At 62.9% G+C, this 57,671-nt stretch carries 49 protein-coding genes and 3 pseudogenes (1 of these 52 running past the window's edge); 25 read left to right on the top strand and 27 right to left on the bottom strand.

Annotation, left to right across the window (positions count from 1 at the left end; genetic code table 11):
* Positions 1-52: 52 nt before the first annotated feature.
* Positions 53-1,681 (top strand): methyl-accepting chemotaxis protein, encoded by a 1,629-nt coding sequence (locus P3T23_RS02400; protein WP_429314579.1) that lies wholly within the window; start codon positions 53-55, stop codon positions 1,679-1,681.
* A 261-nt stretch (positions 1,682-1,942) separates the two neighbouring features.
* Here P3T23_RS02400 and P3T23_RS02395 read toward each other — a convergent pair whose 3' ends face one another.
* Positions 1,943-2,470 carry a methylated-DNA--[protein]-cysteine S-methyltransferase gene (locus P3T23_RS02395; protein ID WP_429314578.1) on the bottom strand — a complete coding sequence of 176 codons (528 nt, stop codon included), beginning with the start codon at positions 2,468-2,470 and terminating at the stop codon, positions 1,943-1,945.
* Between the two features lie 254 nt (positions 2,471-2,724).
* Here P3T23_RS02395 and P3T23_RS02390 point away from each other — a divergent pair, with 254 nt between their 5' ends.
* The 6 genes from P3T23_RS02390 to P3T23_RS02365 all read left to right on the top strand — a co-directional run bounded on the left by P3T23_RS02390 (position 2,725) and on the right by P3T23_RS02365 (position 8,681).
* The gene (locus P3T23_RS02390) at positions 2,725-3,237 is read left to right on the top strand and encodes a DinB family protein (RefSeq protein WP_429314840.1); all 513 of its coding nucleotides are present in this window, start codon (positions 2,725-2,727) and stop codon (positions 3,235-3,237) included.
* A 276-nt stretch (positions 3,238-3,513) separates the two neighbouring features.
* Positions 3,514-3,759 (top strand): hypothetical protein, encoded by a 246-nt coding sequence (locus P3T23_RS02385; RefSeq protein WP_133665684.1) that lies wholly within the window; start codon positions 3,514-3,516, stop codon positions 3,757-3,759.
* Positions 3,760-4,050: 291 nt separating this feature from the next.
* Positions 4,051-5,040 carry a DedA family protein/thiosulfate sulfurtransferase GlpE gene (locus tag P3T23_RS02380; RefSeq protein ID WP_429314577.1) on the top strand — a complete coding sequence of 330 codons (990 nt, stop codon included), beginning with the start codon at positions 4,051-4,053 and terminating at the stop codon, positions 5,038-5,040.
* Between the two features lie 100 nt (positions 5,041-5,140).
* A complete protein-coding gene (locus tag P3T23_RS02375) occupies positions 5,141-6,865 on the top strand; it encodes an FAD-dependent oxidoreductase (protein WP_429314576.1) in 1,725 nt (574 codons plus the stop codon).
* Positions 6,866-7,024: 159 nt separating this feature from the next.
* A complete protein-coding gene (locus tag P3T23_RS02370; RefSeq protein ID WP_429314575.1) occupies positions 7,025-7,303 on the top strand; it encodes a hypothetical protein in 279 nt (92 codons plus the stop codon).
* Positions 7,304-7,469: 166 nt separating this feature from the next.
* Positions 7,470-8,681, top strand: a complete 1,212-nt coding sequence (locus P3T23_RS02365; RefSeq protein ID WP_429314574.1) for a winged helix-turn-helix domain-containing protein — start codon at positions 7,470-7,472, stop codon at positions 8,679-8,681.
* 20 nt (positions 8,682-8,701) lie between these two features.
* Here the strand turns inward: P3T23_RS02365 and P3T23_RS02360 are convergent, their stop codons facing one another.
* From P3T23_RS02360 to P3T23_RS02345, 4 genes and pseudogenes are all read right to left on the bottom strand, one after another.
* Positions 8,702-9,304 (bottom strand): LysE family translocator, encoded by a 603-nt coding sequence (locus P3T23_RS02360; protein ID WP_429314573.1) that lies wholly within the window; start codon positions 9,302-9,304, stop codon positions 8,702-8,704.
* Between the two features lie 185 nt (positions 9,305-9,489).
* Positions 9,490-9,747, bottom strand: coding sequence for a hypothetical protein (locus tag P3T23_RS02355; protein WP_133665680.1), 258 nt, complete (start codon positions 9,745-9,747; stop codon positions 9,490-9,492).
* Positions 9,748-9,841: 94 nt separating this feature from the next.
* A pseudogene (locus P3T23_RS02350) lies at positions 9,842-10,881 on the bottom strand (hypothetical protein); the annotation flags it as partial.
* A 363-nt stretch (positions 10,882-11,244) separates the two neighbouring features.
* Positions 11,245-11,736: a nuclear transport factor 2 family protein gene (locus P3T23_RS02345; RefSeq protein WP_429314572.1), complete on the bottom strand. Its 492-nt coding sequence runs from the start codon at positions 11,734-11,736 to the stop codon at positions 11,245-11,247.
* A gap of 309 nt (positions 11,737-12,045) precedes the next feature.
* Here P3T23_RS02345 and P3T23_RS02340 point away from each other — a divergent pair, with 309 nt between their 5' ends.
* Both P3T23_RS02340 and P3T23_RS02335 read left to right on the top strand, forming a co-directional pair.
* Complete coding sequence (locus P3T23_RS02340; protein WP_429314571.1) at positions 12,046-14,202, top strand: ATP-binding protein; 2,157 nt, start codon at positions 12,046-12,048, stop codon at positions 14,200-14,202.
* Positions 14,203-15,007: 805 nt separating this feature from the next.
* On the top strand, positions 15,008-16,135 hold the full coding sequence (locus P3T23_RS02335) for an aminotransferase (RefSeq protein ID WP_429314570.1): 1,128 nt from the start codon (positions 15,008-15,010) through the stop codon (positions 16,133-16,135).
* 240 nt (positions 16,136-16,375) lie between these two features.
* On the opposite strand, the gene boxA is transcribed toward P3T23_RS02335, so the two are convergent.
* From boxA to P3T23_RS02315, 4 genes are all read right to left on the bottom strand, one after another.
* Positions 16,376-17,623, bottom strand: coding sequence for a benzoyl-CoA 2,3-epoxidase subunit BoxA (gene boxA / locus P3T23_RS02330; protein WP_429314569.1), 1,248 nt, complete (start codon positions 17,621-17,623; stop codon positions 16,376-16,378).
* A gap of 108 nt (positions 17,624-17,731) precedes the next feature.
* Complete coding sequence (boxB, locus tag P3T23_RS02325; RefSeq protein ID WP_429314568.1) at positions 17,732-19,159, bottom strand: benzoyl-CoA 2,3-epoxidase subunit BoxB; 1,428 nt, start codon at positions 19,157-19,159, stop codon at positions 17,732-17,734.
* Between the two features lie 79 nt (positions 19,160-19,238).
* The gene (gene boxC / locus P3T23_RS02320) at positions 19,239-20,981 is read right to left on the bottom strand and encodes a 2,3-epoxybenzoyl-CoA dihydrolase (RefSeq protein WP_429314567.1); all 1,743 of its coding nucleotides are present in this window, start codon (positions 20,979-20,981) and stop codon (positions 19,239-19,241) included.
* 127 nt (positions 20,982-21,108) lie between these two features.
* Positions 21,109-22,044 carry a helix-turn-helix transcriptional regulator gene (locus P3T23_RS02315; RefSeq protein ID WP_429314566.1) on the bottom strand — a complete coding sequence of 312 codons (936 nt, stop codon included), beginning with the start codon at positions 22,042-22,044 and terminating at the stop codon, positions 21,109-21,111.
* 177 nt (positions 22,045-22,221) lie between these two features.
* On the opposite strand from P3T23_RS02315, the gene P3T23_RS02310 reads away from it, so the two are divergent.
* From P3T23_RS02310 to P3T23_RS02290, 5 genes are all read left to right on the top strand, one after another.
* Positions 22,222-22,704, top strand: coding sequence for a DUF4863 family protein (locus tag P3T23_RS02310; RefSeq protein ID WP_429314565.1), 483 nt, complete (start codon positions 22,222-22,224; stop codon positions 22,702-22,704).
* A 121-nt stretch (positions 22,705-22,825) separates the two neighbouring features.
* Positions 22,826-24,421: a 3,4-dehydroadipyl-CoA semialdehyde dehydrogenase gene (locus P3T23_RS02305; protein ID WP_429314564.1), complete on the top strand. Its 1,596-nt coding sequence runs from the start codon at positions 22,826-22,828 to the stop codon at positions 24,419-24,421.
* A 112-nt stretch (positions 24,422-24,533) separates the two neighbouring features.
* Positions 24,534-26,126, top strand: coding sequence for a benzoate-CoA ligase family protein (locus P3T23_RS02300; RefSeq protein ID WP_429314563.1), 1,593 nt, complete (start codon positions 24,534-24,536; stop codon positions 26,124-26,126).
* Positions 26,127-26,190: 64 nt separating this feature from the next.
* On the top strand, positions 26,191-27,021 hold the full coding sequence (locus P3T23_RS02295; protein WP_429314562.1) for an alpha/beta fold hydrolase: 831 nt from the start codon (positions 26,191-26,193) through the stop codon (positions 27,019-27,021).
* Between the two features lie 139 nt (positions 27,022-27,160).
* Entirely contained in the window at positions 27,161-28,099 is a 939-nt protein-coding gene (locus tag P3T23_RS02290) for a LysR substrate-binding domain-containing protein (RefSeq protein WP_429314561.1), read from the top strand.
* Here P3T23_RS02290 and P3T23_RS02285 read toward each other — a convergent pair.
* Positions 28,096-29,055 carry a cupin gene (locus P3T23_RS02285; RefSeq protein WP_429314560.1) on the bottom strand — a complete coding sequence of 320 codons (960 nt, stop codon included), beginning with the start codon at positions 29,053-29,055 and terminating at the stop codon, positions 28,096-28,098. The two genes, P3T23_RS02290 and P3T23_RS02285, sit on opposite strands and share 4 nt — an antisense overlap.
* Positions 29,056-29,318: 263 nt before the next feature.
* On the opposite strand from P3T23_RS02285, the gene P3T23_RS02280 reads away from it, so the two are divergent.
* Positions 29,319-29,768: a DUF1810 domain-containing protein gene (locus P3T23_RS02280; protein WP_429314559.1), complete on the top strand. Its 450-nt coding sequence runs from the start codon at positions 29,319-29,321 to the stop codon at positions 29,766-29,768.
* A 106-nt stretch (positions 29,769-29,874) separates the two neighbouring features.
* Here P3T23_RS02280 and P3T23_RS02275 read toward each other — a convergent pair whose 3' ends face one another.
* On the bottom strand, positions 29,875-30,756 hold the full coding sequence (locus P3T23_RS02275) for a patatin-like phospholipase family protein (protein ID WP_429314558.1): 882 nt from the start codon (positions 30,754-30,756) through the stop codon (positions 29,875-29,877).
* A 99-nt stretch (positions 30,757-30,855) separates the two neighbouring features.
* Complete coding sequence (locus tag P3T23_RS02270; RefSeq protein WP_429314557.1) at positions 30,856-31,149, bottom strand: hypothetical protein; 294 nt, start codon at positions 31,147-31,149, stop codon at positions 30,856-30,858.
* A 556-nt stretch (positions 31,150-31,705) separates the two neighbouring features.
* On the opposite strand from P3T23_RS02270, the gene garL reads away from it, so the two are divergent.
* Positions 31,706-32,491, top strand: a complete 786-nt coding sequence (garL, locus tag P3T23_RS02265) for a 2-dehydro-3-deoxyglucarate aldolase (RefSeq protein ID WP_429314556.1) — start codon at positions 31,706-31,708, stop codon at positions 32,489-32,491.
* 26 nt (positions 32,492-32,517) lie between these two features.
* Positions 32,518-33,432, top strand: a pseudogene (locus tag P3T23_RS02260) (2-hydroxy-3-oxopropionate reductase); the annotation flags it as partial.
* 43 nt (positions 33,433-33,475) lie between these two features.
* Here the strand turns inward: P3T23_RS02260 and P3T23_RS02255 are convergent.
* Positions 33,476-34,678: a YbfB/YjiJ family MFS transporter gene (locus P3T23_RS02255; protein WP_429314555.1), complete on the bottom strand. Its 1,203-nt coding sequence runs from the start codon at positions 34,676-34,678 to the stop codon at positions 33,476-33,478.
* A gap of 201 nt (positions 34,679-34,879) precedes the next feature.
* A complete protein-coding gene (locus P3T23_RS02250) occupies positions 34,880-35,011 on the bottom strand; it encodes a hypothetical protein (protein WP_429314554.1) in 132 nt (43 codons plus the stop codon).
* Positions 35,012-35,153: 142 nt separating this feature from the next.
* Between P3T23_RS02250 and P3T23_RS02245 the strand changes: the two genes are divergently transcribed.
* On the top strand, positions 35,154-37,091 hold the full coding sequence (locus P3T23_RS02245; protein ID WP_429314553.1) for an AI-2E family transporter: 1,938 nt from the start codon (positions 35,154-35,156) through the stop codon (positions 37,089-37,091).
* A 108-nt stretch (positions 37,092-37,199) separates the two neighbouring features.
* Positions 37,200-37,658, top strand: coding sequence for a hypothetical protein (locus P3T23_RS02240; protein ID WP_429314552.1), 459 nt, complete (start codon positions 37,200-37,202; stop codon positions 37,656-37,658).
* 181 nt (positions 37,659-37,839) lie between these two features.
* Here P3T23_RS02240 and P3T23_RS02235 read toward each other — a convergent pair whose 3' ends face one another.
* From P3T23_RS02235 to P3T23_RS02205, 7 genes are all read right to left on the bottom strand, one after another.
* On the bottom strand, positions 37,840-38,712 hold the full coding sequence (locus P3T23_RS02235; RefSeq protein ID WP_429314551.1) for an alpha/beta fold hydrolase: 873 nt from the start codon (positions 38,710-38,712) through the stop codon (positions 37,840-37,842).
* Between the two features lie 188 nt (positions 38,713-38,900).
* A complete protein-coding gene (mhpT, locus tag P3T23_RS02230; RefSeq protein WP_429314550.1) occupies positions 38,901-40,151 on the bottom strand; it encodes a 3-(3-hydroxy-phenyl)propionate transporter MhpT in 1,251 nt (416 codons plus the stop codon).
* A 127-nt stretch (positions 40,152-40,278) separates the two neighbouring features.
* Complete coding sequence (gene dmpG / locus P3T23_RS02225) at positions 40,279-41,301, bottom strand: 4-hydroxy-2-oxovalerate aldolase (protein WP_429314549.1); 1,023 nt, start codon at positions 41,299-41,301, stop codon at positions 40,279-40,281.
* A 13-nt stretch (positions 41,302-41,314) separates the two neighbouring features.
* On the bottom strand, positions 41,315-42,256 hold the full coding sequence (locus P3T23_RS02220; protein ID WP_429314548.1) for an acetaldehyde dehydrogenase (acetylating): 942 nt from the start codon (positions 42,254-42,256) through the stop codon (positions 41,315-41,317).
* Positions 42,257-42,276: 20 nt separating this feature from the next.
* Positions 42,277-43,077: a 2-keto-4-pentenoate hydratase gene (gene mhpD, locus P3T23_RS02215; RefSeq protein ID WP_429314547.1), complete on the bottom strand. Its 801-nt coding sequence runs from the start codon at positions 43,075-43,077 to the stop codon at positions 42,277-42,279.
* An 18-nt stretch (positions 43,078-43,095) separates the two neighbouring features.
* Entirely contained in the window at positions 43,096-44,091 is a 996-nt protein-coding gene (locus P3T23_RS02210) for a 3-carboxyethylcatechol 2,3-dioxygenase (RefSeq protein ID WP_429314546.1), read from the bottom strand.
* A 1-nt stretch (position 44,092) separates the two neighbouring features.
* Positions 44,093-45,955, bottom strand: a complete 1,863-nt coding sequence (locus P3T23_RS02205) for a bifunctional 3-(3-hydroxy-phenyl)propionate/3-hydroxycinnamic acid hydroxylase (RefSeq protein WP_429314545.1) — start codon at positions 45,953-45,955, stop codon at positions 44,093-44,095.
* A gap of 263 nt (positions 45,956-46,218) precedes the next feature.
* Here P3T23_RS02205 and P3T23_RS02200 point away from each other — a divergent pair, with 263 nt between their 5' ends.
* Positions 46,219-47,022 carry a DNA-binding transcriptional regulator gene (locus tag P3T23_RS02200; protein WP_429314544.1) on the top strand — a complete coding sequence of 268 codons (804 nt, stop codon included), beginning with the start codon at positions 46,219-46,221 and terminating at the stop codon, positions 47,020-47,022.
* 596 nt (positions 47,023-47,618) lie between these two features.
* On the opposite strand, the gene P3T23_RS02195 is transcribed toward P3T23_RS02200, so the two are convergent.
* The gene (locus P3T23_RS02195; protein WP_429314543.1) at positions 47,619-48,272 is read right to left on the bottom strand and encodes a hypothetical protein; all 654 of its coding nucleotides are present in this window, start codon (positions 48,270-48,272) and stop codon (positions 47,619-47,621) included.
* Between the two features lie 257 nt (positions 48,273-48,529).
* Between P3T23_RS02195 and P3T23_RS02190 the strand changes: the two genes are divergently transcribed.
* Entirely contained in the window at positions 48,530-49,336 is an 807-nt protein-coding gene (locus P3T23_RS02190) for a hypothetical protein (RefSeq protein ID WP_429314542.1), read from the top strand.
* A 515-nt stretch (positions 49,337-49,851) separates the two neighbouring features.
* On the opposite strand, the gene P3T23_RS02185 is transcribed toward P3T23_RS02190, so the two are convergent.
* From P3T23_RS02185 to P3T23_RS02175, 3 genes are all read right to left on the bottom strand, one after another.
* The gene (locus tag P3T23_RS02185) at positions 49,852-50,373 is read right to left on the bottom strand and encodes a hypothetical protein (protein ID WP_429314541.1); all 522 of its coding nucleotides are present in this window, start codon (positions 50,371-50,373) and stop codon (positions 49,852-49,854) included.
* A gap of 215 nt (positions 50,374-50,588) precedes the next feature.
* Entirely contained in the window at positions 50,589-51,068 is a 480-nt protein-coding gene (locus P3T23_RS02180; protein ID WP_429314540.1) for a DUF1348 family protein, read from the bottom strand.
* Positions 51,065-51,721: a TetR/AcrR family transcriptional regulator gene (locus P3T23_RS02175; RefSeq protein ID WP_429314539.1), complete on the bottom strand. Its 657-nt coding sequence runs from the start codon at positions 51,719-51,721 to the stop codon at positions 51,065-51,067. Before P3T23_RS02175 ends, P3T23_RS02180 begins: the two co-directional genes overlap by 4 nt.
* A gap of 109 nt (positions 51,722-51,830) precedes the next feature.
* Between P3T23_RS02175 and P3T23_RS02170 the strand changes: the two are divergent.
* Positions 51,831-52,478, top strand: a pseudogene (locus P3T23_RS02170) (YceI family protein); the annotation flags it as partial.
* Between the two features lie 32 nt (positions 52,479-52,510).
* Here P3T23_RS02170 and tdh read toward each other — a convergent pair.
* Both tdh and P3T23_RS02160 read right to left on the bottom strand, forming a co-directional pair.
* Positions 52,511-53,542: an L-threonine 3-dehydrogenase gene (gene tdh, locus P3T23_RS02165; protein ID WP_429314538.1), complete on the bottom strand. Its 1,032-nt coding sequence runs from the start codon at positions 53,540-53,542 to the stop codon at positions 52,511-52,513.
* Positions 53,543-53,555: 13 nt separating this feature from the next.
* Positions 53,556-54,755 carry a glycine C-acetyltransferase gene (locus P3T23_RS02160; RefSeq protein WP_429314537.1) on the bottom strand — a complete coding sequence of 400 codons (1,200 nt, stop codon included), beginning with the start codon at positions 54,753-54,755 and terminating at the stop codon, positions 53,556-53,558.
* 153 nt (positions 54,756-54,908) lie between these two features.
* On the opposite strand from P3T23_RS02160, the gene P3T23_RS02155 reads away from it, so the two are divergent.
* The 3 genes from P3T23_RS02155 to P3T23_RS02145 all read left to right on the top strand — a co-directional run.
* Positions 54,909-55,538, top strand: coding sequence for a helix-turn-helix domain-containing protein (locus P3T23_RS02155; RefSeq protein ID WP_429314536.1), 630 nt, complete (start codon positions 54,909-54,911; stop codon positions 55,536-55,538).
* 126 nt (positions 55,539-55,664) lie between these two features.
* Positions 55,665-56,060, top strand: coding sequence for a DUF2471 family protein (locus P3T23_RS02150; RefSeq protein ID WP_429314535.1), 396 nt, complete (start codon positions 55,665-55,667; stop codon positions 56,058-56,060).
* Between the two features lie 703 nt (positions 56,061-56,763).
* Positions 56,764-57,671 carry the 5' portion of a tyrosine-type recombinase/integrase gene (locus tag P3T23_RS02145; protein ID WP_429314839.1) on the top strand. 127 nt of this gene lie beyond the right edge of the window, so 908 of the gene's 1,035 nt are visible here — the first part of the coding sequence; the start codon lies at positions 56,764-56,766; its stop codon lies off the right edge, out of view.

Raw genomic sequence — 57,671 nt, 5'->3', positions numbered from 1 at the left:
ACAGCACGTCTGGATTGCGCCGTGTGCGCATCCCGCTACAGCAAGGAAATCAATGCGCAACAACCAGCCCGTCACGCAGCAGGAATTCGAATTCCCGTCGTCACAGATGCTCGTCTCCGCGACCGACCTCACCGGCCGCATCCAGTACTGCAATCCTGCGTTCATCGCGGTCTCCGGCTACACCCGCGAGGAGCTGAACGGTCAGCCGCACAACCTGATCCGTCATCCCGACATGCCTCGCGAAGCCTTCGCCGACATGTGGACGACGATCCGTGCGGGCCGTGCGTGGTCGGCGCTCGTCAAGAACCGGCGCAAGAACGGCGACCACTACTGGGTGCACGCGAGCGTGACGCCCGTGGTCGACAAGGGCGCCGTGGTCGGCTATCTGAGCGTGCGCGTGAAGCCGGGACGCGATGAAGTCCGCAAGGCCGACGCGCTCTATGCAAAGCTGCGCGCGGGCAACGCCGGTTCGTACCGGTTGCTGCGCGGCTCGGTGGTGCGCGCCGGCCTGATCGGCAAGCTGCAGGCGGCCATGCGTCTGCCGGTCGCGACCCGCACCGCCATTGGCTACGCTGCTGCACCGCTCGCGATGCTGGTCGCTGGCGCTGTCGCGTGGCAAGGCCTGCCGCCCGTGCCGTTCTGGGTCGCGTTCGGCGTCACCGCGCTCTTCAGCGCGATCTCGTGGCAGTTGCTCGCCCGTCATCTGGGCGAGCCGCTTCGCGAGATGTCGACGTTCTCGACCCGCATGGCGGCCGGCGATCTCACCGCGGATCTCTTCGTCGCGCGTCAGGACGATCTCGGCGACGTGCTGCAGGCGCTCAACCAGTTGAAGGCGAATCTCGCGGCGATCGTGTACGACGTGCGCTCGCAGATCGACGGCATGCTCGACGCCGCGCGCGAAATCTCGAGCGGCAATGTCGACCTCGCGCGTCGCACGGAATTGCAGGCTGCGTCGCTCGAAGAGACCGCCGCCACGATGGAAGAACTCACGACGACCGTGCAGGCCAATGCGGACGCCAGCGTGCGCGCGCTCGATCTCGCGAACGAGGCGCAGGCGGCCGCGGCTGTCGGCGGCAATATCGCTGGCCAGATGGAGCAGACCATGACCGGCATCCAGGACGCGTCGAAGCGGATTGCGGACATCACCGGCGTGATCGACGGCATCGCGTTCCAGACCAATATCCTCGCGCTGAACGCTGCGGTGGAAGCGGCACGCGCGGGCGAAGCAGGACGCTCATTCGCTGTCGTCGCCCAGGAGGTGCGGATGCTCGCGCAACGTTGCGCGGCGTCATCGAAAGAGATCAAGACCGTGGTCGATGCCAACGTCACGGAGATTGCGCAGGGCACGCAACTCGTCGCGCGCACGACCGCGCAGATGCGCGTGATCGACGAAGCCGTGAGCCGCGTTTCGTCGATCATCGTCGAAGTCGCGAACGCAAGCGGTGAACAGGCGGAAGGGATTCGCCAGGTCAATCAGGCGGTGTCCCATCTCGACGGCGCCACGCAACAGAACGCGACGCTCGTCGAACAGGCTGCCGCCACCGCGCAACGTCTCTCCGAACAGGCCGACGTGCTCGACGAGGCCGTGCGGCTTTTCACGGTCGCGCATGCCGCGCCAGCACCGCGCGCGGCATCGTCTGCGCGTGTGGCATCAACCCCGCGCGCCACCACAAACAGTTGAACGAACCCGTCGAAGAAGACGCAATGATCTGATAGATCGGCGTTAGTACCACCTCGACAAGACAGGGACAACGGGTCACGATGAACCCCGTCAGCGCCCAGTTTGTGCGGGCTGGCTGACCCGAGTAACAACGGCGTTTTAGCGGCCCGCCCATTGATGGACGGGCTATTTTTTTGCCTGCTTGTGCCGTGTCCTCGCTGCTCCCCGCTGTTTCGCGCACGTCTCTTTCTCCCTGGCAACGCCGATGGTCAATGCCGGCGATCAGGCATCGAGCAGACTCAGTTGTATCGCCGACCTCATGCCAGGGCGCTCGAGCGCAAGCAGCGCCTGTTTGCGCTCGATACCGCCCGCGTAACCGGTCAGATCGCCCGTGCCCGACAGCACGCGATGGCACGGCACGATGATCGATACCGGATTGCGCCCGTTCGCAGCCCCGACTGCTCGAGCGCTACCCGCATCGAAGCCGAGGCGCTCAGCGAGTCCGCCGTAGCTCTCGATCTGTCCATAGGGAATCTTCACGAGTTCGCTCCAGACGCGTTGCTGGAACGGTGTGCCTGTCGTGCGCACGTTGACCGAGAAATGCTGCCGCTCGCCCGCGAAGTATTCGGCAAGCTCTTCCTGCGTCTGACGCAACAGACGCGGCATACCTGACGCGTCCTCGCGCCCTTCGTCGATACGCTCCTGCGGGCAATACTTTTGACCGACGAAGAACAGGCCAGTCAGGGCGTCGTCCTCGGCGCGCAGAAGGATGTCGCCCAACGGACTCGGAATCAGTGTGCAGTATTTCATCAGGCACTCGCAGGTTCTGGCAGCGCTTCCATGCAATGCAGCCTCGCTGCCGTCAATCGACCTTTACTGTAGCGCAGCGACCCGCGAAACGCAGGGCGCCACGTCGCATCGCGCCCAAAAAACGGTGTTACGCTTCCTTCGACCAGCGCGGCGACGCAAGAGCCGCGCACCCATTGGGCAACCCATCTGCAACGCATCCAACGGAGGCCGACGTGAGCCCAACCGTCTCGCTGCTCGCCCGTCATCATGCCGACATGGCACGCAACAATGCATGGTCGAATGCGCGTCTTTATCGCGCGTGTCTCGCGCTATCCGACGAGGCCTTCGCGGCGAGGCGCGTGAGCTTCTTTCCGTCGCTGCAATTGACGCTGAATCACATCCTGCTGGTGGACAGGTATTACATCGACGCCCTTGTGGACGGCGGCGCAGGCCTCACCATCTTCGACAACGAACTGCCATATCCGCGCGCCGCCGACCTGTGGCCGGCGCAGCAGGAAAGCGATCGCCAGCTGATCGCCTTCTGCGACGCACTCGATGACGACACTTTGCAACGAGAGGTCCGCATCGACCGTGGCCCCGGCATCGGCGTGACGCGCGAGACGACAGGCGCGGTATTGCCGCATCTCTTCGTGCACCAGATCCACCACCGCGGCCAGGTGCACGCGATGCTCGCCGGCACCCCGGTCGCACCGCCCCAGCTCGACGAGTTCTTCCTCCGGTTCGACGCGCCTTCGCGCGAGCGCGACCCGCCGGACCCCGCGCACTGACGCCGCCGCCCTGACACAGCCAAACGACATCGCCGTGACATTGGCCGAAAACCCGCAGCGCGCGCGTGCACCGCGGCTGGGCACGCAAAAAGGCAGCCGGCGATCCGGGGAGTCGCGTTAAACTGGCTCTGACAAAGCCGCGGCAGATCGCGCGCCTCGTTCCGGTCAGCCTCGCCGCGGGCATCGAAAGATGCCGGACTGTGAGCGCTGCACGACAGACGGAGTGCCGGTCAGCCCGTACAATGATTTCTCAACAACGGAACGAGGACAACGTCGATGCGCATTACCGGGTCTTCCGGGTCAATGGCCCTGCTCACCGAATACGACGACGCAACGGCGCGCGAACTCCGCTCGCTGCGCCTCGAATCGACAGAAGACGGCAAAGGCATTCTTCTGGTCGAGGTCGATGAACGCAAGCCGGGCATTCATCGCGAAGTGCGTTACGAAATAACCCCAGCGGAGCTGATCGCGGCCATTCGCGCCCACGGCGCCGAACTGCCTGGAGAGCAGCACAACCGCTAACCGTCACACGGTGCAACCCGGTTTCACCAAAGGCGGCATTGGTTCCACGAATGCCGCCTTGTTGTCTGTTCACATCTGCACGCTTCTGTTGTTTCCCTGCATGTCGCGTTTAACCGGCTAGCCGGATAATCCATTCCGCACGCCGCGCTTCACCTGCTTCTCTCCCGTCGTCTCCTGATCGGTCCAGTTCGGCTGCACGTCACATTCGGGCGCGCTTGCACGTCTGGAAAATGCGTCCATAATCTTTTTGTTACCTTCAGTTCTGGCCAGAATGGCCGTGGAAGTAAGCCGATGCTACATGACCTCGTCGAACAATATGGGCCCTGGCTGGTGTTCGCCAACGTGCTCGCGTCGTCACTTGGGCTGCCGGTGCCCGCAATGCCTACGCTCGTCCTGTTCGGGGCGATGGCGGCGCTGCATCCGGGATCGATCGGCGCGCAACTGCTGCCGGTGCTGGTGCTGTCGATCTTTGCGGTGCTGATCGGCGACAGTTTGTGGTATCTGGCCGGCCGCATCTACGGCGGCGACACGCTGAAGACGCTCTGCAAGCTGTCGCTGTCGCGCGATACCTGTGTAAAAAAGACCGAGCGCTTTTTCGGCCGCTGGGGCGTGCGCGTGCTGGCGGTGGCGAAGTTCGTGCCGGGGCTGTCGATCGTCTCCGTGCCGATGGCCGGTGCAATGGGGGTGTCGTATCGCACGTTCCTGAGTTACGACAGCATCGGCGCTGCGCTGTGGTCGGGTCTCGGGCTGATCCTCGGCGCCCTGTTCGCGTCGCAGATCGATATGCTGCTTGCCGGTGCAGGCCGGCTCGGACGGATGACCGCCGTGGTCGTCGGCGTGCTGTTGCTGCTCTATTGCACTTATCGTTGGTACCGCCGGCGTCAGTTGATCAGGAAGCTCGCGACCGCGCGCATCGATGTCGACGAACTCGACCACCTGATCGCCGCGAACGAAACGCCCGTGGTGTTCGACATCCGCTCGGATGAAAAGCGCAAGCTCGATCCGTTCGTGATCCCGGGCTCGGTGGCCGCCGATGAGCGTCAGCTCGACCAGATCATCGCGAAGTATCCCCATGACCAGAAGGTCGTAATCTATTGCTCGTGTCCGAACGAGATTTCGGCCGCGTGGATGGCGAAGCAGATGAGCGAAGCCGGCTTCTCCGACGTCGTGCCGTTGCGCGGCGGGCTTGACGCGTGGCGCGACGCCGGTCATCAGCTGGAGCCGCTGGAGGTCGAAGCGGCGCGCGATGTCGACGTGGGCGTCGCGCCGAAGGCTGTATAGCGCCCTCGCGCCCTTGTGCGCCCGCTTTACGCGCTTTGGCCCGTTCCGGGTCAAACGAGCGTTCGCCCCCCGTCATATGGAAAAAGCAAGGAGCCGTTTGATGCTTGCGATTCAGGACATTGAAGGACAAGAGGTGACGCCTGAGCGACCAACCGTAGTCGCCGAAGCGCCATTCTCGAGCTTGAACACCCGGCACCATCAGATGTTCCCGCAACTCACCTGCGAGGAAATCAACCGCCTGCGCCGTTTCGGCTCGATTCAACAGTGGAACACGGGCGACCTGCTGTTCCGCACCGGCGAGGTCGGCCCCGGCATGTTCGTGATACTGACAGGTTCAGTCAGGGTGACCCAGCGTGACGGCCTCGGACGCGAGCTGTTCGTTGCCGAACATGGCGCGGGGCATTTCCTCGCCGAAGTCGGACAGCTGTCGGGACGGCCTGCGCTGGTCAACGGCACGGCGACCGCGCCGGTCGAGTCGCTGCTGATCCCGCCCGAACGGCTGCGCGCACTGATCGTCGCGGATGCCGAACTCGGCGAGCGCATCATGCGGGCGTTGATCCTGCGCCGCGTGGCGCTGATCGAGAAAGGGGCCGGTGGCCCGATTCTCGTTGGAAAGCGCAATGACGCGCGGCTCGTTTCGCTGCAAGGGTTTCTTTCGCGCAACGGCCATCCGCACACGGTCATCGATGACCGCGATGAAGACGCGCTTCGGCTCATCGAGCAGTTCGCAGCAAGCCCCGAAGACCTGCCGCTCGTGATCTGCCCCGACGGCTCCGTGCTGTATCACCCGAGCGATCCCGAACTCGCCACCTGCCTCGGCCTCTTGCCCGATCTCGACGCGTCGCACGTGTACGACGTGGCAATCGTCGGCGCCGGGCCGGCTGGACTCGCGACTGCCGTGTACGCAGCCTCGGAAGGGCTGTCGGTGATTGTGCTCGACAGCCGCGCTCCGGGCGGCCAGGCAGGCGCCAGCTCGCGCATCGAAAACTATCTCGGCTTTCCGACCGGCATCTCCGGCCAGGCGCTCGCAGGCCGCGCGTTCGTGCAGGCGCAGAAGTTCGGCGCACACGTGGCGATTCCGGTAAAGGTCAAGACGCTGCACTGCGAAGAACGACCGCATCGGCTCGCCCTGACCTGCGGCGGCAGCGTGCTGTCGCGCGCGGTCGTGATCGCGACCGGCGCGGTGTATCGTCGGCCGGCACTCGAAGGCCTCGAACGGTTCGACGGACGCGGCGTGTACTACTGGGCATCGCCCGTCGAGGCGAAGCTGTGCAAGCACGAAGAAATCGTGCTGGTCGGCGGCGGCAATTCGGCCGGTCAGGGCATCGTCTATCTGGCGACGCACGCGAAGCATGTCCACGTGCTGATCCGCAAGAGCGGGTTCGAATCGACGATGTCGCGCTATCTGATCGACCGCATCGAGTCGCTGCCTAACGTCACCATCCATCCGCGCTCGGAAATCGGCCGGCTCGAAGCCGACGAAAGCGGGCTCGCCTCCGTCATCCTGAAGTCGCCGCTGCCGGACGGCACCAGTCGTTTCGACACGCGCCATCTGTTCCTCTTCACGGGCGCCGATCCGAATACCGAATGGCTTCGTACATGCGGTGTCCAACTGGATCAGAAGGGCTTCGTGCTGACCGGTCTCGGTGCCGGATCGGGCTGCGACCTGGCGACGACCGTCGAGGGTGTCTACGCCATCGGCGATGCGCGTGCAGGATCGACCAAACGCGTAGCGGCGGCCGTCGGCGAAGGTGCGGCCGTGGTGGCGCAGATTCATCAAATGCTCGCGGTTGCCGCAGGCGAGGCGGTGGCGCTCGGGGCGTAAAGCCCTTCGTCGTGCCGGGGCGTGCCGCCTGAGGCGATTTACCTGCTGTTACACAAAAGAAGTTTTGTTCGCACCTGCCATGCTTTCTGTTTTGTAATATATCGGTTAGCCAATCGACAGCTTTCGATTGCTCTGGATCGACGAAACAGGAGAACAAGCATGATCAAACGTGCGATGGTGCTGGCAGGCTTAGGCCTCGCCGTAGCCTGCGCAACGACGGCGGCGTCTGCGCGCGGTGTGGATGTCGGGGTGTTCGTCAATGTACCGGGCCCGGTGTACGCTGCGCCGGCCGTCGTGTATCCGGCGCCGGCTGTTGTCTACGCGCCGCAGCCGGTGTACGGCTACGGCTACTACCCGGACTATGGCCGTGGACGCGGATGGCACGATCACGGCCGGCATCGCGGCTGGGACCGGCATCATCATGGGCATGACCGCTGATCTCGTCTCGCACTGAACACCCGCGCCGGCGCAGATCACGCGACCGGCATCCACCCTCTTTTCACGTTCGGGCTACAGTAACGGCTGTCCTGCGTGGCAACCGGCAACGCGTCCGCCGGCTGACGGCGCAGCCGCCCACTGACGTCACGATGCCGACCGCCGCCACGTGAAGACCGTCCCGCTCTCCGCTGCCCGCACCCTTCATCTGGCCGCCCAGGGCCTGCTCGTTCCACCGCGCCGCAAGGCGATGAAAGACGACGTCCTGGTTGCGATCCGCCGCATGGCGCAGTTGCAGATCGACACGATCCACGTGGTCGCGCGCAGCCCCTATCTCGTGCTGTTCAGCCGGCTCGGCGCGTACGATCCGCAATGGCTCGACGCCCATCTCGCCGAGGGCAGGCTGTTCGAATACTGGTCGCACGAAGCCTGCTTCGTGCCGATCGAGGATTACGGGTTACTGCGTCACCGGATGCTCGATCCGGCCGGCATGGGCTGGAAATACGCTGCCGACTGGCATGCGCGCCATCGCGCGGACATCGACGACCTGCTTGACCATATCCGCCTGAATGGCCCGGTCCGCGCAGCGGATTTTGCGCGCGAAGGCGGCAAAGGCAACGGCTGGTGGGACTGGAAGCCGGAGAAGCGTCATCTTGAGGTGCTGTTCGCCACGGGGCAGCTGATGGTGGCCGCGCGCCAGAATTTTCATCGTATCTACGACCTGACTGAACGCGTGCTGCCTGGCTGGGACGACGCACGCGACCTGCAGCCAGTCGAGGCTGCTTCGCTCGAGCTGCTGCGGCGCACCTGCCGCGCGCTCGGCATTGCGCGCGCCGACTGGGTCGCGGATTACTACCGGCTGCCGCGCCGGCCGTATGGGGACGCGCTGCATGCGCTCGCGGACGAAGGCGAACTGGAACAGGTGCGCGTGGAAGGATGGAAACAGGACACGTTCGTGCACCGCGAGTTCGCACCGATGATCGACGACGCCAGCAACGGGCAGCTCGCGTCGACTGTCACGACGGTGCTGTCGCCGTTCGATCCTGTTGTCTGGGATCGCAAACGCGTGGCCGCGCTATTCGACTTCGACTACGCGATCGAGTGCTATACGCCTGCCGCGAAGCGCAAGTATGGCTACTTTGTGCTGCCGCTGCTGAGTCGCGGAAAACTGGTCGGCAGAGTCGATGCGAAGGCTCATCGGGCGAGCGGCATCTTCGAACTCAAATCGTTCCATCTCGAGCCCAACGTGCGGCTGAGCGGGCGCCTGACCGCGGACCTGCGGCGCGCGCTTCAGCGCTGCGCCGACTGGCACGGCACGCCGGAATTGCAGATTACGTCGGCGCCGAAGGATGTGCTGGCTGCATTCAGCGCTGCCGGATGAGGCGCTCGACGCGCCGATGGCTAGCGATGAAACGCCGCCCAGGCGAGTGAAACGGAAAACACCCCGAGCACGATCGAGGCGCCGCGTTGCATTTTGGCGGGATTCAGCCACGTGAGCTTGCCATTGCCCAGCGCCGCACCGAACGCAATCCAGGCGAACGCAGCCGGCACGAGCAGGCAGACGAATTCGCTCATTGCCTGCAGGTAGCCTGCGCCGCTGGCAAATGCGGCAGCGGGAAAGATCGTGCCCGCGAACAGCAGCCCCTTCGGATTGAGCAGCGTTGCCACAAAGAGCGTGCGCAGACCCGTTGCAGGTTGCGCGGACGTCGGCAACGCGACAGCTGAGTGCCACATGTTGACGGCGAGGTAAGCGATATACACGCCGCTCACGACGCGCAGCAGCGACGGCAGCCAGGCAAATGCGTGTGCGGCCTGGACGAGAAAAAGTCCCCACACCGAAATCGACACGATATAACCTGCCAGCTCGGCGCCGATGAGCGGCACAGAGCGCCGGACGCCCTGTCGCAGACCTGCGGCGGCAAGCAGCGTATTCGTTGGACCTGGGGTAATCAGCACGACGGCGATGCCGAGCGCAAGCAGCACGGCTTCGGAGACAGAAAACATGGCAGGCGGGTAAGTGGGAGCGTTGCGTCTTTTTATCACAGACCGCGGCCGCGCCAAAACCGCCGCAAAAGAAGAGACCGGTGAACGTCACGCCGGCCGTTGAACCGGCGAACCGACTCACGGACGCGAGCCAACCAGACAACCCGCCGAAGCGAGCCACTGCCGGCTGGCGCCCGAAGGGGTGGCTAATGTTCGAGTTTGGCCCGTAGTTCGCGAGCGGTTTCGAGCAGCCCTTCGTAGCCGGAACGCGCATGCGCTGGCAGGTCGGGATCGCCGACGAGCGTACCCAGCGTTTCGATCAGACTGTACAGGATGCCCTTCGCGGCGCCGGCCGCGATATTTCCCGACGACACCAGCTGATCGACGTGGCTGACAGCCGCGTCCAGGTGTTCCAGGTCAGGCCGTTCGCCTGTTTCCGGTTTGTTCGACACATCGCGCGTCATGATGGACAGTTCCCTGTTGAATGACCGCTGAACGGATCGGTAATGTTGTTATATACCGATCGCGGATGATCGTCCATTCGTCGCAGCACCGACGTCACGGCGTCCATCGGTACGTCAGGATTTTGGCGCGCGCGTCGTCTTCCAGTGCCACGACATACTCGCCGTTCGCACGCTGCACCGCGCTGATGCCGAGATAGATGTCGACCCAGCCCGACGTGTTGCCGACGTTCGCGCCGGGCGTCATGTAACCGACCGGCTGGCCTGTGCGCGCGTCATAGACATCGACCTTCGGCGTTTAGAGTTCCGCGACGAAAATGTAGTTGCCCGCCACGGCGACTCCCACTGGCGTGACCTGCGGCGAAGTCTGCGTGCTCCACGGCAGCGAGATCACGTACTGTATCGTCGGCGTGCCGCTCGTCCAGTTGTCGTAGCGCGCGAGCACGGGGCCCGCCTCTTTCCAGTGCGCACTGTCCCACGGCACGGCGGCTGTGAAACCGGAGATATACATCGTGTCCGCCCCGGCGATATAGACGATGCGTGCGATGCGCGTGAACGGTTGCGGCATCGAGAACATCTTCGACGCCGAATACTGATAGACCGGATTGCCTACGGGGTCGAAGTGTCGGCTGACCGGCGGGCCAGCTGCCCGGCACCGGATTCTGCGCGAGCAGCCCCGAAGGAATCGCGATCTCGCCTTCGGTTGCGGATTCGAAGCGATAGACGGCGAGGTAATGCGCATTCATGTCGAGGGTGTACAGATACAGCTTGCCGTTGATCCTGCGCAACATCGGCGAGCCGCGCACGTTGCGCGGCAGATGCAGCGACGGGTCGTCCGGATAGTCGAAGCGGTTCATCGTGTACGCCTTGTACGACCATTCCTGCCCAGGCGGCCGGCTATAGTTCGAGCGTGAAATGCTTCGAGCCCGTATAGACGTCGTTGGGGGATGCAGGGTCGAACGCCGCGCTGTCCACGAAGGTCAGGCCATACAGATGCCAGTTCAGCGAGCGCGTACCGAACCTGTAGCTTTCGAGCACCGCGCCATCGCCGGTGTAACCCGAGCCGAACGGACGCGGGCCGAAGTTGTTCTGCGCGATATACAGGTTGTTCGATTTGTCGAAGCCGATGCCCAGGAGGTCGTGTAATTCAGTTGCGATTGCGCGTGCGATGCCACCGGCAGCAGAGACTGCCAAACCAGTACCGACGCCGCGAGAAAGGAAGAAACTTTCACGGCGAGATTCCTTGCGAGAGGTGCAGCGTTGGCTGATCGAATGCCGTCAGCCTGTTATTGACCAAGGGCGTATGCGTGTTGACGACGCAAAGCCCGGCGTCTTTATGCTCGCACAGAATCCCGGCGATCAATTCGCAAAAAAACGAAAGTGGGGTACAGGTGGTGACTTTATGCGTATCGCGTTAATCGTTCGTCGATGTGATGCAAGCTGACGCGCTCGACACCCGGTACAGCTTCGCTTCGTATGCGCGGCTTCATCGAGGCATGCTCAGAACATCGTATTCGTGTTCGCCGACTGCTCGGGCACCGACTGGATGACGTCCCAGTGTTCGGTAATCTTGCCGCCTTTGACACGAAAGATGTTCACGATAGCGAGGCCGCGATCCGCTGGATTCGCTGTGGAATGCAGATGGACATACACCAGATCGCAATCGACCGCCGAGCGGATGATCTGCGAATGCGCCTGCGGGTTCCTGTCGAAGACTTTCGCGAAGGTTTCGATGAGCGCCTTGCGACCGTCCGCAACCGTTGGATTGTGCTGCACATAGTTTTCGGCGACGTAGCGATCCGCGGCGCTCAGGTCATGCTGATTGAAAAACTGCTCCTGAAAAGTCAGCACGGCCCGGCGGTTCTGCTCTGCTTCGGCGGGGCTGGGACAGCTCGCCTGGGTTTGAGATTGCGCTTTCACCGCGGAAGTGGAAAGCAGCGCGGCAAGCAACATGCCAGACGCCAGGATTGCGGTATGTCCGGTGCGTGCCATCGATGAAAACTCCTCTTTCACATGAATGACTCTACGCACGGTACACCACCGCCTGCGATCGATGCCAGCTTGCTGCGGAGAATTCCTTTGCAGCAGCCGCCTGAGCACGAGCCAGCGCCATAGCCGTTGACACGATCACCGGTCTTCCGGTCCCGAATATCCTCACCTTTGATACAAAACGCCCTCGCCAGCGCTCCCGAATGTTCTCACCATTGCCGGTCCGAATCGCTGTCTCTCTGCCCGGGAATTGCGGCCCGAGGGCGTGTACCGGGTACGATGTCTATTTGCTTACCAACGGAGACTGCGAGCTTGCGCCCCACCGAGTCCACACCACTCGACCTGCCCCTGCCATCGCGTAACTTTGCCGAGACGCGGCGCATTCTGCGGGTCGTCCTCGCGGCAGCCGTGCTGATTCCGCTAGTGTGTCTGATCGGCTATGGCTATTACGACTACCAGCGCCGCACGATTGATGCGAACGACGTCATCGACCGGCTTGTCCGGGTGGCACAGGAGCACGCGATCAAGGTGCTGGATCTGAACAGCGAGATCGCGACACGAATCGTCGACCTGCTCGACGATAGCGACGACCAGCAGATCCGCGCGCAGGAAGAACTGGTGCACCGGCGTCTTGCCGCGATCGGCGGCGACTTTCCGCAAATCGCGGCAATCTCCCTGTTCGGCGCAAACGGCGATGTGCTGGCAAGTAGCCGCTATTTCCCCGTGCCGCGCGTTTCGATTGCCAATCGCGATGACTTCCAGTCCGCGCGCGCCATCCGTCCCGAGCCGTATTTCTCGCTGCCGATGCGCGGCGCGATCGGCCAGGCGGATGTCTTCACCACCAACATGGGACGCACGGCCGCCGCAGACGGACGCTTTCTCGGCGTCGTATCGATCGCGTTGCAGCGCAAGTACTTCTTCGACTTCTATCACGATCTGGTCAGCGAAAATCCGTCGGTGGCGATTGGCCTGTACCGGCGCGACGGCGCCATCCTTTCGCGTTATCCCGCCGGCAAACTGGACGTCATGCCAGTCGAAGACACGCCCTTCACGCGGGCGCTGCACGACAACCTGCTGTTTGGCCGCATTCGCATGACGTCGACGGTCGATGGCGTCGAGCGACTGCTGTCGTTCCGGCGCGTCGGCAACTATCCGCTTTACGTCGTGGCAGGCTACTCGACGAACGCGCTCTTCACTCAGTGGTGGCAGCATTACCTGCTGATCGCGGCCATCACCGCCGTGCCGTGCATCGCGCTATGCGTGCTCGTGCTGTTCTCGCTGCGTCAGTTGCAGGCCGAACAGGCCGCCTGGGAGCGCTGGCAAGCCGAAGTGGCAATGCGTCTTTCAGCGGAAGCGTCGAGCCGGCAGTTGCGCCGGATGGGTGCGCTGGGCAATCTCGTCGCGAATGTCGCTCATGACTTCAATAATCTGCTGATGGTGGTCTCGACGAACATGGGGCTTGCGCGTCGCAAAGGCTTCAACGATCTGGAAAAGGAAGTGGTGGCGGTCGAGCGTGCGACCGCTGGCGCACAGTCGCTGGCGCGGCGCCTGTTGAGCGTCGCGCGCAAGCAGCCGCTCAAGCAGGAACCGGTGGGCTTCGCCAGCTGGCTGCCGGCGACAACCGATCTGGTCCAGACGGCCGTCGGCGACAAGGTGCAGGTGAGTGTGCAGGTCGTGCCCGATCTCTGGCCTGTGCTCGCCGACGCGACTGAACTCGAATTCGCGATCCTCAACATCGCCGTGAACGCGCGCGACGCGATGCCGCTCGGTGGCCGCTTCGTGATCCGCGGCCAGAACGTACGTCTGACCGCGAGCGATACCATGCTGCCCGACGGCGACTATGTGCTGGTGTCGTTGTCCGACGATGGCGAAGGCATGACGGAGAGTGTCGCGCAACGAGCGTTCGAACCGCTCTTCACGACCAAGGTGAGCGGCGCCGGCACGGGTCTGGGACTTGCGCAGGTGCTGGCCGCGTGCGAGCAGGCGGGCGGGACGGCACGCATCGACAGCGTGCCAGGACGAGGCACGACGGTGCGCCTGTATCTGCCCCGCTATCACGGAGCGGTTGCGCCGGTCGAGCCGCCGGCGAGAGCGACGCTCGACGACGCCGACGCGACACAGGGCTCGGTGCTGCTGGTCGAAGATAACGAAGAGGTCGCAGCGGGTGTCGCCGCCGTCCTCGAAGTATTCGGGTGCAGGGTGCGCCATGAACTGACCGCCGACGCCGCCCTCGAGATCCTTACCGAAGGCGATACGTTCGATCTGGTGCTGTCGGACATCCAGATGCCAGGCCGGTTGAGTGGCATCGATCTGGCCGAGTCGGTACAACGTTCCTGGCCCACGCAACGGATCGCACTGATGACGGGCTACGCCGACGAACTCGAGCGTGCGAAACATCTTGGCGTGCCGATTCTCGCGAAGCCATTCGATATCGATGAACTGCGCGAGCTGGTTGCATTTGTTCCTTGACTGCGACGTGAACGATAACGGGCGTGCTGGCGGCGCGTTCTCACGCGTTGGCTTTATGCGCAAAAAGTATTGTGTGTTGTTGGCGCAAGGGCAGACGAAGTCCGTCTGTTATGTCCCGTTCCCACGCTCCCGAAAAATCTCACCTTAGGGCACGAATCGTGTCGCATGCGATAGTGCGACCGGGCAGACCAATGCACTGACAAAGGTGTTCGACGCCACCGTTCGCGATAGCTTCGCATCGTTCATCTGGCAGATTATTGTGACGCGACCGCGATCGCATCGATTCCCGCTCAGCCTTTATCTACAAGGCTCTCCGGGCGAATGAAGGGCGTTGTGGGATGCCTGTTCCTGCCATTGCGCGAACGGACCGGTGAGGAAGTCGAAGCCACTCGCGATCACGTTTTGCGAGCCTCGATAGGCGCACCGAAAACGCAAATCACGAGGCTCCAGAGCCACCTCCCGAAAACTCTCACCGCTCGTCGCCGAACCCTTGATGCCCATAGACAACTACACGGCAAACGACAATCATCATGCAACACACACTGGTCCCTTTACGGCGTGCAGATGCGTTGCCATGGACGCAGCCGCGAATCCGGCGGCCACGCCTGTTCTCGCATAGACGCCCGTCGGCTCCCGAACTATCTCACCATTGGACGGACGCGTCGGCGAGGACGAGTCGCCCCGTTCATTTAATTCCAACCAGTCCAGTATAGACTTTTCAGTCTATACTGGATCACGACCGGTCGCCGCTCTTCGCGACTACAGCCTGCTGCGCACGCGCTTCTTCAATTCGAGGACGGAAGTCATGAAAATCAGGGAATTCGGTGTCGAACGCTGGATGGATCTCTATGAGAATCACTGCGAGCTGAATCTCGCGGAAACCTGCGTCGAGTCGCTCACGGTCGAAGAACTGCTGGAGATGTCCGGCAAGCGGGACTCGATCCTCGCCGAGATACTGCCGCTCAAGCTGACCTATGGCGCAATCGACGGCACCGAGCGGCTGCGTTCGAACGTGGCGTCGCTGTACGAAAAGCAGCAGGTCCCGAATGTGCTGATCACGCACGGCGCGATCAGCGCGAATGCGCTGGTGTACGAGACACTCGTCGAACCGGGCGACCATGTGATCTCAGTGCTGCCGACGTATCAGCAGCACTATTCGATCCCCGCCAGTTATGGCGCCAACGTCGATATCCTGCCGCTGCGCGAGGAAAACGGCTTCCTGCCGGATCTTGAAGAACTGAAGCGCCTCCTCAAAGACAACACGCGCATCATCGCGATCAACAACCCGAACAACCCGACCGGTTCGCTGATGGACCGCGCGCTCCTCGAGCAATTCGTCGACATTGCACGATCGTGTGGCGCCTGGGTGCTGTGCGACGAGGTCTATCGCGGCACCGACCAGGAAGGCGATGGTTTCACGGTATCGGTCGCTGACCTGTACGAAAAGGGCATCAGCACCGGCAGCGTGTCGAAGACGTGGTCGCTCGCAGGCCTGCGTGTGGGCTGGATCGTGGCGCCGGTGGACCTGATTCGTCGCGTGCAGATTCATCGCGACTACAACACGATCAGTGTCGGCATGCTGAACGACCTGTTCGCGTCGATTGCGTTGGAGAACCGCGACGCGATCCTGAAGCGCAACCACAACATCCTGCGCGGCAATCTGGCGCTGCTGGATGCGTGGATCGCGAGGGAACCGCTGCTCTCCTACGTCAAACCGAAGTCCGGCACGACTGCGCTGGTGCGTTTCGATCTCGACATGTCGTCGCGCGACTTCTGTATCGCACTGCTCGAAAAGACGGGTGTGATGTTCACGCCGGGTAGCGCGATGGATATGGAAGGCTATGTGCGGATCGGCTATACGAACAACCGCCAGGTGCTCGAGGCTGGTCTCGCGAAAGTCTCCGACTTTCTGCGCGAGGTCGCACGCAGGTAACCGGCTGTTCGCGACGTGCTGACCGGATGGTCAGGCATGCCTTCGTTCCGCTCGCCGTTACGCTGTTTTTTCGTCACAGGCCACGGCTAACGGTGGAGCGGTGCGCTAGCCGGCAGCGCGCGACGCACCGTTCGCTCTATCCCGAAAAGTCTCACCTTTAGCGCTGCATGTGGATAACGGCGACGTCTGCATCGGTGGATACCCAATCAATCGGGTATCCCGAAACCACCGCCGCAACACTCAATACGTCTCCAGATGCAGCCGCCCTTCCCGCTTGAGCGCCTGCCACAACGGGTCCCATTCCAGGCCGTTCTGTTCCGCGATATCACCCAACGCCTGCAACACACCGTCTTCCATGCCCTTGAGTCCGCACACATAGATGTGGGTGTTCGCATCGCGAAGCAACTGGGCCACGTCCGCGCTGCGTTCGCGCATCGCGTCCTGCACATATCGCTTTGCTTGACCAGGCGTGCGTGAAAACGCGAACGTCGTGTCGATGAAGTCGCGCGGCAGATTGACGAGCGGCCCGAAGTACGGTAACTCTTCCTTGGTCCGCGCCCCGAAAAACAGCATCAGCTTGCCAGTTGCCCCCTTCAGACGGCGACGACGCCGATATTCCGTCATCGCCCGCATCGGTGCCGAGCCAGTGCCGGTGCAGATCATCAGCAGATGCGAGTTCGGATGATTCGGCATCAGAAATGTGCTGCCGAACGGACCGATTACGTCGACCTTGTCGCCCTTCTTCAGGTCACAGAGATAGTTCGAGCAGACGCCATCTGCCTCGTTGCCCTGATAGTCCTGCGTCACGCGCTTTACCGTCAGCGAGAGGTTGTTGTAGCCCTTGCGTTCACCGTCGCGCGGGCTTGCGATCGAATACTGCCGCGCATGATGTGCCTTGCCGTCTTTCGTCGCGCCCGGCGGCAGCACGCCGATCGACTGTCCTTCCAGCACCGGGAACGGCATCGTTCCGAAATCGAGCACGATGTGATGAATGTCGCTCGCGGTCGTCTCGTCGGTTAGCCGGTAGTTGCCGACTACCGTCGCCGACACCGGGACTTTATGCGTATAAAGGTTCACATAGGGTTTCGCTGCCGACCACGGCGGCAGCGTCGAACCGCGCACGGTGTCGACCTCGATGCCATCCGACATTTCGGTCGACTCGCCTTCGGCACCTGGTTGCGCCGCGAGGGTATCAAGCGCCGCACTCGCCGTCGTGTTCTGCGCGGGCAACTCGTCCCATGTGAACTGTTCTTCGATGCTGTATGCGTCGGCCTTGAGCACCATGCGCCAGTTGTCGATCGCTCCCGTCGGACACGGCGACACGCAGGCCATGCAGCCATTGCACACGTCGGCCTTGACGACGTAGTTGTTGTCGTCGTGCGTGATGGCGTCGACAGGGCAGGTCTCTTCGCATGTGTTGCAGCGAATGCAGATCTCCGGGTCGATCAGATGCTGCTTGAGCACTTGTATCGGGGCTGGGCCGTTCATATCTGTCTCCCCCTGCGTACGGACGTTGCAGTCAATTGCATCACGTCCGTACGCCTGGTATTGCTCGGTTGATGCCAGGTTGATGCCAGGTTAAAGCTCAGCTAACACTCAGTTGAAGCGCACGTAGTCGAAGTCGATCGGCTGACGGTTGATGCCCATCGCCGGCGGTGCGATCCAGTTTGCGAACTTGCCCGGTTCGACGACACGCCCCATCAATGACGCCACATACGCGCGATCTTCCGGCGTCGGCAGCCACCTGGCCTGATTCGCCTGCCATTCGCTTTCGTTCATGACGCGACCGTCGGGCGCCACGCGCACCCCGGCAAACGTGCCGATCTGGCGATTGAATGCCTTATGCGGGACGGTCATGCGGAAATCGATGCCCGCTTTTTCGAGCACCTTGTTCCAGCGCCCGACACCTGCCACCGAATCCTTGATGTAATCGTCGCGCAGCACTTCGTTCATCGCGTTGAGCATCGGCACTTCACGCTCGACGAGTTTGCCGTCCTGCACGTCCAGCAGCTTGTAGCGCTGACCGTTCAGTTGATGGTCGTCGTCGCGCTTCGTTTCTTCGTAGCGGCCCTTGAGACCCGAGCTGTAGAAGGTCGCTGCATTCGATGAATGATCCGCCCCGAACAGGTCGATCGTCACCGAGTAGTGGAAGTTCAGGTAGCGCTGAAGCGTTTCGAGGTCGATCACGCCAGCCGCGCGGATCTGGTTGACGTCGTCGGTCTTGAGTTCGTTCATCACCTGCGCGGTGCGCTGGATCACGCGCGACACGCCTGATTCGCCGACGAACATGTGATGCGCTTCTTCGGTCAGCATGAACTTCGTCGTGCGTGCGAGCGGGTCGAAGCCGGATTCGGCGAGCGCGGACAGCTGGAATTTGCCGTCGCGATCGGTGAAGTACGTGAACATGAAGAACGACAGCCAGTCCGGCGTACGTTCGTTGAAGGCGCCGAGAATGCGCGGATTGTTGTCGTCGCCGGAGCGGCGCTCGAGCAGCGCATCCGCTTCCTCGCGACCGTCACGGCCGAAGTAACGATGCAGCAGGTACACCATTGCCCACAAGTGGCGCCCTTCCTCGACGTTCACCTGGAAGAGGTTGCGCAGATCGTACATCGAAGGCGCGGTCATCCCGAGATGCCGTTGCTGTTCGACCGATGCGGGTTCCGTGTCGCCCTGCGTGACAATGATCCGGCGCAGGTTCGCGCGATGCTCGCCGGGCACGTCGTGCCAGGCCGCTTCGCCCTTGTGCTCGCCGAAGTTGATCTTGCGGTCTGCGTCGCCCGGGGTGAGAAAGATGCCCCAGCGATAGTCGGGCATCTTCACGTGATCGAAGTGCGCCCAGCCGCCCGGATCGACGCTCACCGCCGTGCGCAGATAGACGTCGTAATTGGGCGAGCCCTCCGGGCCCATATCGCCCCACCATGACAGGAAGTTCGGCTGCCATTGTTCTAGCGCGCGCTGCAGCGTGCGGTCATCGGCGAGGTTGACGTTATTCGGAATCTTTTCGCTGTAATTGATCGTGGACATGTTCGTTTCCTCAGGCATGGGCGCTTGCTGTGCGTGATCAGTGAAGGTGCGCGCGGACGGGGATCGCCTCGACTGCGGCTTAAACCCGGTTCAGGTCGAATTGCGCCTTGCTTCCCTTGCCGTACACCTTGAGCGCACCCTTCTCGCCCACTGCGTTCGGCCGGTTGAAAATCCAGTTTTGCCAGGCGGACAGCCGGCCGAAGATGCGCGTCAGCATCGTCTCGGGACCATTGAAACGCAGGTTGGCTTCGAGGCCCGTCAGCGCATCCGGCGACATCGCCGCACGTTCTTCGATGGCGATACGGATCTCGTCGGCCCAGTCGATATCGTCCGGCGACGCGGTCACGAGACCCAGCCGCTCGGCCTCCACCGGCTTGACCGGCTTGCCGGTCTGCTCGCGAACAGCCTGCATTGGACCGGCTTCATCGTAGAAGCGGCGGCCAAGGCGTGACTGGCCGGTGATCATCGGATACAGCCCGAAGTTCACCTCAGACAGCGTGATGGCCGGTTCTTCGTCCTCATTGCCGGGCAGCGCGGCCATGTAGGTACGGTCGGTCGCGAAAGCCAGTTCGGCAAACGTGCCGGCAAAGCACGAACCCGGTTCGATCAGCGCGAAGAGGGAGCGCGACGACACGTCGATGCGCGCCAGCGTGCGGCGCAGCATGCCGATCGTTTCGCGCACGAACCAGTGGTCCTTGTGTTGCAGCAGCGTGGCATCGGTGGCGAGCAACGCGCGGGCGTCACCTTCCGTCTTGAAGAGCCACGTGCCGATGTCGAGTTCGTTGGTGCGCATCGAAAGAATCGCATCGTCAAGTTCGCGTGCGAACTGCAGCGGCCACCAGTTCGCGCCCGCGGCGACGATTGCGTCGATGTCCGAGGGCTGATCGCCCGACGGGGCCTTCGCGGTGAACGTCGCGGTGCGCTTGACGCGGTCGATGGTGACATCGACCGTGGCATAACCGAGGCCGTCTTCGCGATCCGTGCGCTCGACGCGCGTCAACGCCACGCCCTTCGCGTCGGCCGGACGGTCGCTCAGCGCGGCCAGTTCGAGCGCGCGGGCCTGAATGGTCTGCTTGAACGCATTCGGCTTGACCACCTCGTCGACGAGGCGCCATTGCTTCGCGCGCTCCCCGCGCACGCCTTCGACGATCGTGCAGAAGATGTCGGCGCGGTCGTGGCGGACCTTGCGTTTGTCGGTGACGCGGGTAAGGCCGCCGGTGCCGGGCAGTACGCCGAGCAGCGGCACTTCAGGCAACGCGACGGACGACGAGCGATCGTCGACCAGGTAAATCTCATCACACGCGAGTGCCATTTCGTAGCCGCCGCCGGCGCACGCACCGTTCACTGCTGCGAGAAACTTGATACCGGAATAGCGCGACGTATCTTCGAGGCCGTTGCGCGTTTCGTTGGTGAACTTGCAGAAATTGACCTTCCACGCATGCGACGACAGCCCGAGCATGAAGATGTTCGCGCCCGAGCAGAACACGCGGTCCTTGAGGCTCGTGACGACGACCGTGCGAACTTCCGGATGCTCGAAGCGAATGCGCTGGATCGCATCGTGCAGTTCGATATCGACGCCCAGATCGTACGAATTGAGCTTGAGTTTGTAGCCTTCGCGGATACCGCCGTCTTCAGCGATGTCGATGCCGAGCGTCGCGACCGGACCATCGAATGTCAGCTTCCAGTGTTTATAGCGGGACGGCTCTGTGCGGTATTCGACACGCGGACCAGCCGACGGTGCAACGGACGCCGGCACCGAAGCGGCTGCCTGGCCTGCGGCCGAGGTCGCGGCGCCCTGCTCCACTGATTGAGCGACTGACATGGATGTCTCCTTCGTACATTGCGAGTTGGTTGAATGTACGATAGTGCATCTTTTCTGCCGGGTAAAGCACTTTAGTTCTTATTAAGGGTTTCTCCGGACGGCCATTCACTAGCAGGATAATTCACTTTTATTCGGACGCAAGGCGCGCCGCCAGGCGGTCCCTCAGCGACAGATAGCAATCGGCGAGCGGCTTGCCGCTGGTGTCGAACGTCATGTCGGCGCGGCCGTAGAACTCTGCGCGCCCTTCCAGAATGCGCTTCAGGTCATCCATCGCTTCCTTGTTGCCGGACATCGGCCGCAGATCGCCCTGGGCGATCACGCGGCGCATGTGTTCTTCCGGCGTGGCTTGCAGCCAGATGGTGAAACAGTGGGCGAGCAGCGCCTTCAGCGTGGTGGGCTCCGACACCAGGCCGCCCGGCGACGCGATCACCGCGCGGGGATGCTCCTGGATCACGGCCTCCAGCGCACGGTGCTCGTAGCGACGGTAAGCGCTCGCTCCGTAGAGCGAGTGGATCTCCGAAGGCGGGCAGCCGGCGAGTTGCTCGATGACGCGGTTCAGTTCGACGAATGGCGCTTTCAGCTCGTCGGCCAGCATCCGGCCGAGCGTCGATTTGCCGGCGCCGCGCAGGCCGATCAAGGCAATCCGGTTGCGCCGGTTCGGGTCCTGCGGGGCGGTGGCCAGCATTTCCTCGAGCGCAACGCGGGCCCGTTTCAGCGTGTCGTGATCACGGCCGTAGAGCAGTTCGCGGATGCGCAGCCAGTCCGCCGACGATGTAGTCTCGTCCCCGACAATTTCTGCCAGCGTGCAATTTAGTGCCTTCGTCAGCTGACGAAGGAACAGCACCGACGCATTGCCGACGCCCGACTCCAGATTCGCGAGGTAGCGCTCCGACACTTCGGCCTCTCTCGCCAGCACCTTTCTTGTCAGGCCACGGCGGGCACGCAGCAGCCGCACGCGCTCTCCCATGCCGACCAGAAACGGATCGCGGCCCTCGCGCCCTTCTTCGAGCGCGGCGTCCTGCTCACCGGGCTCCACTGGCTGTGCAGCGGCGGTTTGTTTCATGTTGACACCTTCTCCCCAAAGCTGTTGATGAATTATAGTGCTTGACATGCAGTTTGTCGCAGGCTAAGTTTAATGCACCTGTTTCGCTTTTTATTGCCCCACATCAAAAATGCGCCTGGCGAGGGTGCAGTACTCGCTTAGGCGTCGATCTGCGCGTGATGCGCAGTGGAGACAAGCATGTCCCCCAGTCATTTTCAGGCCCTGATTGCGCGTGTGACTGAACGAGTCGCGCAGCGCCCTCTGGATCAAGATCTTGCCGACTGGCTGAACGCCGAATATCCGGCCGACGGCCCAGCCTTTGCCGAACTGTCCGACGCCTGCCGCACCGGCGTGAAGGAAGGCTGGCTGTGCGACCGCGAAGCCGGCGGCATCCGCTACGGCCGCATCTTCAAGGCGCTGCCGGAGACACACGGCTTCTCGGTGGACGTCGTCAGCATGAGCGATATCGCGGGCCCGCATCACGTCCATCCGAACGGTGAGATCGATCTGATCATGCCCCTCACCCAAGGCGCGACGTTCGACGGTCATCCTGCCGGATGGTGCGTCTACGGCCCGGGAAGCGCTCACCGTCCCACGGTGGCCAACGGGAGTGCGCTGATCCTTTATCTGTTGCCGGAAGGCGCCATCCAGTTCACGAAGCAGGACACCGCCGCTGCCTAGCCGCAACAGCACCGCTCCTCTGCTCACGACGTCCACTGGACCCATTCCGGCGCATCAGAAGCCGCGCGCCGGAGCCACAGCGGGACCCCGTTCCGCCGAACATCTGAAATAAGGGCTTGTCATGGCCGAACTGCTAGAAAACTTTGTCGCCGGCAAATGGGTTGCCGGTCGTGGCGACGGCACGCCGCTCGTCGATCCGGTGACGGGCGAAGCGCTCGCGCGCGTGTCCAGCGACGGCCTGGATCTGCCCGAAGCATTCGGTTATGCGCGAACCGAAGGCGGTGCCGCGCTCCGTGAGTTGAGCTACGCCGCCCGCGCCGCCCTGCTTGCAGAAGTGGCGAAAGTGCTGCAGGCCAATCGCGACGACTATTACGCGATCGCCCTCGCCAACTCCGGTACGACGAAAAACGATTCGGCGGTGGATATCGACGGCGGCATTTTCACGCTGTCGTACTACGCGAAGCTCGGCGCGACGCTCGGTGAGGTGCGCACGCTGCGCAATGGTGCCGCGGCGAGCCTCAGCAAGGACAAGTCCTTCACAGCACAGCATGTGCTGACTCCGACGCGCGGCGTCGCGCTGTTCATCAATGCGTTCAATTTCCCGTCGTGGGGATTGTGGGAGAAGGCCGCGCCGGCCTTGCTGTCGGGCGTGCCCGTCATCGTCAAGCCGGCCACGGCGACGGCATGGCTCACACAGCGGATGGTCGCGGACGTCGTGAAAGCGGGCATCCTGCCTGTGGGCGCGCTATCCGTCATTTGCGGCAGTTCGGCGGGTCTGCTCGATCAGATCGAGGCGTTCGATGTCGTCTCGTTCACCGGGTCGGCGGAAACCGCCGCGAAACTTCGTGCCCACCCGGCGTTCATCGAGCATGGTGCGCGCCTGAACGTCGAAGCCGATAGCCTGAACAGCGCGATCCTCGCCGCCGACGCCGCCCCCGGTACCGAAGCGTTCGATCTCTTCGTGAAGGAAGTCGTGCACGAAATGACCGTGAAGTCAGGCCAGAAATGCACGGCTATCCGCCGCGCGTTTGTACCGAAGCAGCACCTCGCCGCTGCCACTGATGCCATTGTCGCGAAGCTGTCGAAGGTCACCGTCGGCAATCCGCGCAATGAATCCGTGCGGATGGGTGCGCTCGTGAGCCGCGAGCAATACGATAACGTGCGCGCCGGCATCGCAATGTTGCGCGAAGAGGCGCGCGTTGCCTTCGATGGCTCGAACGTCGAACTCATCGATGCAGACCCAACTGTCGCCGCCTGTCTCGCGCCCTACCTGCTGGTGGTAGACGACGCGCAGAACGCGGAGCGCATCCACGACGTCGAGGTGTTCGGCCCGGTCGCCACGCTCTGCGGCTACGACATCAACACAGCCGACGATCAACTGGAAGAAGCCCAGGCGATCGCGCTGGCCCGGCGCGGCCACGGCTCGCTCGTCGCATCGGTCTATTCGAACGACGAAGAACGCCTTGCCCGCCTCGCGCTGGAACTCGCAGACACCCATGGGCGCGTTCATGCGATTTCGCCGTCGGTGGCGCAAAGCCAGACCGGCCACGGCAACGTGATGCCGATGTCGCTGCACGGCGGCCCAGGGCGCGCCGGCGGCGGCGAAGAACTGGGCGGTCTGCGCGCGCTGAATTTCTATCATCGACGTGCAGCCATCCAGGCGCCGGCCGCAACGATCGAAGCACTTCAGCAATCGACCGGCAGCTTCGACACCTGAAGCGCCGAACGAATCGGAACGCAACGCTCAATTCCGCATCAATCCCTACAGAACGCGTGGCGGCTTGCGACAAACGCAGCCGTACACGCGTCGCCCACGTCAGGAGACAAGCATGGAAGCTCTCGTTGAGCCGGCTGCCGCAAGCGATCACCCCGCCGTCGTAGCGCCGCCCGCGCACTTCAATTTCGCGGCGCACCTGTTCGCATTGAACGAGGCGCGAGCGCTCAAGACCGCCTATATCGACGACGACAGCACGACGAGTTACGGCGAGCTTGCCGGGCGGGCACGCCGCTTCGCGACGGTGCTAGGCGATCTCGGCATTCATCCTGAAGAGCGTGTCCTGCTGGTGATGCAGGACACGATCGACCTGCCGGTCGCGTTTCTCGGCGCGCTCTATGCGGGCGCAGTGCCGGTGGTCGCCAACACATTGCTGACGCCGGCCGACTACGCGTACATGCTGGACCACAGCCGGTCGCGCGCGGTCGTCGCGACGGGCGCCTTGCTTCCCACTGTCGCGCAGGCGCTGGCGGATACGTCTAACGAAGGGTGCGTGCTGATCGTCTCGCAGCCGCAGGAGAGCAACCTGCCAGGCGAGCACGTGTTCGGCCAGATGGTTGACAAAGCCGCGCCGCGTGCCACGCCCTACGCAAGCAACGCGGACGACATCGCGTTCTGGCTGTATTCGTCAGGGTCCACTGGCAAGCCGAAGGGCACGGTGCATACCCATGCCAACCTCTACTGGACAGCCGAACTGTATGGCAAGCGCATCCTGGGCATCCGCGAAGACGACATCGTCTATTCGGCTGCAAAGCTGTTTTTTGCGTACGGCCTGGGCAATGCGCTGACGTTCCCGTTGTCGGTCGGCGCGACTGCCGTGCTGACGGCAGGACGCCCCACGCCCGAAGCCGTCTTCGCGCAACTCACCCGCCGCAAGCCGACGATCTTCTGCGGCGTGCCCACGCTTTACGCCGGCATGCTGGCCTCGGCGGTGCTGCCGCCGCGTGCGGACGTGCGCCTGCGCGTGTGCACGTCGGCCGGCGAGGCGTTGCCGCGAGAAACCGGCGAGCACTTCACCGCGCACTTCGGCTGCGAGATTCTCGACGGCATCGGCTCGACGGAAATGCTGCATATCTTCCTGTCGAATCGCGCGGGCCACGTCGCCTACGGCACGACCGGCACGGCCGTGCCCGGCTACGAAATCGAACTGCGCGACGAAAGCGGCCAGCCGGTGCCGGACGGCGAAATCGGCGATCTCTACATCAAGGGGCCGAGCGCCGCGCTGATGTACTGGTGTAATCGCGACAAAACGCGTGCGACCTTTCTCGGTGAATGGTTGAAGAGCGGCGACAAGTACCGCCGCCTGCCGGATGGCAACTACGTCTACGCAGGCCGCAGCGACGACATGCTGAAGGTCAGCGGACAATATGTGTCGCCGATCGAAGTCGAGATGGTGCTGATGCAGCACGAGGACGTGCTGGAAGCCGCAGTCGTCGGTGTGACGCGCGACGGGCTCACGAAGACGCGCGCGTTTGTCGTCCTGAAACGCGACGTGCCCGCAACCGATGAGTTCGCCGCTGAGCTGAAGGCCTTTGTCAAGGCAAGGCTCGCGCCGCACAAGTATCCGCGTGAGATCCTGTTCGTCGAGGATCTGCCGAAAACGGCGACGGGCAAGATCCAGCGTTTCAAGTTGCGCGAATCGCCTTGATGGAATTGCGTTGAACCAACGTAACATGTCGAGCGCACACTGTTCAACTCCAGACTGACTGCCTATGGACCGCCTCGCCCCAAACCTTTCGCCCTCCATCGCTTTCGCGGAGTTGCCCGCGACCGCTGAACGCGGCCCGCTGCGCCTCGAATACCAGTGGCTGAATCCGGAACGCGCCGATGCGCCGCTTGCCGTATTTCTGCACGAGGGGCTAGGCTCCATCGCGTTGTGGAAGGACTGGCCGCAAACGCTCTGCGACAGGCTCGGCTTTCGCGGCCTCGTGTATTCGCGGCCAGGCTATGGCCGTTCGACGCCACGCCAGCATGACGTGAAATGGCCTGTCGATTTCATGCACCGGCAGGCGTACGATGTGCTGCCCGCCTTCCTCGATGCGCTTGAGATCGACGCCGCCGAGCGCGCCCGTATGTGGCTCGTCGGACACAGCGACGGCGGCTCCATTGCGCTGCTTTACGCTGCGGCGTTCCCGAAGACGCTGGGTGGCGTCATCGTCGTCGCGCCACACGTGATCGTCGAGCAGAAGTCGGTTGATGCCATCGCGGAAGCAAAAGTCGCTTATGAAACGTCCGACTTTCGCGAGAAGCTCGCCCGTTATCATGACGACGTCGACTCCGCATTTTATGGCTGGAACGATATCTGGCTCGACGCCGACTTCCGTCGCTGGGACATCACCGGAGTGCTCGCGTCTATCGAGTGTCCGCTACTCGCCTTGCAGGGCTATGACGACGAATACGGCACGATGGCGCAAATCGATCTGATCCAGCAGCATGTCGATCATGCACAACTGACGAAGCTGACGGACTGCGGACACTCGCCCCATCGTCAGGCAGGCGCGTTGTTGAACGACGAGATTGCGGAGTTCATCAACGCTCCTTGATCGCGAGCGTCGCGTTACGGTGAGACTTTTCGGGAGGTGAGCAGGTCGCCTTCCTGTCCTCACCGTTCGCTCAAAGCGATGCGCCGCTGGCGCTTCTGGCCGGTACACTACCTGCTACCCGACCCGCATCCTGAACGCCATGGACTATTTTGCAGCGGTACGCGCCTTCGTTCATGCAGCGGAACTGCAGAGCTTCAGCAAGGCGGCCCATGAAATGGCCGTCAAGACTTCCACCATCTCGCGATATGTGAGCGAACTGGAAAAGGATCTGGGCATCGCCCTCTTCAACCGGTCGACGCGAGGTCTCGTGCTGACCGAGGGCGGCCGGGTCTTTCGTGAGCACGCGCTCGTTGCACTGCAGGCGCTCGATGACGCGCGCCAGGTCACGTCGGCCCTGAACCGGACGCCGCAGGGCTTGCTACGTGTCACGATGCCCTCCGCGTTCGGGCGCCTGCACGTCGTGCCGCATCTTCCGGAATTCATGAGGCGCAACCCGGATATCGATCTCGACATCGTCGTGACCGACCAGACGCTGAACATGATCGAAGCCGGCATCGACGTTGCGGTTCGCATCGGGGCGCTGCCCGATTCGTCCTTGATGGCAAAACGTCTTGCGCCGCATCGGCGGATCGTCTGCGGTAGTCCAGACTATTTCGAGCGGAATGGAACGCCTTCTATCCCAGACGATCTGGCGGCTCACGATTCGCTGCGCCTGTCCCTGCTACCGGACAACAAGTGGCTTTTCCTGCGCGAGGGGAACACGCATGCGGACTCGGAGCAGCGGCTCGTCGAACTGAAGGGGCGCTTCCGTGGGGACGATTCCGAAGCGGTGCTGGCGCTGGCGCTGGCCGGATGCGGCGTCGCGCTCCTGCCGACCTGGCTCGCGGGTCCGGCATTGCGCGAGGGACGCCTGCTCCGCGTGCTGCCAGGATGGGAAGCGCGCACCGGTCGAGCCGAACCCGCGATCTGGGCAGTCTATCCGCCCAAGAAGATCGTTTCGTCGAAGGTACGCGCGTTCGTCGATTTCTATGCTGAGGTGATCGGCGAGCCGCCGTACTGGGACGACGGACTCACCTAGGATCCTGACGCCTGGCGCGCGAACTGGATGTCGAGTGTGCGCAGCCACGTGTGCAGGCCGGCATCCTGAATCGGAATCACGTAGGCGTTTTCGTTCGTTTCATTGAAGTGGGCGTGCCAGTATCCCGGCGGCGTCACAAACGCCATCCCGGATTCCCAATCGATGCGGGTCGGATTCGCGATGTTGCCGTTCTCGTCCAGTCTGGTACCGACCAGCGTGTAGACGCCCGGGTGGCCTCCGGCGATGAAGTCGAGTGCAATCGATTGATGGCGATGCGGCTTCTGTACCGAGTTGGGCGGCACGATGCCGAACATCGCCCACAGCACGTGCGTGACTGTCCGCGTTTGCGGGAAGTTGGCGTTGCCCATCAGAACACTGATACGGTTGCGGCGGCCCGCATTGGCGTCTTGCGCGACCTTGCGCAGTTCGGCCTGCGCCCGTGCGGCCGGATAGAGCGTCGGAGCAAAGCGTGCGCGCACGCCGGTCGTGCCGAGGTAGGTCAGCAACGGCGCGTCGTTGACGTAGTAGAGCGTGGCGGTCGCGCTGGCCGACAGCGCGGCGGCTGTGCCTCCCGGCAGGGTGAAAAAGTCGCCCTGCGCGAAAGGAAAGGTCGTTTCGCCCTGGGTCATGCTGCCGGTCCCGCTGATGACATAGCAAACCTGCGACGTCGCGTCAGGAGCAAGTGTCAGTTCGTCGCCCGTATTGATTCTCAGAAAGCTGGCGCTCAATCCTGGACCTGTTGCCGGGCTCGGGCAGCCCAGTTCGGCAGAAAGGTCGAGTGGCACCACACGCGTTGCGCCGTCTGCGTACAGCGAAGGCGGGAAACTCCAGAACGGAATGCGCGAGATGAGCTTCGCGCCAATCGGATTGGCAGATGAGGTGTACTCGAAGTATTGCGCGTCCTGGGTTGCGGGAGATGCGTCTCCGAGGTTGGCGAGGGACGTTCTGTTCAACATGGTCAGCTCCGGTAGGTTAGAGGGCGAGTCGTGCAAGCGCCTTCGTGTATGTGCGGCTTGCCCTGACGGCTAAACCGAGTCTAGGTAGCTGCCTCTCACCACAGAAGTCCCCTGGATCGAAATCACTTTTGCGCAATAAGGCGTAGCGTTGGGCGCGTCGATCTGAAATCCAGGAAGCGCTGCCATTCTGGTTGACTCGGCCAAGCCTTCACGCCACAGCGTTTGGGTGTAAAACTACCGAAGGTCGACGAACGGAGGCCGATATGGACGACCCCTATGATCTCCAGCGCTTTGTCGATGCGCAGCAGTCGGTGTACGCGCAGGTCTGTGATGAATTGCGTGCCGGGCGCAAGCGAAGTCACTGGATGTGGTTCGTGTTTCCGCAGATCCAGGGCCTCGGGGAAAGCGCCATGTCGCAACGGTACGCGATCTCGACGCTCGCCGAAGCCGAGGCCTATCTGCGCCACCCAATACTCGGCGACCGGTTGCGGGAGTGCACGCGACTCGTCAACCTGATCGAAGGGCGTTCGATCGAGGAGATTTTCGGCTACCCGGATTACCTGAAGTTCTGGTCGTCGATGAGCTTGTTCGAGCGTGCCATTCCGGACAACGAGCAATTTCTGGAAGCGCTGCGCAACTATTTCGACGGCAAGGCCGATCGGCAAACGCTGCAGCGGATCCAGGCAACCTCTCCGCCAGGTTCCAGCGTCTGATGGAGCGGAAATCCGGGACTCTCCGTGCCGCTTCGCTTCAGCTCCAACTGGTTGCCGATCAACGTCCAACTCGTCGCGAAGTGGGTGGACGAGGGCGACCTTGCCCCTAGTGCGCCACCGCCGTGTGCTCGTGGTCGCGCAATTCGCCGGGAATGAACGCCTGGTCCAGACCGCCGTCGTCGAGCCATGCGCGCGTATTCTGCGCGGCGCGTTCGATCAGTTGAGCGCACTGCGTGTAGTCGTACGGCGATATATCGAGTGGACATAACGGCGGAACGACATAGATCTGCGCGCGCGTCCCGTAGTACTCCAGATCGCGCACGAGTTGCCTTGCAATCACCAGCGTCAGCGCATGCATGGCCTGCGCGATCGCGCTGGTGGGCGGCGCGTGCAACGCACATGCGAAGCCGGCGGGCAACACGATGATGCGCGTCGCGCCAAGCTTGATCGCGGCGGCGATCGGCGTGTTGCTGGCCACGCCGCCATCGACGAGATCCACCCCGTCGATCCGCACCGGCGGAAACACACCGGGGATCGCCGCGCTGGCGAGCACGGCATTCACCACCGGTCCCGAAGAGAGCACGACCTCGTGACCCGCAAGCAGGTCGGTCGCGACGATGTGAAGCGGCAACAGCGCCTGCTCGATCCGCTCATAGGTCAGATGCTTTTCCAGCAGGACGCGCAGCGCATGTGCCTCGACGAGATGCGGACGGGTACGCAGAATCATCGAAAGCAGCCCGAGCATCGACAGCGGCATGATGTCCTGCCGCCGGATCTTGCGCCACAGCGCTTCGAGTGTCGCGACGCCGTCGCTGTCCGGCCGCCCGGCGAAGTACGCCGCGTTGATCGCACCGGCCGACGCCCCGACGACGAAGCCCGGATGCTCGCCCTGTGCGAGCAGTTCGCGCAGCATGCCCACCTCGATCGCGCCGAGACTGCCACCACCTGCGAACACAAACGCGGTTACCCCAAACCGATCGGATTTCATGACTTTTCAGAAACGCCACAAACGGAACCGGGAGCCAGCGCGTGTGGGCGCGTGACTGTCTCGCGCCCACGGCGGCCTCGGCCGTTCACCGCTGCGACGTTAATGCCCCTTGAAGATATCCAGCAGTTCAGTCTGCAACTGCATCATGGCCTGCGCGTATTTCATTTCCATCTGCGCCGTGGCCTGCTGATGCTCCATGTCCATCTTCATCATCTTTTCCTGGATGTCGATGGCCTGGCTCCGCTGTTCGGGAGTCAGCTTATCCATCATCATCCCCCAGTTCGGCGGCATGGTGTACATGCCGCTGTGCCCGATGCCCTGCGCGTGCGCCGTACCGGCTGCCAGAACCAGCGGAAGCATTCCGCACAGCACCATTTGTCGAATCGATTTCATACAAGCTCCAGTTTCGCGTTAACAGCCCGGATCGGATGAGGGCTGCTGAGGCGCCGTCCACTCGCTCAGCGCGGCAGGCTTCGGGGTAACCGTCGCACGGGCCACGTCCGGCAACACAACATCAGCGCTCTCGACAACACCTCCGGCGTGATGTTTCATGGCTTTCGTCGCGAGGATGTGCGGAAAATGACAGGCGCCGGTCGAAACTGACGCGATGCCGCGTTGGAGTGGCGCACGCCCGGAACTAACATGGATGAGGTTGCGGACGATTGCCCAACCGCGGCCTGGACGCACGGTCAGGCCGCGATTGTCCTATATTGATATACGTCGTCGTATAACTATCGAGCCCTCTACCCGAAAATAAAATGTCGTTAAGATAGGTATTTATCAGGGTTAACCACCGTATTAGTCCCAGGATAAAACGGTATAACCTACCCAAGTAGACATACGACGACCGATAACAAATCAAGAACTTGATTTGCAATCGCGACAACTTTGCGTCCATCGCCTCCCGACCGGGCTGGCTTTCGGGAAGCTCCAGCTGGAGGAACAGAGAATGACAGCGTCTTCACCCTATCAGCCGTTACCCAATGGATTTCGCAAGTCGGTATTGAGCGGCGAGACCGTGATTGGTTGCTGGTCGTCGCTAGCCAGCCCGATCGTGACTGAACTCCTCGGCGTGTTGAACTTCGACTGGCTGCTGCTCGACGCCGAGCACGCACCCAACGATGTCAACACGCTCATCCCCCAGTTGATGGCGCTCAAGGACAGCCGCAGCGCGCCGGTCGTGCGGCCGCCGTCCAACGAAAGCGTCGGCATCAAACGGCTGCTCGACATCGGTTTCTATAACTTCCTGATTCCGTTTGTCGACAGTGCCCAGGACGCCCGCCGCGCCGTCGCCGCGACACGCTATCCGCCGCAGGGGGTACGGGGTGTGTCGGTCGGACATCGCGCGAACCGCTACGGCACGGTGCCAAACTATTTCGACGTCGCGAACGACAACATCTGCGTCATCGTCCAGATCGAAAGTCGCGCGGCCGTCGAAGCGATCGACGAAATCGTCGCGGTTGAAGGCGTCGACGCGGTGTTCGTTGGCCCGTCCGATCTCGCGGCAGCGTACGGACATCTCGGCAACGCGAATCATCCGGACGTGCAGCAGGCCATCGAGCGCATCTTCGCGAGCGCGCGCGCCGGCGGCAAGGCGAGCGGCATCCTCGCGCCGGTGCAGGCCGACGCGGAACGCTATCTGTCGATGGGCTGCCAGGTCGTCGCCGTCTGCGCGGATCTCGGCCTGTTGAGGGGCGCGGCGCAGGCGGTCCATAAGCATTTCATTCACGAGTAAGCTGGGCGAGCGGGACAGCTCGACAGGCCTGGCAACGAACGGAGGATCACATGCAAAAGGCAGGATTTATCGGTCTCGGCATCATGGGCAAGCCCATGGCCGCAAATCTTCTCAAGAATGGCGTGTCGCTCGCGGCCTTCACGCGCAGCGGCGTGCCTGACGACCTGAAGCAGGCTGGCGCCGTCGCGTGCGACAGCCCCGCAGCCGTCGCAGCCCACGCGGACGTGATCTTCATCATGGTGCCGGATACGCCGGATGTCGAACGCGTGCTGTTCGGTGAACAGGGGCTTGCAGACGCACTGCGAAGAGGCCAGACCGTCGTCGACATGAGTTCGATTTCGCCGATGGCCACGCGCGAATATGCCGCGCGCGTGCAGAAGCAAGGGGCCGAGTATCTGGACGCGCCGGTGTCAGGCGGGGAAGTCGGCGCGAAGGCCGGCTCGCTGACGATCATGGTCGGCGGCAAGCAGGCGAGCTTCGACAGCGTCAAGCCGCTCTTCGACATGATGGGCAAGAACGTCACGCTGATCGGCGACGTCGGCGCAGGACAGGTTTGCAAGGTGGCGAACCAGGTGATCGTCGCCGCGACGATCGAGGCGGTAGGCGAGGCGTTGCTGCTGGCGTCAAAGGCCGGTGTCGATCCGGCGCGCGTGCGCGAAGCATTGATGGGCGGCTTCGCTTCATCGCGGATTCTGGAAGTGCACGGTGAACGGATGACCAAACGCACCTTCGACCCGGGCTTTCGTATCGAACTGCACCAGAAGGATTTGAACCTTGCGCTGTCGACGGCGCAATCGCTCGGTGTATCGCTGCCGAATACGGCCACGTGTCAGGCGCTCTTCAATGCGTGCGTGGCGCACGGTGGCAAGGCGTGGGATCACTCGGCGATGGTCCGCGCGCTGGAAATCCTGGCCAATCACGAAATCGGTCAGCAGAAGTAAGACTCTTGATGGGCGCGAGGCTCGCGGCCCAGCGCCTCGTCGCTCAGTTACGCCGTGCGTCTAGCGGCTTCTGACAGGCCGCCAGCACGGCGCCCACGCCCAGCAGGAGCGCGGAATAGATCAGTCCGCGCGCGAGCCCCGCGCCGTCCGACACCCAGCCGATCACCATCGGCCCGACGATCTGGCCGAACGCAAACACGATCGTGAAAGCGCTGATGCCTTTGGCCCAATGACCAGCTGGCAGGTTGTGACGGACGAACGCGGTCGTCGAGGCAACGGCCGACAGGAATGTCGCGCCGAACATCACCCCTGACACAAACGCGACCAGCGGCTGCGTGAACAGCGCAGGCATCAGCGTTGCCAGTCCGAGCAACGCGTTGAGAATCGCCAGTGCCTGACCGCCGCGTACGCGATCCAGCAGGCTCGACCAGAGTCTCGCCGACACAATCGTTGCCGCGCCGAGCAGCACGTAGAACCCTGTCACCACCACCGCGCTCATGCCGGCATTGCGGAGCAGCGCGACGATGAAGGTCATGTACCCGATATAGCCCACGCCGAAGAGACCGTAGCCCGTCAGCGCCAGCGCAAACTGCGGCCACATCGGATGAGAGCGGGTAGCGGCGTATGCGGCGCGCGCAGGAAACGGCGCACCTTCGTTGCCCTCGATCTTTCGTGCGGCGAGGATCGCAATGATCGAAAACACCGCGCAGGCGACGGCCAGTGCGAACCACGCAAATTGCCAGCCGTGCACGGCGCCGACGATCGTCACCGGAACCAGCAACGCGGACGCCACGATGCCCCACCCGGTGCCGCCGTAATACAGCCCGAGCACGAGCCCGGCATCGCGTGGACTTGCCGACGCAAGCCGCGCCGCCAGCACGCCGCCGCTGATAAAAATGAAGGCGCTGGCGATGCCCGTGACCACTCTTTGCACGAGTAAACCATGCGTATCGGAGAGTAGTCCGCCCGTCGCCATCAGTAACGCGGTAGCGAGACAACCGGCATTGAACAATGCCCCCGCCGACCAGCGGCGCGAGAGGCGCGGAAACGCCAGCGCGCCCAGCAGATAGCCGAGTGCGTTGGCGGTGTTCATTGCGCCCGCCTGCGCGAAGCTCCAGCCCAGATCGACTTTCATTGCCGGCAAGAGGAGTGCGTAGGAGAACCGCGCAAGCCCGAGCGCGATGGCGCTACCCAGCGAGAGCCGCGCGGCAAGCATCAGCGTCTGACTCCGTTGCGGGGTTTGCATGGGGTCTGTCTGCCCGCCACGGGCGTGAAGAGGGGATGCCTGAGTATCGGTCACGTCCTGTTTTTATCCACCGGAGCCGCTCGCGATATCGCAACCGGTATTGCGACAACGTTCGCACATTCAGATTGATCGGGAGAAAGCACATCGCAGGTTACCGGAAAATGGCCGGCACCGGCTCCCGAATGTGCTCACCTCTGGCGCTTACGGCAGCATCTGCGGCAACAGGGGGAGCAGCACATCCAGCGAGAGAAGCTTGCGGCAATACGCGATCGCCGGATTGGGTTGCTTTGCCGGGACAATTGCTACCGCGTCAGCGGCTCGATCGGAGCGCATGGTCCATACTATCTCCACGCGGCGGGCATGAGCATTGCTGCGACCAATCAGGTGTACGCTGAGTGCTCCCTGCCGCGACGTTTTTCCGGGGTCACGCTCCTGCCATTACGATGACGCGCCCTGCAACCTCGAACGTACGACCATGAAACTCCCCTTACCGCCGCGAGGACATCCCAACCGCGTCTATCCGCCCGGCACGCCGACCCTGCATGGTCTGGCATCGGTGGTCACAGGCGTCGTCGTTGTCTGCGGATTGTATTTCGCCCGGGCCGTCCTGATACCGATCACGCTGTCGGTGCTGCTCAGCTTTCTGCTCGCGCCGTTGGTGAACGCGTTGCGGCGTCTGCACGTGGGACAGCTGCCGTCGATTTTCGTTGCCGTGCTCTTTGCGCTGTGTGTATTGCTGGGCGTCGGCGCCTTGATCGGCGCGCAGGTCGTCCAGCTCGCCGCCGATCTGCCGCAGTACCAGGTGGCCATCGAGCAAAAGATAGAGACGGTTCAGGAAAAGACCGTCGGCCGCGCCGATGTGCTGCTGAGCAAGGCAGCGGCGACGCTGCAACGCGTCGCCCCATCGCGGCCCTACACGCCGCGGCCTACCGGACGGGCCGCGAAGAACGCGCCGCCGGTACCTGCGCCAGTCGAGGTTCATGAGCCGGCCCCTACGCCGCTGCAGCTTGCGCAGCGTGCGTTCTCACCCGTGATCGCACCGCTTGAAACGACCTTTATCGTGCTGGTCGTGACCATTTTTATCCTGCTGCAACGCGAAGACCTGCGCGATCGTCTGATCAGCCTGTTCGGATCCACAGACCTGCATCGCACCACCACCGCCATCAACGACGCGGCGGTCCGTCTCAGCCGCTACTTCGTCGCGCAACTGGGCCTCAATCTGAGCGTGGGGGCCGTCATCGCCGTCGGCCTTGCGTTGCTCGGGGTGCCGGGCGCGCTGCTGTTCGGCGTTGTCGCGGCGCTGCTGCGCTTTGTCCCGTACATCGGCATCTGGATTGCGGCCGTGCTGGCCGTGTCTCTCGCGGCAGCTATCCAGCCGCAATGGACGATGGCCGTATGGACGCTGGTGCTGTTCGTCGTGGTGGACCTGGTGGCCGGACAGGTCGTGGAGCCGCTGCTGTATGGCCATCGGTCGGGGCTGTCGCCGCTCGCCGTGATCGTTGCGGCAATTTTCTGGAGCTGGCTGTGGGGTCCGGTCGGCCTCGTGCTATCCACGCCGCTGACGCTGTGCGTCGTCACGCTCGGCCGTTACGCCGACCGGCTGAATTTCCTGACCATCCTGCTGGGCGATCAGCCTGCGCTCACGCCCGCGCAGAATTTCTATCAACGCCTCCTCGCGGACGATCCCCACGAAGCTATCGTGCAGGCGGACCGGCTGCTGGGAGAGATGTCGCTCGTCGACTATTACGATCATGTCGCGCTGGAGGGGCTGCGCCTCGCGCGCAACGATGCGCTGCGCGGCGTGCTGACTTCGGAGCAGCTCGCGCGGATCAACGAGGCGCTCGCGGATATCGTCGAGAATCTCGAAACGGTGGAAGGCGCACCCGATACGCCTGCGCCGGCCGAGCCGTCCGGCGCACCTGGAGCGGAGCCCGTCGCGAGTCATGTCACCCGGCTCGATGGCGAGGTTTCCCGCGAAGCAGGCGAGTCCGAACCAGCGCCCGACGCATTCGTCCTGTGCATCTCCGGACGAGGCGCATTCGACGCGCTGGCGGCGGCGATTGTCGTCCAGCTGCTTGCGCGCCGGAAGATCGCGTGCGCCTCGACGACGTACGAGCGCTTCCGCAACGGTCACGCCAGTACGCCTGATGTCGGAAGCGCATCGATCATCTGCGTCGTGACGCTCGATGCCGCCGAGTCGCCGCCCTATCTGCGCAATCTTCTGCGACGCATAACCGGCCGAAAGACGCCAGCGACGATTATCATGGGCCTGGGCGGATCGTCGGAGAACACCACGGACGCCGGTCTCGTCCACAGCACGCGCAACGCGACGACGTTTCGCGGGCTGATCGAGGAATGTCGGCTGGCCGCGGCCGCGAAGCCGCAACATGAGGATGCGCGGGGCGTTGCGTGAGCGTGGCAACCGCATGAACCGACCCGTGCCGGCCCCGTAACTGCGGACCGTTCGTCGGGGTGTCTATAATCGGGCTCCAAATCTGGATCTGGTCTGGGAGCCCAATCTGTGAAAACGAAAATCGCCGTCGCGCTGGCTGCGCTTGCACTCACCGGCTGCATGTCTGCCGAAAAGCAGGCGGAGAAAGACAACGCGTTTTCGCGCGCCGAGAACAACCTGGACACCGCACAGCGGAACGCCACGGTAGAGTGCCGCGACGAGGCACAGTGCAACAAGGCCTGGGCGCTGACGAAGCGCTACATCGAGCAGAACACGTCGACGTCAGTGATCCGCGCGGATGAGGTTGCAATCGAATCCGACGTGCCGACCCGCTCAGGCAAACCCGTCTACTCGGCCACGCGAATCAGGAAGGGCAGCGGCGCAACGATCACCCTCGACGCGCAATGCCGCGGCATGTACGGCCCGGACAGGTCGCAAGGGGGAGACTATGACGACTGCGTCGAAAAGATCGTCCCGACGCAGAACAAGTTTCGTGCCTTCCTGACCACGCATCTGTCAGACAACTGAAGGTTGGCCACAGGCCCGCAGAATCGCCGAGCCGACCTGTGAGCCAATTTCTGCACGACAGCCGCGTGCCGGACTCATCGTCCGGCGCTACTTTCCTGCAGCCGGGTCAACGGGTCACAGCAACGCTCGCTGCCACACGATGCGCGGTCGTACCCTGTCGGGTTTGCGACCGCAGCTCCGCTTAATGACGCAGGAAATCCAGCACCATCCGATTGAACTTGTCGGCATGTTCCCACTGCGCCCAGTGGCCGCAGCGGCTGAAGATGTGCAGTTCAGCGTTCGGCATGCCCCAGGTCAGGCGTAGACCCACGTCGAGCGGCACGAAGCGGTCGTCACGCCCCCAGATCACCAGAGTCGGCGCGGACACTTCTCCGAGGCGGGGGCCGACGTCCGGGAACTGTTTCGGATTGGCCGCCAGACTCTTGACGAAGTTGTCGAGGTGGTCACGCCGTGCCAGCATGTTTTCCAGTCGCGCCTGCATCAGTTCATCGGTGAGCGTGCTGGTGTCGAACACGAAGACGTTCAGCATCTTTTTGAGGTTGTCGAGCGTCGGCTCACGGTACAGGCCCTGCAACAGCTTGATGCCTTCCGTCGGCATCGGCACGAACTGGCTCGGGCCGCCGGTGCCACCGCCCATCAGCACCAGCTTGCCTACCCGCTCCGGATAAGCGAGCGCGAAGGCCACGGCGCTATGTCCCCCCATCGAGTTGCCGATGATGTGAACCCGTCCTCCGACATCAATCGCGTCGAGCAGGCCCTTCAAGGCGCGGGCGTTCAGTTCGGAGCGCGAGCTTTTGCAGACGACCGGATCGCTTTTGCTCCAGCCCGGGCAATCCATCAGGATGACGCGATAGCCGGCGTTGGCGAATGCATCGACGTTGCGGTTGAAGTTCGCCCAACCGCTCGCACCCGGTCCGGAGCCATGCAGCATGACCACGGTCTCGTCGCCGTGCCCGGCATCGTTGTAGTGCAACTGCAGGTCGAGATCGCCATCCTTGATGCGGACGAACCTGCTTGTTGCCGCTTCACTCAGTGCTTGTGTACTGGCTGTCATTTCATGTTTCCTTGTTCGGGTTGATGCTGCGTTGATGCTGCAGGTTGATGCCTGTTAGTCAGGGCGAAAGTGGCAGGACCGGCGTTTCCTCTTCCTGCCCGAGTCGATCTTCTTGCCGCCATCCAGGGCCATCGCGCCTTCGCCCTTGCGTCCGATGCCCATCGAAAGAACGCGGACCCAACCGCTCGCTAGGCGTGATCGGCCTGGGGCGCAGGGGCGATCGTCTGTCCACGCGAGAACCGTGCGATCACGAGCAGCGCCGCAATCGCCGCGATCACGATCAGCGGGATGCTCGCGATCACCAGCACCGAAGCGCTCTGCCCGGTTGCGAGCAACTGGCCTGCGATCAGGGGACCGAGGATCGAGCCAAACCGACCCACGGCCACCGCCGCGCCTACACCCGTGCCACGCACCTGCACCGGATAGATCGTGCTCGCGAGCGCATACAGCACCGACTGCCCGCCGACGAGAAAGAGTCCGGCGAGCAGGCCGCCGAAAGCCGTCGACACACTGCCGGTCGCACTGGCGAGCACCGCGAGCGCCACCGCGATACCCACATACATGCCTGTAACGGTAAAGCGCCGGCCGATACGATCCATCATGTTCGCGATGACGATTGCGCCAATGCCCCCGCCGATGTTGAACATCATCTGCACGACGCTCGCCTGCACGCGTGTCAGACCGCGGCTCAACACCATCGACGGCAGCCAGTTGATCAGGAAGTAGAGGACGATCAAAGTGCCCAGATAGCTGGCCCACAGCGCGAGTGTCGTGCCGGCCCGGCCTTCGGCCCACAGCGCATGTGCCACGCCGGATCGGGACTCCCGATGCGTCATCTCGCGGGACTTTGCCGCGACGAAATGCGCGGATTCCTTCAGGTACACGGCGAGCAGCGGCAGGATCAGTAACGGCCCAATACCGCCGACGTAAAAGATGTGCCGCCAGCCTTCGTCGCCGGGACTGACGATGCCGATCACCGCGGCCAGCGCCGCACCGAACGGCATGCCGCAATACATCGCGCCCACAGCCGTGCTGCGCTGATGCGGCTCTGCGGCTTCCGAGCAGAGCGCGATCAGGTTCGGCATGGCCGCGCCCAGCCCAAGGCCGGTCAAAAAGCGTGTGGCGAGCAGACTATTGAGGTCCCAGACCTGCGTGGTCGCGATCGAAAAAATCCCAAAGAGAGCAACAGAGAGCATCAACACCTGCTTGCGACCGAGCTTGTCCGCGAGACGCCCGCCGATGGCCGCGCCCGGCAGCAACCCGAGCGCGCCGATACTGAAAGCCCAACCCATCTGCGCAACAGCCAGATGGAATTCGCGCGCCATGCGCGGGGCCGCGACCCCGGTTGACTGTAGATCGAGTCCTTCAAGTAACGCGACGACAAGACACAATCCGATGGTGAGGGCGCCGCTTGCGCGGGCCGGCGTTGACGTCTTCATAAAAGTCTCCAATGAGTTTTTCAGCATCGCTCTTGGCGGCGATCACGCTGTGAATCGAGCCCCATGCGTCCGGCGAAGGCGAAGCGAAAACTTCGCCGCCGCCGGGCGCGGGTTCGGTCCGGGTACTTCAGATTTGCGCGTCGAGTTCGCGCTTCAGGTCCAGCGCGACGTCGACGATCATGTCCTCCTGGCCGCCCACCATGCGACGCCGCCCCAGTTCGACGAGGATGTCCACCGTCTTCAGGCCGTACTTCTTCGCCGCCACTTCGGCATGGCGCAGGAAACTCGAATAAACGCCCGCATAGCCGAGCGCCAGCGTCTCGCGGTCCACACGTACCGGCCGGTCCTGCAGGGGTCGGACGATGTCGTCGGCGGCGTCGAGCAACGTGTACAGGTCGGCGCCATGGTTCCAGCCGAGACGCTCCGCCGCCGCGATGAACACTTCAAGGGGCGCATTGCCCGCGCCCGCGCCCATGCCGGCGAGGCTCGCATCGATGCGGTCGCATCCTTCCTCCACCGCGGCGATGGAGTTGGCAACGCCCAGGCTCAGGTTGTGGTGCGCGTGCATGCCCGTCTGCGTCGCCGGATCGAGCACGTCCTTGAATGCGCGGAAGCGCGCGCGGATGTCGCTCATGTTCATCGCGCCGCCCGAGTCCACCACATAGACGCAGGTCGCGCCGTAGCTTTCCATCTTCTTCGCTTCGACGGCGAGCTTTTCGGGGGTCGTCATGTGGCTCATCATCAGGAAGCCGACCGTATCCATGCCGAGTTCCCGCGCGTATTCGATGTGCTGCTTCGAGATATCCGCCTCGGTGCAATGCGTGGCCACGCGCACGATCCGCGCACCCGCGTCGTAGGCCGCCTTGAGGTCGTGAATCGTGCCGATGCCGGGCAACAGCAGCGTCGCGATCCGCGCATGCTTCACGACGTCCGCCACCGCCTCGATCCATTCGAGATCGCTGTGCGCGCCAAAGCCGTAGTTGAAGCTCGAACCCTGCAATCCGTCGCCGTGCGCGACTTCGATGCTGTCGACCTTCGCGGCGTCCAGCGCGCGGGCAATGTCCTGCACGTTTTTGATCGAATACTGATGACGGATGGCATGCATGCCGTCGCGCAGCGTCACGTCGGAGATATAAAGTTTCTTGCTCATGTCAATCTGCTCCTTACGCGTTCACGAGCGACTGGGCCATGCGTTCGGCGGTGGCGAGCGCGGCCGAGGTCATGATGTCGAGATTGCCGGCGTAGGCCGGGAGGTAGTGCGCAGCACCTTCGACTTCGACGAACACTGAAGTCTTCAGTCCGCTGAAGCGGCCGAGGCCAGGAATGAGAAGCGGCGCGTCGGCGGGGATCTCGTCGAACTGCACCTTCTGCTTGAGGCGGTAGCCGGGCACGTAGGCATTGACGGCGCGCGCCATGTCCTCGATGGACGCTTCGATCTTCGCGCGGTCCGCCAGCTCCGACAGCGTATAGACCGTGTCGCGCATCATCAGCGGCGGCTCGGCCGGATTGAGCACGATGATCGCCTTGCCCTTGTCCGCGCCGCCCACGACTTCGATTGCCTTCGAGGTGGTTTCGGTGAATTCGTCGATGTTGGCGCGCGTGCCGGGGCCCGCCGACTTGCTGCTGATCGACGCAACGATTTCCGCGTAGTGAACCTTCGCGACCCGCGACACGGCCGCCACGATGGGAATGGTCGCCTGCCCGCCGCACGTCACCATGTTGACGTTACGGCTGTCGAGGTGCGCGTCGAGATTGACGACCGGCACGCAGTACGGGCCGATCGCCGCGGGCGTCAGGTCAATCAGGCGGATGCCGGGCTTGAGCGAGCGCAGAAACGCATCGTTCTTGACGTGCGCGCCAGCGGAGGTCGCATCGAATACGAAGTCGATATCCTCGAACACCGGCAAGCGCGTGAGCCCCTGCACGCCTTCGTGCGTCGTGGCGACGCCGAGACGCGCTGCGCGCGCGAGACCGTCCGATGCCGGATCGATGCCGACCATCGCCGCGATTTCCAGGTGTTTGCCGTGGCGCATGATCTTGATCATCAGATCGGTGCCGATATTGCCGGAGCCGATGATCGCGGCTTTGAGCTTGGTGGATGTCATGTCAGTCCCTGGTGGAGTCGTTAGTCGGTGAAGGTGGCGCGCACGCTGCCGAGCCCTTCGATCTGCGTCGTGAACGTGCCCGGGCGGGTCACGGCCACCATCGGTCCGAGCGCGCCGGTCAGCACGACGTCGCCCGCGCGCAGCGGCGTGCCGAGTTGCACCATGCGGTCAGCGAGCCACGCGGCCGCGTTGAGCGGATTGCCGAGACAGGCGGAGCCGGCGCCTCGCGAAAGCACCTCGCCGTCCTGCGAAAGCGTCATCGCGCAGCCGGCGAGATCGAGATCGCGCAGCAGCACAGGGCGGCTCCCCAGCACGAACATCGCGCTCGATGCGTTGTCCGCGACGGTGTCGACGAAGCGGATGTCCCATTTTTCAATCCGGCTGTCGACCACTTCGATCGCGGCCAGCGCATAGGCGGTTGCGCCGATCAGATCGGCGAAGGTGTGCCTGTCTTCAGTGAGATCGCGTTCCAGCACAAGTGCGATCTCGGCTTCCACCTTGGGCTGGATGAGCGACGAAAGCGACATCGGCTCGTTGTCGCCGTATGCCATCGATGCGAACAGCGTGCCGAAGTCCGGCTGATCGACGCCGAGCTGACGCTGCACCGCAGGCGAGGTCAGACCGATCTTGCGGCCGACGATGCGTTCTCCTTTGGCGCATCGCGCGTCGACGTTCGCGCGCTGCACGGCGTAGGCGATGGCAGCATCGTCGGGCGAGATCTCGTTGCGCACGGGGGCGATCGTGCGCCTCGACTGTTCGGCCTCGCGCAGTCGGGCGGCCAGTGCAAGCACGGTTTCGTGCGCAGTTTCGTTGTCAGACATGAAGTTCTCCTGTTCCTGCTACGCCAGCGTCGCGGCGATGTGAGTGGGGTGTGCGTGTAGCGCTGTCTGTCCCTGTCCCGCGGGGCGGGCGTGCATCGCGCCGAAACCCGCGATCCACTCCGGAATCGGCCGGTAATAATCGAGCGAGGCCTGATACGGTCCGTATGCCGCCAGCGCGCCAAAAGCGGCGATCCACGTGCGGATTTCGTGCGCCGACTTGCCGCCCTGCCGCGTGATCGCGTCGTTGGTCATGCCATCGACTGCGCTCATGTCGCCAGCGGTGAGCAGATCGAGAAACCAGCGGTCCCATTCAGGGTTGAGCGGATGCAGATGGCTATCGCCGGCCGTGAAGGACTTCGCCGCCGCCACCGTGCGCGCCTGCCGCGCTGCGCGCGATTCCGCCGACGGATTGCGTCCGGCAATTAGTCTTTCGGCCATTTCCGCGCTGGCGCTCGCGATTTCCGGCACAGGCGGCTCGTGCGAAATTCCGCCGGAGCCGATCACGAGCACACGCTTGCCGGTTCGCAACAGGAAGCGGCCGACGGCATCGCCAAGCAGCCGCGAACGGCGGCACGACGCCATCGGTGGCGCCACCGAATTGATGAAGACCGGCACGACCGGGTAGCGGTCGAGGCCGCCGGTCAGCACTTCGAGCGCCTGTGCACAGCCGTGGTCCACCTGCATGCGGTATGACACCGACACATCGACCTCGCTCGCCAGCACGACCTCGGCAAGCGCGAGCGCCACGTCCTGCGGAACAGCGAGCGAACCGGCAAGACTCTTGAAGTCGCCAATTGCAGTGGCCGCCACGCCGATGCAGAACGGCGGCATCACTTCGTAGAAGAATCCGTTGTAGTGGTCGGGTGCGAACACCACCACCAGTTCAGGATCGAACGCTTCGACCCGCGCGCGGGCCTCTTGCTGCATACGCTCCACTTCCGCGACGATGTGCGGCGCGGGATCGTGGTAGCCATGCAGCGGGGTGTGCGAGAGACATTCGAGAAGAATCGGCATATCAGACTCCTGCGGCCGTGGCGACGAGGGGGCCATCGCAAACGGGCGTGGCGTTTCGCGCCACGGACACGTCGACCGGCACGGTTTGTTCCGGTGCATCCGCCACCCAGGCCAGCTTGCCGGCGAGATCGGCGATGCTTTGCGAGACGCGCTGCGGTGAGCACATGCCGGCTACGAAACGGTCCGGACGCAGCAGCACGACCGACTCCGGCACCCGTGTGAACCAGTCCTTCAGACGGCCATCCACGTCACCGAGCGCGATCACGCCTTCAGGCACGTCGTGGTGGAAGCTCAGTTGCGTATCGGGCTTGGCGATCACAAAGCATCCGCCAAGACCCTCCCAGATCGCGCGCGCTGCCGGCGTCAATCCGTAGGTGGGATCCGCGCCCCAGCCGATGATCGCAAAGCGGTTCCCTAACGCATCGTCAAGTCGCACCACGCGGCCATCTTCGAGCCGCACGGACGGCTGGATGAACATGCGTCCAACGGGCGATGCACTGGCGGGATCGCGTCCGTACACGAGACGTCCGATGAACGACTCGCGCTTTTCGCTCATCAACCCGAGCAGACGGCCGGGCGCCGTGTGGCCCGAGCGCTCGAGCATGCGCGCGAGAAATCCGTGTTTGCGCCTGCTCTCGGGCAGCAACACCACACCGGATTCGTAGCGCGGCATCGGCTTGAAACGCATCTCGACGAAATAGCGCTTCACTGAGGGCAGGACGTTGAACGTGCGCACGAACGCGTCACGGAATCGCGTGCCCAACCGGCTCGCGGGCGCGAAAATGTCGCCGGCAACTTCCGACAGATGGATCATCGAACGCGCGTGGGTCCGCCGCTCCATCGTGTAGGTGTCGAGCAGACTGTCCTGCGCGAGACCCTTCACGACCATCGCCAGCTTCCAGCCGAGATTGCTCGCATCGCGAATGCCGCTGTTGTATCCCTGGCCCTGCCACACCGGCATGATGTGCGCGGCATCGCCCGCCAGCAGTACGCGCTTCACGCGGAAGGTGCTGGCAAGACGCGCGTTGTGGGTGTAGACACGCTTGCGGATGTAGTCGACCTTGTCGGGCTCGGCCACGACCTTGCGGATCAATGCCGCCAGGTTCTGCGGCTTCGACAGTTCTTCCTCTGTTTCGCCCGGCATGACCATGAATTCGAAACGGCGGATACCGTGCGGCAACGCCGCCGACACGTAAGGGCGCGCCGGATCGCAATGCAGGTAGACATGCGGTGAGCCGATCGGGTCGTTGCGCACATCGACCACGATCCACTGGTTGGGTTTGGTGCGGCCTTCGAAGGACACGTCGAGGGCACGGCGCACGAAGCTGTTGCCGCCGTCGGCGCCGACCATGTATGCCGCGCGAATCGACTTCTTTTGGCCCGTGCTATCCACTGCCTCGATCGTCACACCCGCATCGTCCTGCGAGAAGCCGTCGACGCTGTGGCCGAGCAGGACCTGCACGTGTTCGAAGCGCTCCAGACCATCGCAGAGAATGCGATCCGCGAGCGGCTGAATGAAGGCGTTGCGGCGCGACCAGCCGAATTCGTCAGTGCGCGGTTCAATCGATGCGAAGCAACGGCCCTTCAGCGTGAAACGCATCCAGTGATTCGGCGTCGTGTGCGGCAGCAGTTCGTCGACGAGCCCGACGGACTGGAACACGCGCAAGGCCTCGTCGTCGAGACCGATCGCCCGCGGATAGTCGATGATCTGTTCCAGCTTCTCGATGAGCACGACGCGCACGCCCTGCAGTCCGAGCATGTTGGCAAGCATCAAGCCGACGGGGCCTGCGCCGACGATGGCGACATCGGTGTTCACACTCTGGGGGCGGCCGTTACCGGCCGCCATGTCGATGGCGGGGGTCATGTCTGTCTCCTGTTCTTGCGCCCGGAATGGACCGTGGTCGCATCAGTTGCGGGCTGGATCAGCGAAAATCCGGGGGAGACAGCGGTGCGCAACGGATTGCCCGAAGCGGGCTGCGCGCGTCGTGGAAGGCAACGCCCGCCACGATCCGCATCTCCTTGAATGTTTGCTTTGAGGCGAGTGTAGGAGCGCGCCCCCTGCTGCCTCAACAAAATCTGAAAAATGTGCATAGAATGCACATAGTTGAAAATAAAGGAGATTTTTGCGTGACGACGTACACGAACGTGCGGGGCCTGGCGCGCGGCCTGCAGGTGCTGCAGGCCCTCAACGCGATGGAAAGCGGCCGCGCCACCAGCCAGCAGATCAGCGATCTGACCGGACTGCACCGCACGACGGTGCGGCGCCTGCTCGAAACGCTGGTCGAGGAAGGGTTTGTACGGCGCAGCACGTCGGACGACAGCTTTCGCCTGACGCTCAATGTTCGTTCGCTAAGCGAGGGATTCACGGACGACGAGCGAATCGCAACCATCGCGCCGCCCATCATGGGGCAGTTGCTGCAACGCGTGGCATGGCCGTCGGACCTGACGACGCCGGACGGCGACGCGATGATCATCCGCGAAACCACCCACCGGTTCAGTCAACTTTCGTTTCACCGGTCGATGGTTGGGCGGCGGCTGCCTATTCTCTTGACCGCGGCGGGCCGCACCTATTTCGCGATGTGTCCGGACGCCGAGCGGGAGGACATTCTCGACCTGTTGCGCTCGGGCGTGGGCGGCGAAGAACAGAAAGCGCTCGCGTCCAACGATGCGCTGATCCGTAGTCTCATCAAACGGGTTCGAACCGACGGGTTCGGATCCAACCACGGCGACTGGGCTGCCCAGAGCAAGATCGGCGCGGTCGCTGTTGCGATCATCTCGCGTGAGCGGGTGCTTGCGAGTCTCAATGTGGTGTTTCTGTCGCGCGCGGTTACGCTCGCGGAGGCAACGCGGCGCTATGTTCCCGAACTGCAGAGCGCCGCACGCGAGATGGTCGCGGCGCTGGAGGCCGAACCGGCGCAGAACAAGGTTTGACTTCGCGCAGTAAGCGTGGGCTTGAGGCGCCATTTCGGGCAGGGGAACGCGGCTACCTGGCGTCGACATGGGTAAGGCCGTGTACGCCCGTCGATCGCCCATTTCGCGCGGATACAGTCAGCCGAACCAACCTTGCGTTTCAGGCAAATACAGACTCCTGGAAATCCTCACCTTTATCAAAGGTGCTCGCGAAAAACAGGGTTGGCTCACCTCCTGGATTCGTTCACCTCTACGACTCCATCTCCTGGAATTCCTCACCTTTGCGCGTCGCCGGCTACCCGATAAGTATGAACAAGCGCGGCATCTCGTTGCTGCCAGATAGCGATGCTGCAATCTGCAGCGCAACGCGTATCAGGTATTCAGGCTGACGTTGGAGAAATCGCGAGGCGGCGCGCACGTCCAGTCTCATCAGACTCTTGCGGCGTTAGGTATCGATGAGACAACACTGCTGAATCATTGGCGCGCCCCCGAAAAAGCTCACCTTTGATGTGCCTGGGGTGAGTGTGCCCGGTCAGCCTCCTGCCATGATCAACCCGCAGAAGAGGCGCGATGCGAATGCATCGTGCTCCTCCGCATTGTGCTTCGCGAAACGCCGCCTATGACTTGCTGACCGTCTTCACAACAGGCTGCCCGCCCGGTGCAGGTCGATGGGCCGCGCCCGGATTCTCAGCCGCCGCTTCGCGCACCGGATGGTTCGGTCGTTGCGCCGATTGATGCGGCGTATCCGGATGATGTCCCCGTTCGTTAGCTGCCATGTGACGGCCTGGTTCGTGGCGGTGCTCATCCGTCGCTGCCGCGCGCATCGGCTCCCGATGGTGAGGCTCCTCTCGATGGTGGTCGTCACCTGCGTGCCGCACGACCGGATGAACCTCGCGCGGCGAGACCATCGCCGAGCGCAGATTATCCCGACGATGGAAGACTTCCCGACGCCTGTCGCCATGAGCGTAGAACTGCCTGCGACGTCGGCCGCCGGCGTCCGTCACCCAGATATACGTGTCTCCGCCCAGGTACACGACGTCACGATCGGTCGCGGTAGCGACATAGACATCGTTGCGCTCGGGCATCAGTTCTTCCCGCACGACGGGCTGAGGCGGTGCGACAGGCGGACCGGGCCGCATCGGCGCAGCCACCACGGCGGTTGTGCGTACCGGTTGCGCTGCGACTCGCCCTTCTCCGGTGGTCACGCATCCCCCCAGCGAGAGTGCGCACGCGATTCCGGCGATGGGTAAAGCCAGCCTCTTGTTGTTCAAACTATGCTCCGTGTTACGGTAGACATGATCCTGGGGATAACGGCCCAACCGACGGAATTCTTGAGGGCATACCGTGTGCGCGAGGCGATTGAAGGCGATAGCTGATCGAAGGAGCGGCAGCGGCGTGTCGGGCGTTAACAGCGGGAGAGACACGAAGCGGCAACAGCCGGCAAGTATCGCCGCGTGGGGATTGCGCGTTCGGGTTGACCGTGCAGGGCGTTACAATAGACTTGCCTCGTCAGGGGAGGGGTATTGCCGTGTCCAATCTGAAATCCAGGCTGATTCGCTCGACCGCCGTTTGCGTCTTTGCCTGCGTGTCGTTGCTGGCACACGCCGGAACGTCATCAGAAGCAGCCGCTGTTGCCGAGGCGAGCGGAGCTGAAACGTCTGCCTCTACCGGTGTCCTGTCGACGCAGCCTTTCGTTGGCGACGACCCGGTTGCGGTCAGAGACGCCCTGGCGAAGGAGAGTCGCAAAGCCAACTCGCCTTCGTTGAGCGACCGCGTGCGGAAACTGATCGACGTCCCGACCCACACGAAACCGCGTGATCCCGATTTGACGAAGGCCGGGCTCAATCGCGACCTCGCGTTTGTCGTACCCGCGCCCTACGGGATACTGTACCGGTCAAAGACGCATCTGTTGACGGTCAACGTCGATCTATCCGGCGACGAGACTCCCGGCGTGATCCTGCTCAGGAAGACGATAACGGGACCGCGGGGCCGAGGGCTTGTGGTGGCAGCTGAGGCGAAGGCCAAGGGATACATCCAGCATATCGACCTGATCGAACTGGATTCGGGCGAAGGAAGAAAGACCACCGTTCGCGGACGCGTGACGCTCTCCCCGTCAGCGTTCTCCGAAGCGAATGGAGACTTCGCGGTCGTGTTGATCTGCAGCCTCGTGCCGCCCTACCTGAACGACCGGAGCGAGCACAGCGATCCCACCAACGAAGAGCCCACCGACATCACCACCAGAACCTCGACACTACACGCCAATATCCGCGCGATCTGGCTGGTCAGCCCGCAGAAGGGCATGGTGTTGTCGAAGAAGCTGCATCTGTCGAAGTAACGCATCCCAGGGTTGATGTTCGGCACTCGCCTGCGGTCCCATCGCCCGGCGCGACGGACTTGATTCGATCGTCGGACCGGGCGCATCTCGCGTGATGCATTGCGGTTCCGTTGAGCTAGCGGACGCTCAATGCATCACCGTGTCATTCCGTCGATCCAGTTGCTTCGTCCTTTTCGCGGAAGCTCCGACTCCTGGAAATCCTCACCGTATTGAATTTTTCTCGTGTCTCCTGGATTTCCTCACCTCCTGGAATCGCTCACCTATATCGCGGCATCTCCTGGAATTCCTCACCATCCTGGAACGTTTCACCTTTCCGTGTTGCAGGCTGCCAGGCAGCGACTGTCAGAGAGCGGATATCAAGATGCATAGTTAGCACACTCTACTTGCGATACTTCTCACGCCAGGTGGTGGCCCGAGGGTGCGTGCGTTCTGGTGCGGGTCACGGAAAAAACTGTGTGGGCTGTCCGAGCACAGATGGATCCATCGTATTTTTCGTAGTGGTCCCCCAATAGCGTCTAAAACTTCACCTTCACCTGAAAGCCCAAAGTGAACGGAAGATTATCGGAAGGGATCGGCGGAATCAGAATGATGTTTGCGCCGACGCGCTTGTAGTCGAGCATCACAATCGGCGCTGCCACTGGACCAATCGTGTGATTGTGTCCAAGCCCCCAGTTGCCATAGTTGTAGCCGGAGATCATGCCTGCCATCACGGCGAGTCGAACGAAGCCCCAGTGTGAAAATTCGGGTGCCCAGACTCCGCCGCCATACCACGACGGGCGTCGGAGCGAATTGCGAAAGCCACCGGCTGTCAGCGCCCATTCGTTGCCGAGCCAGCATTCGACGCCAAGCCCAGGATTGAACTGCTCGAAGTGTTGGTCAGGATCAGGATTGATGTGATACGAGCCCAGCATCGCGTCGACCCAGACGCCGCCCTTGCACCACTCGGCTGCTCGCGCCGTGGTCGCCGTCGCGAGGCCGGCGGCGGCCACGGCCACCGTCGCACGCACTATCCTGTGTTTCGCCCGCCACAAACGCATGTCCTCTCCGCCGTCGGTCGAGTGCCGACGTGATCAATGTTCTGTCCAGCATTTTTATGTGCCACCCGTCGCGCACTGTCCCGGAACGCGCACCCGCGACGTGGAAGACCCGCTCGGGACGGCAGGCACGCATACTGCGCAGGGTGCCGCCGGACAGAACAAGCATGGAGAGCCGATGGCGGTTCGGTGACGTACGGTCCGCCAAAGGTGAGCTTTTACAGGCCCAGTTCCGACAGACCCGGATGGTCGTCGGGACGCCGGCCAAGCGGCCAGCGATACAGCCGGTCCGCTTCCCGGATGGGCAAGTCGTTGATGCTCGCATGACGGTGCGCCATCAGGCCGTTCTCATCGAACTCCCAGTTCTCATTGCCATACGAGCGGAACCAGTTACCCGAGTCGTCGTGCCATTCATAGGCGAAGCGCACCGCAATGCGGTTGTCCGTGAATGCCCAGAGTTCCTTGATCAAACGATAGTCGAGCTCCTTCGCCCACTTGCGACGCAGCAATCCGACAATCTCCGCGCGCCCCGTGACGAACTCCACGCGATTGCGCCACACGCTCTGCGGTGTGTACGCCAGCGACACGCGCTCCGGGTCGCGCGTGTTCCAGCCGTCTTCTGCGGCGCGCACTTTCTGGATCGCCGTTTCGCGTGTGAAGGGCGGAACGGGCGGACGGGTTTCGACCGGTTCAGTCATGGCTTTTCCTTACGTCGGGTGGGCGCTCGCCGTGAAGGCGAGCCAGGGGTTGCGGATTCGGCTTCGAGCAGACGTTCGGCCGCGGCGCGAGCATCGAGCGCGGCATCAGCGTCGCCGCTCACGAGCGCCACACCGATCGCACCGTCGATCAGGATCAGCCACTGACGTGACAGCCGCGCAGCACAGTGCGCGTCCCGATTGATCGTAGCGACGTATTGGTCGCATACGGATCGGACGAATTGCAGCAGACGCACCTTGTGTTCGCGCGCAACGACACGGATCGGATCGTCGGCGGCTTCGATTTCTCCTGCGGCGTTCAGGAACGCGCAGCCATGAAAATCATCCGATGAAAACCACTCGCGCAGCACGTCAAACATGCCGGTCAGACGCGTGCGCGCGGTGTTGCCGCTGCGCAAGGTGCCCTCGACGAACCAGTTCATCCAGCGCTCGTCACGCCGCGTCAGCGCGGCGGCGACGAGCGCATCCTTCGATTCGAAGTGCGTATAGAAGCTTTTGCGCGCCGTGCCCGACTGGCGGACGATCGCATCGACGCCAGTTGCATGGATGCCGCCAGCGTAGATCAACGCTTCAGCGGCTTCGAGCAGCCGCTCGCGCGGACTCGCTGCAGACAGATCGTCATCGGAAGTAGCCATGAGCAAAGAGTAGAACGATCATTCTCCGTCGTCAAGTACCCGATGGATTTTGCTGGTCAGGCAGGCTTACGCTATCGTGTGACGAAGATCGACTAAGGGAATGAACGTCATGAGGATCTCCGCTGTCCCCGCGCCAGTTGCACGCGCTTTATTGATCACTGCGGTCGCCGTGACGGCGGCCTGCACGCCGCTGCGGGTCGTCACGCATTCGGTGAGCACGACGGAGGCGCGCGTGCCGACCGGACGTTACCAGCTCGATCCACATCACTGGAGCGTCACGTTCGACATTGACCACTTCAAATATTCGCGCTTTACGATGCGTTTCGATCGCGCCACAGCGCAGCTCGACTGGAATGAAGGCGGTCTGGACAGGAGTACGGTAGCGGTCACGATCGATGCCGGGAGTATCGATACGAACGTTCCGCTTCTCGACAGAATGGTGAAGGGCCCCGATATGTTCGACGTGTCGCGCTATCCGGAGATCAAGTTCGTGAGCAGGCGTTTTGAGCGCACAGGCGACGCGAGTGGCAAATTGACGGGCGATCTGACGATCCACGGCACCACGCAGCCTGTCACGCTCGAGGCGACGTTCAACGGCTTCGCCCCCGATCCGCTGACAAAACAGGACACGCTCGGGTTCTCAGCCGAGGGCCGTTTCAGCCGTGCGAAGTTCGGCCTGTCGACATGGTATCCAGCCGTGGGGGACGATGTGCACGTCCGGATCCAGGCGGAATTCGTCAAGCCGCCTGCAGGCGCTGAGGCGCCCGCAAGCAGTACATCGCTCAATGATCAGGCGGCGGTCCAGTCGAGAATGACCTTGCCGCTTTCGCCCGAGAGCATGGTCGCAAAGGCGCGCTCGTAGTCGTCGACCGGAAAGCGATGCGTGAGGATCGGCGACAGATCGAGCCCGCTTTGCAGCATCGCGACCATCTTGTACCAGGTCTCGAACATCTCGCGGCCGTAAATGCCCTTGATCTCGAGGCCCTTGAAAATCACCTGCGTCCAGTCGATTGCAGTCTGCGCGGGCGGAATGCCAAGCAGTGCGATCTTGCCGCCGTGATTCATCGCTTCGAGCATGCTCGTGAAGGCGCTCGGCACGCCGGACATTTCCAGACCCACGTCAAAGCCTTCGGTCATATGCAGATCGTTCATCACGTCGCGCAGCGATTCGCGCGATACGTTCACCGCGCGCGTCGCACCCATTTTGCGTGCGAGGTCCAGGCGGTAGTCGTTGACGTCAGTGATCACGACGTTGCGCGCACCGACGTGCTTCGCGATCGCCACTGCCATGATGCCGATCGGGCCGGCGCCGGTAATCAGGACGTCCTCTCCGACGAGATTGAACGACAACGCGGTATGCGTGGCGTTGCCGAAGGGATCGAAGATCGCGGCGAGATCGTCGGAAATTTCAGGCGGAATCTTGAACGCGTTGAAGGCCGGAATGACCAGATATTCGGCAAACGCGCCTTCACGATTGACTCCAACGCCAACGGTATTGCGGCACAAATGCCGGCGCCCTGCGCGACAGTTGCGGCAGAACCCACACGTAATGTGACCTTCACCCGATACCCGGTCGCCAATCGCGAAGCCGCGTACCTCCTGGCCCATCTCGACGATTTCGCCGACATATTCGTGCCCGACATGCATCGGCACAGGAATTGTCTTCTGCGCCCAGTCGTCCCATTTCCAGATGTGAATGTCGGTTCCGCAGATCGCCGTGCGGGTGATGAGGATCATCACGTCGTTATGACCGACTTCAGGCTTCTTCACGTGCGTGAGGGTAAGACCCGGAGCGCGTTCGAGTTTTGCGAGTGCTTTCATGTGTTCGCCCCGTTTAGATAATGTCGAGTGAGCGGCCGACGCGTGCGAATGCATCGACGGCACGATCGATCTGCTCTGGCGTGTGTGCGGCGCTCATCTGTGTGCGAATGCGCGCGCGGCCTTTCGGCACAACCGGAAATGAAAAGCCGATCACATAGACGCCTTCATGCAGCAACGCGTCCGCCATGCGCGATGCGAGCTGCGCATCGCCAAGCATAACGGGAATGATGGGATGCTCACCAGGCACGAGCGTGAAGCCAAGGGCGCTCATCGCGCTGCGAAAATGCGCGCCGTTCGCGCGCACGCGCTCGCGCAGCTTCGCGCCTTCGTCGCTAGCGAGCAGCTCGAGCACCTTCAGCGACGCAGCGGCGATGCTCGGCGTCAACGTGTTCGAGAACAGATAGGGCCGCGAGCGTTGCCGCAACAACTCGATGATCTCCTTGCGGGCGGCGACATAGCCGCCCGAGGCACCGCCCAGCGCCTTGCCGAGCGTGCCGGTGATGATGTCGACGCGCGACAGCACACCGCAGTGCTCCGGCGTGCCACGGCCATGCTCGCCGATAAAGCCCACCGCATGCGAATCGTCGACCATCACAAGCGCGCCGTAGCGGTCCGCCAGATCGCAGATGCCCGCGAGGTCGGCGATGATGCCGTCCATCGAGAACACGCCGTCCGTTGCGATCAGCTTGAAGCGGGCACCGGCAGCGTCGGCTTCGCGCAGCTTCGCCTCGAGGTCGGCCAGATCGTTGTTCCTGTAGCGAAAGCGCTTTGCCTTCGACAGCCGCACGCCGTCGATGATGCTTGCGTGATTCAGTTCGTCGCTGATGATGGCATCGGATTCGTCGAGCAAGGTTTCGAACAGGCCGCCGTTCGCATCGAAGCAGCTCGAGTAGAGAATACAGTCGTCGGTTTGCAGAAACGCGGCGAGTGCGCGCTCCAGTTCCTTGTGGACGGTCTGCGTGCCGCAGATGAAGCGCACCGACGCCATGCCGAAGCCATCTCGATCGAGGCCGTCTTTCGCGGCCGCAACCAGACGCGGATCGTTCGCGAGGCCGAGATAATTGTTCGCGCAGAAGTTCAGCACGTCGTCGCCGGCCTCGAGGTGTACTTCGGCTGATTGCGGACTCGCGATCACACGTTCGCTTTTGTAAAAGCCGTCGGCACGGATCTGGTCAAGTGTGCTGCGCAGATGGGCGAGAAAGGGATCACGCATGGATCAGGCTCCTGAATGGGTCGGCGGATCTCGCCGTCACAGTGTTCCGCGTGCCGGCGGCCTGTTATAGTCGGCTGTCAGCTTTATCGGACAAATTCGTTTTTCCGAACTAAAATTCGGTATGTCGAACAACTTTAAACGATAGGTCATTAAATGGCAAGTTCCGGGACCCGGCGCAGTTCCACACTTTCCGCGCCTGCCGCGTCCGGCCCGCAGTCCGGTTCGACGGTTGCTGCGCCGCCGCGCGTCGGCGAACAGATCCAGCGGTTGCGCAGCGAAAGGCGGATGACGCTCGACGAACTGTCCCGCGCGGCCGGCGTATCGAAGTCGATGCTGTCGGAAATCGAGCGCGACAAGGCGAACCCGACCATCGCAGTTGCGTGGCGACTGACGAACGCGCTCGGCGTCAGTCTCGACTCGCTGTTCGCGCAGCAAAAGGCGCCGGAGGCCATTGCCGTTTCCGGCCCGCACGAGATCCCGACGCTGAGCGGGCACGAGGCCCGCTATCAGTTGCGGGTGTGGGGGCCGATCGAGCTGGCGGGTAAGTTCGAGTGGTACGAATTGACGCTGCAGGCGGGCGGAGCGCTGGTATCGAATGCGCACGAGCCGGGTACGCGCGAGCATTTGACTGTGCTGCAGGGAGCGATCGAAATCGAAGCGGCAGGTGCGACGCGCAAGCTGAAAGCCGCCGACACGGCGCGCTATATCGCCGACGAGCCGCACGCGATACGCAATGCGGGAAAGGGCGAGGCGAAAGCCCTGCTGGTGGTGATTCACGGTTAAGCCTCCGCGCGCCAGAAACCATTCCACGATAGCGCAATGCGGGCCGGCTCGCGCCTCGGCCGAATGGCTGAGGTTGCATCAAACACTGTATATTTGTACAGTATACAGAGATTGATGGAGCCAAACATGAACCACCCGAACGACCATGATCTGGCCGCGCTGCGCTTTAACGCCGCGGCCCGCGATCTCGAACACATCGTGCGTCATATCGCGGCGCGTTACATCGCGCAGCAGGTACCGCTTACGTGGCGCTTGCTGCATGCAATCGAAGCCGAGGCACTCGCCGACCTGGGTTTTGCCAGCCGGCACGACGCGCTGATGCTTGGGCTGTTTCAGCGGCCAGACGATCTGCCTTATCCGGAAACGGATGAGTCGGTGGACTTCGGCTCGTCCAATGCATTGCCGGCTGTTTTCGCGTTCGCAGTCAGCACGTATGAAGAAGCGGAGCGTACGGCATCCCAGGCTGCGGCGAGGCACGCGACGGGCGTAGCCGGTCGCCGGGCACGGCCGTGGGGCGGATGATCCGGCGCTGTTTTAGCGCGGTGACTCCTGTACGCTATCGCGGGTCGAGCCGGTAGGGGTTGACGTGGCAGGCCGACTGGCCGGTGCATCCCCCCCAGCTGCCTGAGTACCCACCTGAGCGGGCGGCCGTGCCGGCGCTGGAAACCAGCCGCTTTTCGGAACCACCATGTTCGCGTCGGGTTGCTCTTCGAAGTGTGGCGACATGATCTGAACGCCATATTCGTTGAACACGTCGAGAATGTGGCCGTGCAGCTCGCTCAGAATCAGCGGCGCTGCACGGGACTTTCCATCGATGCGTACAGCTCGTGCTCGACGTAGAAATCCGGCAGCGCGCGCTGCAAAACAAGCGGCGCAGGCTCTCCAGGCAGGTGGCGGGTTCGCCCGGTGAACAACGCGCAAACCGCCACAAGCTTGAACACGCGATCGAATATGATCTGCAATCCTTAGCAAGATGTTCCGGTTCAGCGCCCAGAATAGCGAGGCGGATGGTCGTACAAGCAGACCGTACGTACCGCAACGGCCATAAACGCGCTCCCGGGAGTCGAAGACGGCAAGGCAAAGCGTTCGGGGAAGAGTCGACTCTACAACCAGTCGTCGCGTCGAGGATGCGAAATGGCTTCTGAAATGTAAATGTGCCGGACGGAGACTGGAAGGCGCAGCCGGGATGACCTACACTTCGACGCAACTAACGGATATTCGGATCATGGTCGCTTCACACCCTTCCTCCTCGCCCGACCGGCAGATGCCACGCGCCGATCTCTTCGACCAGCAACGTGAAGACTGGCGCCGCGATCCGCGCATTGCGTTCGACGCATGGCTCGCAAAGCAGAATTTCCGCAGTTCTTCCGCAGACGTGTATCGCGCGCAGTGGGGATTATTTCTCGACTGGCTGAAGGTTCGGCGCAAGAGCCTCACGACGGTTGACACGCGCACCATCGCTAATTTCGTAGCGAGCCTTGAGATTCGAAAACCGCAGCGCGTCAGGTATTTGCGACTGATCGAACGTGTGCTCGATCACGTGCGGGAAGTCGAAATGGCTTCGACGAATCCCGCAAGATTCATCGCTCAGGACGGTGAAGCGGCGTGGCGCAATGCACGCGACAACGAGCCCACCGGCTTCCTCACGTTAGCTGAGCGCGCGATCCTGGTCGCGCATCTATTCGCGCCGTTGACCGAGCTATCGGCTGCTGCGAGATGGCGGGAACGTCGGGACCGCGCGTTGATCGCGGTATTTCTCGGCGGCGGGATAAAAACCGGCGAGGCTCGTGCGCTTGCTGTTAGTTGTGTCAGTCCAGGGTCGCCATGGGTCACGATCGACGCCGCAAATCCCGCTTTCGCGCGGCGCACCCGGCTGTCTCCATTCGCCGTGGCAATCATGGATGCATGGCTCGCTGAGCGACGACTCTCCGACCTGCGGGGCGATCTCGTGTTTCCGGCCTCCCCATCGGGACGCCCGATGCACAAGGCAACGATGCTGCGTTCAGTCGACGCGCTTATCGAAGCTGCGGGCATCGCCCGATCGCGAGAAGCGCGTGCAAGTCCGCACACGCTGCGCAATACGTTCGCGGCGGACCTGTTTGAAAGCGGCGTCGCACCTGAACTGGTTGGCCA

Source organism: Paraburkholderia sp. GAS448, assembly GCF_050435685.1.
In the GTDB taxonomy this organism is placed as follows: Bacteria; Pseudomonadota; Gammaproteobacteria; order Burkholderiales; family Burkholderiaceae; genus Paraburkholderia.
Note: the sequence above shows the minus strand (reverse complement) of the source record. Positions and strands in the feature narration are given on the sequence as shown.

Coding starts and splice junctions, on each gene's coding strand:
- P3T23_RS02175 (WP_429314539.1), bottom strand. CDS start 51,721: ATGGCTACTTCCGATGACGATCTGTCTGCAGCGAGTCCGCGCGAGCGG.
- garL (WP_429314556.1), top strand. CDS start 31,706: ATGACAGCGTCTTCACCCTATCAGCCGTTACCCAATGGATTTCGCAAG.
- P3T23_RS02310 (WP_429314565.1), top strand. CDS start 22,222: ATGTCCCCCAGTCATTTTCAGGCCCTGATTGCGCGTGTGACTGAACGA.
- P3T23_RS02255 (WP_429314555.1), bottom strand. CDS start 34,678: ATGCAAACCCCGCAACGGAGTCAGACGCTGATGCTTGCCGCGCGGCTC.
- P3T23_RS02220 (WP_429314548.1), bottom strand. CDS start 42,256: ATGACATCCACCAAGCTCAAAGCCGCGATCATCGGCTCCGGCAATATC.
- P3T23_RS02390 (WP_429314840.1), top strand. CDS start 2,725: ATGGCACGCAACAATGCATGGTCGAATGCGCGTCTTTATCGCGCGTGT.
- P3T23_RS02150 (WP_429314535.1), top strand. CDS start 55,665: ATGAACCACCCGAACGACCATGATCTGGCCGCGCTGCGCTTTAACGCC.
- P3T23_RS02235 (WP_429314551.1), bottom strand. CDS start 38,712: ATGACAGCCAGTACACAAGCACTGAGTGAAGCGGCAACAAGCAGGTTC.
- P3T23_RS02275 (WP_429314558.1), bottom strand. CDS start 30,756: ATGAAATCCGATCGGTTTGGGGTAACCGCGTTTGTGTTCGCAGGTGGT.
- tdh (WP_429314538.1), bottom strand. CDS start 53,542: ATGAAAGCACTCGCAAAACTCGAACGCGCTCCGGGTCTTACCCTCACG.
- P3T23_RS02160 (WP_429314537.1), bottom strand. CDS start 54,755: ATGCGTGATCCCTTTCTCGCCCATCTGCGCAGCACACTTGACCAGATC.
- P3T23_RS02305 (WP_429314564.1), top strand. CDS start 22,826: ATGGCCGAACTGCTAGAAAACTTTGTCGCCGGCAAATGGGTTGCCGGT.
- P3T23_RS02400 (WP_429314579.1), top strand. CDS start 53: ATGCGCAACAACCAGCCCGTCACGCAGCAGGAATTCGAATTCCCGTCG.
- P3T23_RS02370 (WP_429314575.1), top strand. CDS start 7,025: ATGATCAAACGTGCGATGGTGCTGGCAGGCTTAGGCCTCGCCGTAGCC.
- P3T23_RS02155 (WP_429314536.1), top strand. CDS start 54,909: ATGGCAAGTTCCGGGACCCGGCGCAGTTCCACACTTTCCGCGCCTGCC.
- P3T23_RS02290 (WP_429314561.1), top strand. CDS start 27,161: ATGGACTATTTTGCAGCGGTACGCGCCTTCGTTCATGCAGCGGAACTG.
- P3T23_RS02385 (WP_133665684.1), top strand. CDS start 3,514: ATGCGCATTACCGGGTCTTCCGGGTCAATGGCCCTGCTCACCGAATAC.
- mhpT (WP_429314550.1), bottom strand. CDS start 40,151: ATGAAGACGTCAACGCCGGCCCGCGCAAGCGGCGCCCTCACCATCGGA.
- P3T23_RS02355 (WP_133665680.1), bottom strand. CDS start 9,747: ATGACGCGCGATGTGTCGAACAAACCGGAAACAGGCGAACGGCCTGAC.
- P3T23_RS02315 (WP_429314566.1), bottom strand. CDS start 22,044: ATGAAACAAACCGCCGCTGCACAGCCAGTGGAGCCCGGTGAGCAGGAC.
- P3T23_RS02205 (WP_429314545.1), bottom strand. CDS start 45,955: ATGACCCCCGCCATCGACATGGCGGCCGGTAACGGCCGCCCCCAGAGT.
- boxB (WP_429314568.1), bottom strand. CDS start 19,159: ATGTCCACGATCAATTACAGCGAAAAGATTCCGAATAACGTCAACCTC.
- P3T23_RS02395 (WP_429314578.1), bottom strand. CDS start 2,470: ATGAAATACTGCACACTGATTCCGAGTCCGTTGGGCGACATCCTTCTG.
- P3T23_RS02245 (WP_429314553.1), top strand. CDS start 35,154: ATGAAACTCCCCTTACCGCCGCGAGGACATCCCAACCGCGTCTATCCG.
- P3T23_RS02375 (WP_429314576.1), top strand. CDS start 5,141: ATGCTTGCGATTCAGGACATTGAAGGACAAGAGGTGACGCCTGAGCGA.
- P3T23_RS02210 (WP_429314546.1), bottom strand. CDS start 44,091: ATGCCGATTCTTCTCGAATGTCTCTCGCACACCCCGCTGCATGGCTAC.
- P3T23_RS02285 (WP_429314560.1), bottom strand. CDS start 29,055: ATGTTGAACAGAACGTCCCTCGCCAACCTCGGAGACGCATCTCCCGCA.
- P3T23_RS02345 (WP_429314572.1), bottom strand. CDS start 11,736: ATGGCACGCACCGGACATACCGCAATCCTGGCGTCTGGCATGTTGCTT.
- P3T23_RS02250 (WP_429314554.1), bottom strand. CDS start 35,011: ATGCGCTCCGATCGAGCCGCTGACGCGGTAGCAATTGTCCCGGCAAAG.
- P3T23_RS02185 (WP_429314541.1), bottom strand. CDS start 50,373: ATGCGTTTGTGGCGGGCGAAACACAGGATAGTGCGTGCGACGGTGGCC.
- P3T23_RS02270 (WP_429314557.1), bottom strand. CDS start 31,149: ATGAAATCGATTCGACAAATGGTGCTGTGCGGAATGCTTCCGCTGGTT.
- P3T23_RS02380 (WP_429314577.1), top strand. CDS start 4,051: ATGCTACATGACCTCGTCGAACAATATGGGCCCTGGCTGGTGTTCGCC.
- P3T23_RS02360 (WP_429314573.1), bottom strand. CDS start 9,304: ATGTTTTCTGTCTCCGAAGCCGTGCTGCTTGCGCTCGGCATCGCCGTC.
- mhpD (WP_429314547.1), bottom strand. CDS start 43,077: ATGTCTGACAACGAAACTGCGCACGAAACCGTGCTTGCACTGGCCGCC.
- P3T23_RS02180 (WP_429314540.1), bottom strand. CDS start 51,068: ATGACTGAACCGGTCGAAACCCGTCCGCCCGTTCCGCCCTTCACACGC.
- P3T23_RS02280 (WP_429314559.1), top strand. CDS start 29,319: ATGGACGACCCCTATGATCTCCAGCGCTTTGTCGATGCGCAGCAGTCG.
- P3T23_RS02295 (WP_429314562.1), top strand. CDS start 26,191: ATGGACCGCCTCGCCCCAAACCTTTCGCCCTCCATCGCTTTCGCGGAG.
- P3T23_RS02300 (WP_429314563.1), top strand. CDS start 24,534: ATGGAAGCTCTCGTTGAGCCGGCTGCCGCAAGCGATCACCCCGCCGTC.
- boxC (WP_429314567.1), bottom strand. CDS start 20,981: ATGTCAGTCGCTCAATCAGTGGAGCAGGGCGCCGCGACCTCGGCCGCA.
- P3T23_RS02335 (WP_429314570.1), top strand. CDS start 15,008: ATGAAAATCAGGGAATTCGGTGTCGAACGCTGGATGGATCTCTATGAG.
- dmpG (WP_429314549.1), bottom strand. CDS start 41,301: ATGAGCAAGAAACTTTATATCTCCGACGTGACGCTGCGCGACGGCATG.
- boxA (WP_429314569.1), bottom strand. CDS start 17,623: ATGAACGGCCCAGCCCCGATACAAGTGCTCAAGCAGCATCTGATCGAC.